Here is a 54,778-nt window from a genome sequence, read left to right as displayed (position 1 = left end):
CTCGTCGACGCCGCCCGCCGGGGCGCCGGGGAGCTCGGCGAGGGCCGCCGGCAGCGCCTCGCCGTCCACCACGGGCTCATCGAGGCCGCCCGCGCGCGGGTGTCCGGCGATCTCGAGGCCCTGGCCCGCGCCTACCGCACGGTGACCCTGGACGTCGCCACCCTCGATCGCTGGGGCGTGCTGGACGCGGAGATCGTCCCCGCCGTCGTGCTCACCAACCTCGGGACCGCCGAGCTCTGGCTCGGTGACCTCGAGGCGGCGGAGGCGCACCTGCGCCGGACGGCGGAGGCCGCCGGCTCGGGCGGACCGCCGGCGCTCCCCCGCGTCAACGCCGCGTCCCACCTCGCCCTGCTCGCCTGCGAGCGGGGCGAGCTCGACACCGCGGCGGCGCGGGCCCGCGAGGTGATCGCCACGGCCACCGGGTCGGGCTGGGCGCAGACCCCCCAGGTGGCGCCCGCCTACCTGGCGATGGCCCGGCTGACCGTCGACCGCGACGAGCTCTCCGACACCGACCTCTGGCTCGGACGGCTCGCCGACGTCGAGGAGATCGCGCCCGAGCCGCACGTCCTGCTCGCGCGGTCGCTGGTCCTCGCGTCCCGCCGCGACGCCGCGGACGACCGCGAGGAGGCGCTCGAGCGCCTCCGGGTCGCCGGCGCCCGCACCGGGACGTGGACCCCGCCGCGGCCGCTGGCCGAGCAGTGGCGGCTGGGCGAGGCCGACCTCCTGGCCCGCGGGGGCAACCCCGAGGCGGCCCGGGCGCTGGCCGACCGTCTCGGCGCGCCGCGCACCGAGGCGGGTCGGGTCGCGGCGGCCCTCCTGCGCCTGCACCTGGGCGACGAGGGCGTCGAGCATGCCCTGGGCACCACGGTGGCCAGCGCGCTCCCCCGGGTGCGCGTCGGCGCCTGCGTCGTCGCGGCGGCGGCCCGCCGGCGGGCCGGCGACCCGGAGCGGGCCCTCGACCTGCTCGAGCAGGCCCTCCTCGCCGCCGCTCCCGACGGCCTGCGCCGGCCGTTCCTCGCCGAGCCCTCGCTCACGGACCTGCTGCGCCGGCGCATCGACCGCGGCAGCGGCGCCGCGTCCTTCGCCGTCGACCTGCTCGAGCGCCTCACGGGCACGACCCCCGACCCCGCCGTGCGGCGGCGCGCCCTCGCCGAGCCGCTCACCGAGCGCGAGGCGACGATGCTGCGCTACCTCGCGAGCACGCTGTCGAACGCCGAGATCGCCGCCGAGCTCTACGTCTCGCTGAACACCGTGAAGACCCACCAGCGGTCGGTGTACCGCAAGCTCGGGGCCACCGGACGCCGGGAGGCGGTCCGCCGCGCACGCACCCTCGGGTTGCTGTGAGTGGTCGCGTCTCCGACACCGTCACCCGTCCCGCCTCATCCTCCGGGTGGGACGCCGTCTCACCCGCCCGCGCGACACTCTCCGTGGCGACGAGACGGAGGTCGCCCGCGATGGTCCGCATACCCGCGAGCAGGACGGTGGTGCCGCCGCTGCCCGCATGGTCGGTGCCGCGCCCGGCGCTGCGGGCGCGGCTCGCGGCCGCCGCGGCGGGGCAGCTGATCGTGGTGATCGCGCCCGCGGGGTCGGGCAAGACCGTGCTGCTGGCCGAGTGGGCCCGTCACGACCAGGAGCAGCACCAGCAGACCGCGACGGCCTGGGTGGGGCTGGACCGGGACGACGCCGACCCGGACCGGTTCTGGGCCGCCGTGCTCGCCGCCGTGCTCGCCGCCGACGTGGTGCCCGCCGACGACCCGCTGCACGGGCTGCGCGGCCGGGCGGCTGCGGGCGACGACATCGCCGACGCGCTGCTCGACGGCCTCGACGACCTGCCGGTTCCCCTGCGCCTCGTCCTCGACGACGCCCACGTCCTGTCCCACCGCCGCTCGGGCAGCCGCGCCCTCGCGCGGCTCGTGCGCCACCGCCCGGCCGGGGTCCGCCTGGTGCTCGCCGCCCGCTCCGACCCGGCCGTGGGCCTGCCCCGCCTGCGCCTCTCCGACGGGCTGTGCGAGCTGCGGGTGCGCGACCTCCGGTTCACCGTCGACGAGGCGGCCGCGCTCGCGGCGTCGTGCGGGGTCCCGCTGACCGGCGACGAGGTCGCGGTCCTGCACCGGCGCACCGAGGGCTGGGCCGCCGGCCTGCGGCTCGCGGTGCTCGCCCTGCGCCGGGACCGCGAGGAGCCCGGCGCCTTCCTCGCCCGGTTCTCGGGCGACGAACGCTCGGTCGCCGACTACCTCGGCGGCGAGATCCTGGCGGGCCTGACCCCGGACGACCGTGCGCTGCTGGGTGACCTCGCCGTCTGCGGGCGCCTCCCCGACCCGCTGGCCGTCACCCTGAGCGGACACCCCGACGCCGCCCGGCGCCTCGAGGAGCTCACGCACGGGCTCGGGATGGTCGACCGCGTCGACCCCGGCACGCACCGCCTCCACACCCTCGTGCGCTCCCACCTCGACGCGGATCTCGCGCGCCGGCGGCCCGACCGGCACCGCCGACAGCACGCCGTCGCAGCCCGCTGGTGGGCCGAGCACGCCGAGCCCGCGCACGCCCTGCGCCACGCCGAGCGGGCGGACGACCCCGCCCTGACCGCCGACCTGCTCCGCCGCGTGGCCGTCCCGCTCCTCGCGCGCGGCGAGCTCCCGGCCCTGCGCCGCGCGCTCGCCGGGCTCGACACCCCCACGCGGCGCGACGACCCGCACCTGGCACTGATCGCCGCGCTCGTCCACCTCGCCGACCGGGAGCCCGCCTCCGCCGCGGCCCTGCTGCGGTCGGCGCGCGCGGCCGTGCCCGCTCGACCCGCGCCGCCGGCGCCCCCCGGACCCGGGCTCGCGGCGCTGCGCGCGACGGCCGAGCTGTTCGCGTCCGCCGCCGGCGCCGGCCCGCGACCGTCCGCGGGCGCGACCGGGGTCGCGGTGCCCGACGACCCGGCGTCGGCCGGGCTGCTGCACCTCGCCCGGGGGACGTCGTTGCTCGCCACCGCCGGGGCCGGCGACACGGACGCCGCCCGCGCCGAGCTCCGGCGCGCCCTGGCCGCGGCCCGTGCCGGCGGCTTCGCCCGGCTCGAGGCCGACGCGTACGCCGGGCTCGCCCTGACCGCCGTGGTCGACGGCGACCCCCGCGGGGTGACGGGACCCGCCGAGGCCGCGTTGCGGGCCGACCGGCACGCAACGCCGGTGCGGACGGCCGGCACGGCCGCCGTGCTCGCGTGGGCCGACCTGCTGCGCGGGGACCCGGCCCGCGCCGCCGCGCGCTGCGCCGAGCTCCTCGAGGAGTCGGTCCGGCTCGCCGCGGCCGACGCGTACGCCCTGCGCGCGGTGCACGGGGCGGCCGTCGGCGACCTCGGCCGACGTGGCGCCGGGGCCGCCGCGACCCGAGCGGCCCGCGAGGCGCTCGGGGACACCGCGCTGCCGGCGGCGGTCGCCGCCGCGCTCGCGCTGCTCGAGCACCGGGCCGCGCTGCTGCTCGGCAACGTGCGGGCCGCGCACGCCGTGACCACCTGGCTCGTGGCGCGCACCGGCGAGACCGACGAGGTCCGGCTGATGCGGGCGTGGGTCGAGGCGGCGACCGGGCGCTGGGAGGCCGCGCGGACCGCGGTCGGCCCGCTGCTGGGACGCGACCGGCCGCCGGGCACCCTGCGCGTGGAGGCCCACCTCCTCGCCGCCGAGACGGCCCTGCGCGGCGAGGACACCGCCCGGGCGCGGTCGGCGCTCGACGCCGCGCTCGCCGCCGGGCGGGCCCACGACCTCGTGCGCCCGTTCGCCCTCGCCGGCGTGCGGGCCCGGGCGCTGCTGGGCGAACGGACCCCGGTGGCGGGCTTCGACGCCCGGGTCGCGGCGGTCTGCCGCGGCGCGGCGCCCGAGGCCGCACCCCCGCTGTCCGAGCGCGAGCTGGTCGTCCTCGCCCTGCTCCCCTCCCTGCTCGCCGCCCCGGCGATGGCCGAGGAGCTCGTGGTCTCCGTCAACACCGTCAAGACCCAGATCCGCTCGATCTACGCGAAGCTCGGCGTCTCCACCCGGCGCCACGCCGTCACCCGCGCCCGGGAGCGGGGCCTGCTCGTGTGAGCCCCACCGTTTCCCTGCCGTTCACCTGCGCGGGATGAGGCGTCCGCGGGCTCCCGGGCCGACGATCCCCGTCGAGGGTGGCCGTCCGGGCCACCGGTGGAGGCGAGGAGACGGCCGTGTCGGGACGCTTCGAGATCCGGGTCAGCGGCCGCCTGTCCGACCGGACGCGGGCCGCCTTCCCGGGCCTGACCGTCGAGGAGGTGCCCGCGGAGACCGTCCTCTCGGGATGGTCGCGGGACGCCGACGAGGTGCACACGGTGCTCGACCGCATCCAGGCGCTCGGCCTCGAGCTCGTCTCGCTGCTGCAGGTGCCGGAGCCGCCCGAGGGGTGACCGCACGCGGCGACCCGCCGGCGGGGTCGTCCCTCCCGCCGACGGGCCCGACGGGGTTCACGCCCGGACGGCCGGCGCCTCCTCGTCGACGTCGGTGAACACCTCGCGCAGCTGAGCCTCCTGCTCGCTCGACAGGTTCGTGTGGAGCAGCTCGGCGTGGCTGCCACGGAAGGCCTCGACCACCTTGTCCTGCACGGCGTTCGACGTCAGGGCGAACAGCGCCGAGGTCCCCGGCGTGACCTTCGACCGGACGTCGTTGATGAAGTCGTCGTCGATGCCGACGTCGGACAGCGAGCCCGCGGCGGCCCCGGCCGCAGCGCCGATCACCAGCCCGAGCAGCGGAACGAAGAAGATCAGCCCGAAGAGCATGCCCCAGAAGCTCCCGCCGAGGGCGCCGCCGCCGACGAGGTTGTGCAGCTGGCGGGTCTTGGGCCGCTTGCGGTCGGCGGGCCACGTCACGACGGCCGCGTCCTCCAGCCGGATCAGCTCCTCCTTCTGGAGCCGTTCGAGCGTCGCGAGGGCCGCCTCCGCGCCCTCGGGGGTGGGGAACTTCCACGCGGTCAGGGTCGCCATCGGTCATCCTCCTCCGGTGCCACGAGCCGGTGCTCCTGGCTCGTCGGGACTCTCGTCCGGCCCGGGCGCGGGGGCCTCATCCCCGCGGGGTGACGCGACGGCCGGGCGCCGGCCCTCGGCGAGGAAGTGACCCACCACGGCGCCCCCGAGCATCACCACGCCGAAGGCGACGAACCACGAGAGGATCACGAAGACGACGCCGAGCGGGCCGTACTGCCGGTGGTGGGAGGTGATCTGCGGTGACAGGAGGACGGCCGCCGCGAGCCGCAGGCCCACCAGGCCGAGCCCGGTGAGCAGCGCGCCCGGCAGCAGGCGGGACCACCCGATCCGCCCGGCGAGCAGGAGGTGCTGGGTCCACCACGCCCACGCCACCGCGAGGGGCGTGCCCGCGACCAGGATGACCAGCACCCGCATCCCGGCGTCGAGGACGGGCCCCACGAGGACCGCCGCGGCGGCGAGCGCGAGGAAGCCCACGACCCAGGCGAGCGGGCGCCACAGCGCGGTCACGCCCCGGGGCGGCAGGCCCCAGACCAGCTCGTAGCCGCGCTGCAGCGCGAGCGGCCACCGCACGGTGAGGATCACCGTCAGCAGCAGGCCGACCCCCGTCGTGGCCCCCGAGACCGTCGTGGTGGTCGGGAAGAGCTGCTGCAGGTCGCGGGTGGCCTCGGGCGTCAGCCCGGCCCGCTGTGCGAAGCCACTCAGGGCTCCGCCGGGACGTCCCAGCGGCAGGAACGCGGCGAGCGTGATGAGCGCGGGCACGACGAGCATGAAGGCGAGGGCGGCGAGGATCAGCGCCTGCTGGGTGAGCCGGACGTCCACCACTCGGCGCTGGAGCAGCCCGATCCGGGACGCCTCGTAGCGCGTGCGGGTGTCCCGCCACCGGCCCCGCCAGGCGGGCGCGTCCGCGGGGACGCTGGGGGATGCGCTCATCGCGGGGCACGCTAGGCAGCGGTGGTCGCCGCGGGCTCACCCCGCGCGGGTGAGCCGTTCCGCGCGCCGCGTTCCTACCGTCCGGCCCATGTCGACTCCCACCGAGGCGCCCGACGCCGGCCCGCGGGCCGGGAGCTCGTCGCGCCGGACCGCGGCCGGTGTCCCCCGCGCCCTGATGCTGCTGCTCGGCGCGGCCGCCATCGTCATCACGATCGCCGGCCTCCAGGCCGGCGCCTGGCTCATCGCGCCGATCCTGCTCGCGCTCGTCGTGGTGATCGCGGTGAGCCCGATCCAGGGGTGGATGCGCCGCCGGGGCCTGCCGGCGTGGTCGACCGTGCTCGCCCTCCTCGTGGTGATCTTCGGGGTCATCCTGGGGTTGGTCTGGGTGCTGCTGGCCTCGGTCGGGCAGCTGGTGGCGCTGCTCCCGCAGTACGCCGACCGCATCCAGCAGTTGACCGCGTCGGTGTCGACGGCCCTCACGCGCGCCGGCTTCGACCCGGCGCAGGCCCGGCAGACGGCGTCGTCCGCCGACCTCGGGCAGATCCTCGGAGCCGTGGGGGGCGTCCTCTCGGGCCTGTCCGGCGCGCTGACCAGCATCGTGTTCATCCTCGCGCTGCTGCTGTTCCTCGTCGCCGAGGCGAACGGGACCGCGCGGCGGCTCGACGACATCGGCGCGGACCGGCCGCACATGGTCTCCGCCCTCCAGGGCTTCGCCCGCGGAACGCGGCGCTACCTCGTCGTCACCGCGGTGTTCGGCCTGATCGTGGCGGTGCTGGACTCGATCGCCCTCGCGATCATGGGGATTCCGCTGGTGGTGCTGTGGGGCCTGCTGTCGTTCATCACCAACTTCATCCCGAACATCGGCTTCGTCATCGGGGTGATCCCGCCCGCGGTCCTCGGGCTGCTCATCGGCGGCTGGCAGACGGGGCTCGCCGTGGTGGGCGTCTACATCATCCTCAACGCGCTGGTGCAGTCGGTGATCCAGCCACGCTTCACCGGCGACGCGGTCGGGCTCTCGACGGTCGTCACGTTCGTGGCGCTGCTGTTCTGGGCCTGGGTCCTCGGGCCGCTCGGCGCCCTGCTCGCGATCCCCGCGACGTTGCTGATCAAGGCGGTGCTGGTCGACTGCGACCCGAGCGCCCGCTGGGTCGAGGCGTTGATCGGCTCCGGGAGCTCCCCGTCCGGCGGCACCCACCGCGCGGAGCCGGACGTCGCGGGTGACCGCACCGACGGCCCGGACCGCGAGCCCGCCGACGAGCCCGTCATCCCCCCGCCGGCGCCGCGCACCGCGCCCGTGACCTGAGGGGCGGGCCGGAGCACACTGACCCCGTGACCGCGCCCGACACCCCCGCCGGTGACGACCCCGACACCGACGACGACAGCGTCTTCGCCCAGCTCGACGAGGCCGAGTCGCTCGACGACCCGGATCTCGCCGACCAGCTCGACGAGGGCGTCTCCCCGAACGAGCTGCCCTGGGGCACCACCGCCTGGGGCACCACGCCCTCCGAGGAGCGCACCGGCCAGCCGCTCGCCGGGCGCCTGCGCCGGGAGGACACCGACCGGGTCGACGAGGTCGGCGACGGGATCGGCGACGCGAGCGACACCGACGGCGAGCCGTGGGACGACGAGGTCGGCGACGCGCGCTCGGGCCGGCTGGTGCTGCGCGAGGACGGCGAGGACTTCTACGCCGACGACGTGGGCATCGACGGCGCGGGTGCCAGCGCCGAGGAGGCCGCCGTGCACCTCGTGGACGACGATCGCTGAACCCACCCGCCCTACCCCGCCAGCTCCGAGAGGGTCACCGCGGCGAGCCCGCGCCGGGCCGTCCGCGCCAGGAGGGCGTCGACGGTCGCCGCGACCGCGCGACGGCCGGGCGTGCCCTCGTGGAGCACGACGATCGTGCCGCGGCGGACCACCAGGTCGAGGAGGCGCGCGCTCCGCGGGCCCCCGGCGCCCGAGCCGTCGATCGCGGCCGCGCTGCCGAGCACGCAGCGCAGGCCCACCTGCTCGGCGACCGCGAGGTGCGCCTCGGTGGGCCACCCCGAGCCGGGCCGGAACCACCGGACGGGTCCGTGTGCCGTGAGGACGCGTTGGGTGGCGTGCAGCTTCTCCCGGAACTCGGCCACAGGCAGCGTCCACGTCGGCTCGTCGCGCCAGGTGTGGTTGCCGAGCTCGTGGCCGTCGGCGGCGATGCGGGCGACGAGGTCGGGATGGGCCTCGGCCTGGTCGCCGAGCAGGAAGAACGAGGCGCGCGCGCCGTGACGGGCGAGTGCGTCCAGCAGCGCCGGGGTGGTCGCCGGGGAGGGCCCGTCGTCGACGGTGAGCGCGAACCGCGGCGCCCGCGTGGGCAGGGAGAAGAGCACCCGGCCGCTCAGTACGGGACCGACCGAGCGGCCCAGGGCCGTCAGGAGCGTCACGACCCGACCCTGCCACCCGACCCTGGCACCCGGCCATGCCCGGCGCCCGCGCTGGGCATCCCCACGCGCATGACGACCACCGGCACGGGAACGAGCAGAGCAGGGACGCTGGGGCGCGCGGCGCTCGCGGGTGCGGGCGCGGGGCTCGCCGGTGTGGCCGCGATGACCGCGCTGGAGAAGATCGAGCAGGCGGTGCTCGGGCGGCCGTCGTCCTACGTGCCGGCCCGGACGCTGAAGGCGGTCACGGGTGGGGCGCCGAGCGACGCCGAGCAGCCGCCGGCATGGAACCACGCCATGCACTGGGGCACGGGCGTGCTCGTCGGCACCCTGCACGGGGTCTGGGCGGCGCTGGGGATGCGGGGCCCGCGCGCCTACGCCGCGCACACCGCCGTCCGCCTGGCCACCGACCAGACGCTGGAGAACGCGACAGGCGTCGGCGCGCCCCCGCACACGTGGCCGTGGCAGGAGCAGGTCGTCGACCTCCTCCACAAGGGCGTGTACTCCGTGGTCACCGGCCTGGTCGCCGAGCGACTCGTCGCGCCCACGCTGGAGGTCCACCGGGGTCGCACCAGTCACTGACGTCCCCGCCCGGGGACGCGCTCGCCGCGTTCCCGGGCCGAGATCTCGACGAACGGAGCGACCGTCTCGCTGAGCGGAACGACCGCGCCACCGGAGCAGATCTCCGCGGTGCCGACCGGACGCGCGGTTCGCCGGCCGGCCGCGGCGGCCTCAGCGCTCGCGGGCGCCCGACCGCGTCCGTGCCGGGTCGACCTCGCGGTTCGGGTGCCGCCGGAGGTACTCGGCCTCCAGCTCGCGGGTACGCCGGTCGTGGGCCGCGAGCGCGTCGTCGCTGCCGTGGCGGAACGTGACGTGGCGGGTGGCGTGCAGGTGCTCCAGCTCGTCGAGCAACGTCTCCTCGCCCAGGTCGCGGGGGTCGATGCCGGGCGCGCGGCCGTCGTCGTGACTCATGCCGCGGGCGTACCCGGTCGGGCCGCTCGATCATCGGCGGGCCTACTCGCCCCGGAACGTCGCCTTCCCGTGCCCCTGTTCGACGAACGACGCCATGGCGCCCTGCAGGTCGGCGGTGGCGAACAGCTCGCCCGCCACGCGCGGGGTGACCTCGTGCGCCGCCTCCAGCCCGCCCTCGCTGCGGCGGCGCAGGATCTCCTTCGTCGCCATGTGCGCCCGCGTCGGGCCGGCCGCGAGCGACGCCGCCAGCTCGCGGGCGGCGGCGTCGAAGCCGTCCTCGGGCAGCAGGCGGTCGACGACACCCCAGCGCTCGAGCTCCTCGGCGCCGAAGCGCTCGGCGGTCATGACGAGCAGCCGCGCCCGGCCGTCGCCGGCGCGTTCGGCCAGGCGCTGGGTCCCGCCCATCGCCGGCGTCAGGCCCACCGTGGCCTCGATCAGCCCGAACGACGCCCTCGGCGTCGCGAGGATCAGGTCGCAGGCCAGCGCCACCTCGAACGCCCAGGTCAGGGTCAGCCCGTGCGCGGCGAACACCGTGGGCAGGGGCAGGTGGTGCAGGCGCCGGCCGAGGTCGACGAGCTCGGTGAAGTACGCCGTCCCGGCCTCGACGTCGCCGGCCTGCGCCATCGGGTGGAACACCTGCTTGACGTCCACGCCCCCGCTGACCACCTTGCCCTCGGCCCGCACGAGGGCCGCGCGCGGGCGGGTGCGCTCGAGCTCGGCCACCGCCTCGCGCAGGGCGACGTGCAACGCCCGGTCGTAGAGGTTCAGCGGCGGGTGGTCGATCGTCACCACGGCCACGCCGGCCGCGTCGTGCTCGACGGTCACGGGAGGGGTCGTCATGGTCGGCGATCCTCTCGCGCGGGCGACCATGCGTGCGCGACGGGACGCTGCGGGTAAGGGCACCCGTCCGGACGAGGAGGAGGTCGAGGAGAGATGGGCGCGCCCGAGAAGACCGTCGACGTCTCGGTCGGCACCGACGCGGTGTGGGCGGTGCTCAGCGACGGCTGGCTCTACCCGCTGTGGGTCGTGGGGGCCACGCACATGCGCGAGGTGGACGACGACTGGCCCGCCGTCGGGTCGCAGCTGCACCACAGCGTCGGGGTGTGGCCGTTCATGCTCTCCGACGCCACCACGGTGCTGGCGTGCGAGCCGGGCCGGATGCTCACGCTGGAGGCCAGGGCGTGGCCGGCGGGCACCGCAAGGGTGGTCATCCGGCTCGAGCCGACCGCGCAGGGCTGCCGCATCCACATGGCCGAGGAGGCCGACCGCGGCCTCGGGTCCCTCGTCCCGCGGCTGATCCAGGCGCCGGGGGTGCTGCTGCGCGACACCGAGACGCTGAGCCGGCTGCGCGACATCGCCGAGCACCGCGCCCACCGCTGACCGCCCACGGGCCGTCCCCCACGGGCCCGTGTCACACGCGTCGGCCCAGCCGCGCGAGCAGCTCGTCGCGAGGAGCGGCGCCGGCGGGGGCCACGGGGTCACCGAACAGGCCCGGCCCCGTGAGCATGATCGGGTCGCTGCGGACGTAGGCCAGCGCGCGCTCGACGCCGACCACGTCCAGCTCCTCGTCGAGCCCGGCGCCGCGGGCCAGGTCCCACTCGTGCACGGTGAGGTCGAGCAGCATCTGCTCGGCGTACTCGGCGACCGCGAGCGGCCCGAACGACGTGGGCACCGGGTCGGCATGCGTCGCCGTGGCCGTCCAGCACGGCCGTGAGCGTGCAACGGCGTGGCGCCAGGACCCGACCGGGTCGGCACGGAAGCGGTCGCCGGAGTACCGGTCCCCCACCGTCTCGAGCGGCTCGCCCGCGAGCACGTGCGGCGCCCACTCGTGCTCGGAGCACAGGTGGGCGACGACGTCGCGCACGGGCCACGCCGCGCACGGCGTCGGGGCGTCCCAGGCGTCGTCGCCGACGGCCAGGACGCGGACGGTGAAGCGGTCGATGGCGGCCGGGAGCAGCGCGCGGGCGTCGGCGGTGTCGCTCACGGCGGCCAGCCTGGCACGCTGACGCCCCGTGGCCGACGTGCACGATGTCCGCCGGGTCGCGCTCGCGCTCGACGAGGTCGAGGAGCGCGACTGCGACGGCTTCGACTTCCGCGTCCACGGGCGGGGCTTCGTCTGGTCCTACCCGGACCGTGTCGACGGCCGCCGCGTGCTGCGCACCGACGTCGCCGTGCTGTTCGTCGGCGACGAGGCCGAGCGCCAGGCGCTCCTGCTCGGCGAGCCGCGGCTGTTCTTCTCCACCCCGTCCTACGAGGGGCTGCCGCTGGTGCTGCTGCGGCTCGCGGAGGTGGAGGTCGACCGCCTCACCGAGCTCGTCACCGACGCCTGGCGGATGCGCCTGGACGCCGAGGTTCGGCGCCGGGTCTAGCCGCCCGGTTCCAGCGCCGGATCAGCGCCGGCCCCTGCTCTGCCAGTAGCCGGGGCCCGGGGTGTCGACCGTGTGGCGCCTGCTCTTCGCGTTCCACGACCAGCGCCCGGCGCCGAGCCCCCAGCTCATGCCCTCGGGTCCGAGGTGCAGCCGCAGCGGCCCGAGACGCCAGGTCTTGCGCAGGTGGTGTCGCGGGCGGGGCAGCAGACGGAATCCCATGGATCCTCCTTCGTCGTCGTCGACAACGAGTGCCCGTTCCGTGGAGTTCCCACCGTCCGGGGCGGAGGGGGCTGTGGTCCCACGGGTATGAGGCGCGGGACCACAGCCCGGGAGGCCGGGCGCGCACCCTGACGCGGCGCCCGACCGGGTTCCTCCGGGGAGGACCGGGTCCTACAGCGCGCGGACCGAGTCCGCCTGCGGGCCCTTGGCGCCCTGGCTGGACTCGAAGCTCACCCGCTGGTTCTCCTCCAGCGAGCGGAAGCCGCCGCCCTCGATGGCGGAGTAGTGGACGAAGATGTCCTTGCCCCCGTCATCGGGAGCGATGAAGCCGAAACCCTTCTCGGCGTTGAACCACTTGACCGTACCGTCGGACATGCATCCTCATTCGTGTCGGATCGGGCGGGCCGGGCCCACCTCGTGCGGTTGCCCCGATCCCGGAACGGCACGACACGCGGATCCACGGGCTGTGCGAGCGGGGTCGATGTCACATGATCCACGGAGCTCGAGCACAGCGGGGACGACGAGACGGCAACGACCCGACCGTAGCACGGCGCCCCTCCGAATCCGGACGGCGCGGGTCGGCGGCACCGCGTACGGTCGGCCGCCACCGACCGCGTCGGACGCGGTGGAACGGGAGCGCGCCATGTCAGGACCCCGTCGTGACGGCACCCGCACCGAGGCCCTGGCGACGGCGGCGCGCGCCGCGGCCGCCGCCTGCCGGGCTCCCGACCACGCCGGGATCGCCGTCGTCGCCTACGACGAGGGCCACCTCGTGCTCGCCGTCGCGGGCGTCGTCGGGGACCGCGCGGGCGACCGGTTGCTCGCCCTCCTGCCCGGGCTCCGCCTCGCGGCACGGTACGAGCTGGACGTCGACCTGTCGGCCCTGACACGGTCGAGCCCCGCGCTCCTGCGCTTCCTCGGCTACGCCCGCCTCCAGCAGGTCAGCGGGCACGGCCGGCTCACCCTGCACCGTCCCCCCACCGAGCTGGTCTCGGCCCTGGGCGAGCCCGGTCCGGACCAGGTGCTCGTCCACGACCCGCGGCCCGCCGTGCGCGCGCTGTAGGGCCCGCTCCGGCAGGCGCCGCTGGGCCCGCCTGGTGGAGATCAAGACGGCGTGGGACCGGGACGACGTCTTCGGGATCAACCACGACATCCCGCCGACGCGCCCGGCCCGACCGCGCCCGCCAGGCCGGAGCCCTCCTCGTCACCGGGTCGTGGCCGGGACCTCCGTGCGACGGTCCGCACGCGGCGCGGCGGCGCGGTGGCGCAGCAGCATCCCGCGCCCGACGAGCACCCCGCCGCCGGCGAGCAGCATGGCGACCGCGGCGACGACCCAGGCCGTCGCGAACGAGGACCCGGTGGCGAGCAGTCCGAAGCCCACCGGCCCGAGGCACCCCCCGGCGTACACCCCGACCTGCACGATGGCCGTCGCCGCGGCGGGCGCCGCCGGGTTGAGGCGCACCACCGCGAACTGCAGGAGCCCGGGCCACGACCAGCCCAGCCCGAACCCGAGGATCGTGCCCACGACCAGCGCCACCGAGCCCGGCACCGCGAGCAGGACGACCCCGGCCGCGCCGAGCAGCAGGCTCCCGGCCACCACGGCGACGTGCCCGCCGCGACGCCGGTCGGCGAGCCAGCCGTGCAGCATCCGCACCACCACCGCGACCACGCTGCCCAGCGTGAGCACGAGGCCGGCGAGCCCCGGTGCGACGCCCTGATCGACCGCGGACGCCACGAGGAAGATGCTCAGCCCGGTCGAGCTCGCCGCGCCGAGGCCCGCCGCCGCGCCGATGACGGCCAGCGCCGCGGTCGCCCGGTCGGCGGTCCGGTCGGCGGAGCGTTCCTCGGGGCCCGCGCCCCGAGGCGCCGCCGCGAGGCCCGCCAGCGCCAGCCCGGCCGCGATGACGTAGGCCCACCGCCAGCCGACGGTCAGCCCCACCGTGGGCACCGCGAGCCCGGCGAGCAGCGTGGCCAGCGGGACGCACGCCTGCTTGACCCCGAACGACAGCCCGAGGCGGCCCGCCGGCATGGCCCGGGCGAGCGTGAGGTTGGTGCTGAGCTGGCCCATCACGTTGGTCCACGCCCCGAGCAGCACGATCGCGACCACGGCCGCGAAGCTGCGGGCGAACCCGGCGGTCAGCAGCATCGCGACCGCGGCGCCCACCAGCGCGATGCGGCTGGTGGCCCGCGACCCGAGCTTCTCCACCAGCTTGCCGACCGGCAGCGACACCAGCGCCGAGACCCCGAAGTACGCCGAGACGACCAGGCCCAGCGCGGCCGGGTCGAACCCGAGCTCGGCGCCGACCTGCACCGAGAGCGCCCCGAGCAGGAACACGGGGAGCACCGTCGCGGTGGTGATCGCGACCGCACCCGCCCCGACCCTCAGCGCCGACTGCTCCGTCATCGTGAGCAACGCTAACCGATGACGGGCCTCCCCCTGGCCTCCTGCCCTCCCAGCTCGGCGAGACGCCGCGCACTCAGGTGGTGTCCGCCGCGGACCGCGCGCGCCCGGGCGTCGTCGAGCAGGCCGGACGCCCCGGGCTCGCGGCGTGCGACCGCCAGGGCGCACCGGGCGAGGCGGGCCTCGTAGTGCCCGAGCGGCGGGCCCACGGTCAGCGCGATGTCGACGTGGGTGGCCGCGCCCGACAGGTCCGCGTCGGCGACGAGGAGGAGACCGAGGCGGGCGTGGGCCCAGGAGGTGAACAGCGGGACACGCTCCGCGGCCTCCAGCGACCGGCGGAACGCGGTCCTTGCGCCGGCGACGTCGCCCGTCGCCTCGCAGGCGATCCCCAGCGCGCGAGACGTGGTCGCGATCCAGCCGCGGTGGCGGATCCGCCGGGCCAGGGCGAGGCCCCGCTCGGCGGTGGCCGTAGCCTCGTCGACACGACCGGCCGCGGTCAGTGCCTCGCTGTGGTGCCACGAGGCGTAGGCCTCGCCCTCCGGGTGGCCCAGCGAGCGGGCCAGCTCCAACGCGTCCGCGGTGTCCGACAGGGCGCGCTCGGGGCGGCCGGCGAACAGCAGGGCGTGGCCCCGCGTCGACCGTGGGGTCACGACGCGCAGCAGGTCGCCGACGTCGGAGAAGAGGCGCGCCACCCGCTCGAAGAGCGCCACGGCCTCGGTGATGTCGCCGTCGAGCATGGCGGCCATGGCCCGGGCGTCGAGGACGTCGGCGACCCCACGCGGGTCACCGACGCGCGCGTGGAGCGCGAGCGCCTCGTCGTAGCGCTCCTGCGCCCGAGCGGGACGGCCGAGGTTCATGTCGACGATCGCGGCGAGCGCCAGCGCACGAGCCCGCGCGCCCGGTTCGTCGGCGGCCTCCACCAGGGCCAGCTCCACGAGGTCGGCCGCGCGCGAGGTCCTCGGCCCCCATGGCGAGGGCGGCGAGCCGCGCGAGCAGCCGTGACCGCTCCGGGGCCGCCGTCGTGAGCAGCAGGGCGGCGCGCAGGTCGTCGCGGGCGCCGGCGCGATCACCGCGACGGTCCCGCACCGCGGCCCGCGCGTCCAGCAGGTCGGCGCGGGCGCCGTCGCCGGGGTCGAGGGCGAGACCGGCCTCGACCAGCCGACCGGCCTCGTCGTGGGCGAAGCCGGCGAGCCGATCGCGGGCGGCGGCCGCGTAGGCCACGGCGGCGGCCGCGTTCTCGCCGGCCCCGGCGAGGTGGTGGGCGCGTTCCCCGGGCGTGCCGGGCACCGCGTCCAGGGCGCGCGCGATGTCGCGGTGCAGCTCGCGCCGCGCCACGGGGTCGAGGCCGTCCCGGACGGTCTCGCGGATCAGGTCGTGGGCGGTGGCGACGCCACCGGGCCCGTCGCGGATCAGCTCGGCCTCGCCGAGCACGGCCAGCGCGGCACCGATGTCGCCGCCCGCCATCGCGGCGAGCTGGTCGGGAGGGGCGGGACGGCCGACGAGCGAGAGCAGCCCCAGGAGCCTCACCGCCGAGGGCCCGAGCCGGGCGGTGCGGTCCCGGATCGCGCGTCGCCGGCCGGCGCGGGCCGCAGCACGGGCGCGGGCGAGCACGTCGCCCCCGTCGTGCCGGACCGCGCGGTCCCCGGCCGGCCCCGGGCCGGGGCGCTCGAGCTCCCGGACGACCTCGAGCACCGCGAACGGGGTCCCGTCGGTTGCCTCGACGAGCAGGGACGCCAGCTGCGGGTCACCGACCAGCCGGCGCACCGACGCCACGTCCCACCGCCCCAGGCGCAGCTCCACGGGATGCACCATCGCCCGCAGCGCGCCGCGGAAGTCCGCCACCTCGGGGCGGGCCGCGAGCTCCTCGGGCCGGTAGGCCAGCACGGCGACGAGGCCGTCGGCCCGGGCCAGCGCGGCGGCGAGGGCGGCGAGGCTGCTCGCGTCCGCCCACTGGACGTCGTCGACGAGCAGCAGCGGCCGTGGCGGCGCCGCGAGCATCCGGCCCGCTCCCTCGACGACCAGGGCGCGCGCGGTGGCCGGGTCGAGCACGGGCTGCGCGGGTTCGCCGAGCAGCGCCGCGAGCGCGCTCGCCGAGCGCGCGTCGAGCTCCGTGTCCCGGCCCCCGACGGCCGCCGCCTCCCGCAGCAGGACCCGCAGCAGACTCCACGGCGTCTCGATCTCGGGCAGTACGGCCCGGGCGGCGAGGACGGTGCGCCCCGTCCGCGCGCCGAGCTCGTCGAGCAACCGGGACTTGCCCGAGCCGGCAGGCCCCGAGACCAGGGCGACGGAGTCGCCCTCGCCCAGTCGCGCGAGCATCCCCAGCTCCCGGTCGCGGCCGGTGAACGGCGCGCTCGTCCGGCCCCCGCGGCTGCCGTGACCCGCCGCGCTCCGCAGGAGCCGGCGGCGCAGGTCCTGCGCCTCCGGCGGGAGACCGATGCCGAGCTCCTCGTCGAGGTCCCGTCGCAGCGCCTCGATCTCCGCCAGGGCGCCGGCCCGGTCCCCGCCCGCGGCCAGGGACCGGGCGAGCAGGACGCGCGAGGGCTCCCGCAACGGGGACAGGGTGGCCGCGGCACGGGCGTGGTCCGCGGCGCGGCCGTGCTCGCCGACGGCCAGCGCGGCGCGGGCGCCCAGCTCGAGGGCGTCCTCCCGGCGACGCATCCACCCGTCGCGGTGCGGGGCTGCCCAGTCGGCGAAGACGTCGTCGGGGAGGGGGTCGCCCCGCCAGAGGTCCAGCGCCGCCTCGACCTCCTGCAGCGTCGCACGGTGGTCGCCGCGCTCCCGGGCGGCGGCCGCCCGGTCCACGGCGGCCGCGAACCGTTCCGCGTCGACCGAGACGCCCTCCCCGGCGTGGAGCAGGTAGCCACCGGCCGTGGTCTCGACCAGCGAGGGGTCGCCCAGGGCCCTGCGCACTCGGCACACCAGGACGTTGAGGGCGGCGTGCGTGTCCGACGGCGACGCGTCGGGCCAGAGCACCTCGATGAGGGCCTCGCGGGTCGCCACGGTGCCCCGCCCGGCGGCCAGGACGCGCAGCAGCAGGCGGGCCTGCCGACCACCGAACGCTGTCGGAGCGACGGCCTCCCCGGCCCGCGTCACCCGGAAGGGGCCGAGGAGGTCGATCTCGACCCCGCCACCCATGCACCGTTCGTAGCGGCCTGCCCGCGCGGGCCACAATCGTCGCCATCGCATCGCAAGCGACCCGCAAGGAACGATCCCTAACCTCCCCGGCGCCCTGTCCGCGGCGCGTGTCGAGGAGGAGACCGTGCAGGAGGAGAAGCTCGACCAGTTCATCGGCCGGTTCGTGCAGGACCTGGGTGCCGTCGCCCACGCCGCCACCGTGGTGCTCGGGGACCGCCTCGGTCTCTACCGCGCGATGGGTGACGGCGAGCCCACGACCCCGCGGCGACTCGCGGAGAAGACGGGCTGCGACGAGCGCTACCTTCGCGAGTGGCTCGCCGCCCAGGCCGCCAGCGGCTACGTGGAGTACGACGAAGACGCCGGCACCTTCCGGCTGCCCGAGGAGCAGGCCTTCACGCTGGCCAGCGAGGACAACCCGGTCTTCGTGCCCGGCGGCCTGCAGGTCGCCGGGGCGGCGCTCAAGGACGTGGACCTGGTCGCGGAGGCGTTCCGCACGGGCAACGGGGTCGCCTGGGGAGACCACGACGCCGACCTCTTCGCCGGGACCTGCCGGTTCTTCCGGGCCAACTACATCGGCAACCTGCTCGACAGCTGGATCCCGGCGCTCGAAGGCGTCGACGAGAAGCTGCGGGCCGGGGCCGGCGTCGCCGACGTCGGGTGCGGCTACGGCGCCTCCACCCGGCTGATGGCCTCCGCCTACCCCGACTCGACCTTCGTGGGGTTCGACTCCCACGGTCCCTCGATCGACGCCGCGGAGAAGGCCGCCGCCGACGCCGGCCTGACCAACTGCCGGTTCGAGGTGGCCACCGCGAAGGACTACCCCGGCACCGGCTACGACCTGGTCACCGTCTTCGACGCCCTGCACGACATGGGCGACCCGGCCGGTGCCGCCGCCCACGCCTGTCGCAGCCTGGCCGCGGACGGCACGTGGATGGTCGTCGAGCCCTACGCCGGCGACGACCTCAGCGAGAACCTCACCCCGATCGGGCGCATCTTCTACTCGGCCTCGACGATGATCTGCACGCCGAACTCGCGGTCCCAGGAGGTCGACGAGGCCCTGGGCGCCCAGGCGGGCGAGGGGCGGCTGCGGGAGATCGCCACCCGTGGCGGCTTCGGCCGCGTCCGCCGCGCCGCGGAGACGCCGTTCAACCTCGTCCTCGAGGCCCGCCCCTGAGCCGGCCGCCTCGCCTCACACCGCGGCGGTGCCGATCAACCCCTTCCGGGTCACGAGCGCGGCGAGCCGGCCCTCGTCCAGGTCGTCGGTGCCGGCCGGGCGCCGCGGCAGCACCATGTAGCGCGACTCGGCGCTGGCGTCCCACACGGTGATGCGCGTCGAGGCAGGCAGCTCGAGACCGAACTCGCGCAGCACCGCCCGGGGCTCACGGACCACGCGGGAGCGGTAGGCCTCGCTCTTGTACCAGCCCGGCGACGGCCCGAGCAGCGCGATCGGGTAGCAGGAGCACAGGGTGCACACGACCACGTGGTGCTCGTCGGGCCCGTTGGCGACGACGATGAGCTGCTGCTCCTGGAGCCCGCCCGCCATGGAGAGGCCGAGCTCGCCGATCGCGGTGTTCGCGTCGGCGAGGAGCCGCGCCCGGAAGCCGGGGTCGACCCACGCCCGCGCGACGATCGCCGCCCCGTTCGCCGGGGAGCCGCCGGCCGCGAGGGCGTCGATGCGCTCGTCGACCTCACCGGGTGCCAGCCAGCCGCGCTGTTCCAGCAGGGCCTCGACGTGCCGCACGCGGGCGGCGATCGGCGCCTCGTCGTGGGTGGCGTCGTGGGTGGCGCTCATCGTCGGACCTCCCGCTCGGCCGGCTCCAGGTAGTCCTCGAACAGCTCGACGACGACGGCGTGGTCGCCCTCGCCGAAGAGGTCGTGCGCCGCGAAGCGCACGCAGTAGACGGCACGCGGCGTCGACGGCAGGCCCCGGGCGCGCTCGTCGGCCAGCGGGTGGTGGCCGGCCGTGGCGACGACCTCGCCGCACACGCCGCGGGCGTAGCGCGGCAGACGGGTGTGGTGGGGCGGGTCGACGGTCCCCGTGCGGACCCTGTCGCCCGCGGCGAAGCGGTCAGGCACCGGCCAGCTCCTCCGGCGTCGCGATCCCCTTCTCCGCGAGCAGCGTCGTGATCGCCCGGAACCACTTCTCGTAGTAGGACGCGGCGAGGTACTCGCGGGGCGGGATGCGCTCGATCGCGTCACGGAACTCGTCGAGGTCGTAGACGCCCCGGCGCAGCAGCGCGGCGTTGAGCGCGACGACGTGCGCCTCCCAGTCGGCGTGGAACGCCGGCTCGTCGGGCTCCTCGACGATGGCCGGGAAGCCGACCATCCCACCGACGTCGTTGATGCGGCTCACGAGGCGTTCCTACCGCCGGGCCGGCGCGGCGGCCAGCCCCACACTCGGCCCCACACCGCGTCACCCTGGTCCCGCGAGGGCGGACGTGGCAGCGTTCCGGTCATGGACATCGGACCGGTCCGCCGGCGCCTCACCGCAGAACCGATCAGCTCCCCGGTGCCCGGCGAGGAGCCGGCGATGCCCGAGCCCGCGGCGGAGGTCGACCACCGCACGGCCGACCCCGTGACGGCCACCGACCGCTGACCCGAGCACCGCCGTGACCCTCGACCCGGCCCGTCACGACGCTCTCCCCGCAGCCGCGGTCGCGCCGGACCTGCCCCACCCGATCCTGGGCTGGCGGACCTGGCGCATCGGGCGACGCGCGGCCCGCCGCACCGACCTCATCGCGCCGCTCGCCGGGCTGCCCTGGCCGGCGCGGCAGGCGATGGCCGCGTCCTGCGGCTCGCGCACCCACTCCCCGCCCGGCGACCGCTGCGGCTGCGGGCTCTACGCCGTCGCCGACCCGGGGACGCTGGAGTGGGGTCCGTCGGACCACGAGGTGCTCGGCGTGGTCGCGCTGTGGGGGCGGGTCGTCGAGGGCACGCGCGGCTGGCGCGCCTCGCACGGCTACCCCCGCCTCGTCGTCACCGGGCCGGCCATCACCGCCGAGCAGCGGGCCGCGCTCTCCCGGCGCTACGGGGTGCCGGTGCACCGCTCGGCGGTGCCGGCGAAGGCGCTCGCCTCGCTGCTGGGCGCCGACGCCGCCCGGGCCGACGTGCTCCGGCGCGGCACGGAGGCCGAGGTGGACGCCCTGCTCGCGGCGCGGATGCCGGACTGGGTACGCCGGTGGGAGCTCCGGCGGGCGCAGGCGGAGGCACGCGCGCGGCGGCCGCGCTGGTCGGCGCTCGGACGCCGTCGATCTCCCGTTCTCAAGCTATAGCGGACCCCCGGTCTTGCGGCAAGACCCCGGTCGTGCCGCAGCATTCCCGGCCGTTCGTCGGCGTGCGGGGATCGGGAGTGCGATGTTCGACGTGATCGTGGTCGGTGGCGGACCGACCGGGCTGCTGCTGGCCGCGGAGCTGCGGCTGCACGGTGTGCGGGTGCTCGTGGTGGAGAGGGAGCCCGAACCGCCCCGCGAGGTCCGCGCGCTCGGGCTGCACGTGCGCAGCATCGAGGTGATGGACCAGCGGGGCCTGCTGGAGCGGTTCCTCGCGGAGGGCACGCAGTACCCGCTCGGCGGCTTCTTCGCCGCCATCCCGACGCCGTCGCCGCCGCGGCTCGACACCGCCCACGGCTACGTCCTCGGCATCCCGCAGACCGTCGTGGAACGCCTGCTCGCCGAGCACGCCGTCGAGGTCGGCGTGGAGGTCCGGCGCGGGGTCTCCCTGGTCGGGCTCGACCAGGACGACGGGGGCGTGGCCGCCGAGCTGGCCGACGGCAGCCGGCTCACCGCGCGCTACCTCGCCGGGTGCGACGGCGGGCGCAGCACCGTGCGCCGGCTGCTCGGGATCGGGTTCCCGGGGGAGCCGTCGCGGGTCGAGACTCTGCTGGGCGAGATGGAGGTCGGCGTGCCGCCCGAGACGCTGACCGCGGTGATGACCGAGGTGCGGAAGACGCAGGTGCGCTTCGGCGCAGCGCCCCTCGGCGACGGTGTGTACCGCGTCGTCGTCCCGGCCGCGGGAGTGGCCGAGGACCGCGCCGCGCGCCCGACCCTCGACGAGTTCCGCGCGCAGCTGCGCGCGACCGCCGGCACCGACCTCGGCGTGCACTCCCCCCGCTGGCTCTCCCGCTTCGGCGACGCGACCCGGCTCGCCGAGCGCTACCGCAACGGCCGCGTCCTGCTCGCCGGCGACGCCGCGCACATCCACCCGCCGACCGGCGGTCAGGGTCTCAACCTCGGCATCCAGGACGCGTTCAACCTCGGCTGGAAGCTGGCCGCCGCGGTCGGCGGCTGGGCGCCGGACGACCTGCTGGACACCTACCAGGGCGAACGGCACCCGGTCGCCGCCGCCGTCCTGGACAACACCCGTGCGCAGATGGAGCTGATGGACACCGCGCCGGGCCCGCAGTCGGTGCGCCGGCTGCTGGCGGAGCTGATGGAGTTCGAGGAGGTCACGCGCCACCTGATCGAGAAGATCACCGCGATCTCGGTCCGCTACGACCTCGGCGAGGGCCACGACCTGCTCGGACGCCGCATGCGCGACGTCGGGCTCGGGACCGGGCGGCTCTACGAGCGGATGCGCGACGGTCGCGGGCTGCTGCTCGACCGGACCGGGGCGCTGTCGGTGGGCGGCTGGGCCGACCGCGTCAACCGGGTCGGCGGGGTCGGCCGGGTCGGCCGGGTCGGCGGGGTCGGCGGGGTTGGCGGGGTTGGCGGGGTCGGCGACGCGCCGGACGTGCCAGCCGCGCTCCTGCGCCCGGACGGGCACGTGGCGTGGGTCGGCGACGACCAGCAGGACCTCGGCGAGCACCTCGCGCGATGGTTCGGCGCCCCGGCCTGAACCGGGACCAGATCGCTCCCCCGCGCGGCGGTGTCGCCACTGCTGTCGTCGACCCAACCCGCCCCGTCGGCCGTTCGTCGCCGCGCCGTCGCGGGCATCACCTCCCATGGGTGACGAACGGGACGAGGGCACACCGCCTCGGAAGCGGACCGGCCAGGCCACGCGTTCCGCGACCGCCACGTCGTCGAACGGGGACGGCCGTCGGCGCCGGGCACTCGGGGGACGGGAGGTCCTCGCCGTGGCCCGGGGGCTCGCGGACGATCTGGACCTGGAATGGGAGACGCTGTCGGGCCTGCGCCGCGGCGGTGAGGGCTGGACGGTGACCATGGACGTGGTCGAGACCCCGCGCGTGCCCTCCACCACCGACGTCGTCGCCGTCTACGAGGTCGACCTCGACGACGCGGGCGACCTGCTGGGCTACCGCCGGCTGCGCCACTACGTCCGGGGCCGCGGTGACAACGAGCGGTACGGCTGACCCGTCATCCCTCGTCGCCGCGGCCCGGCCCGCTGCCGGGCGGCCCCGGCGCGTTCAACCGGAACCCGACCCCGAGCATCCGGACGAGGAAGCAGATCCCCGCTCCGACCAGCGCCCACGTCGGACCACCGATCCCCACCCGGTCCGCGATCACCACGACCCCCGCTCCGACGAGCGCGGGGACGGCGTACAGCTCGCTGCGCAGTACCGTGGGGACCCGCCGGACGAGCACGTCGCGCAGCGTGCCGCCGCCCACCGCGGTGATCGTGCCCAGCAGGATCGCCTGACCGGTGCCGGCGCCGAACGCGAGCGCCCGGTCGGCCCCCGCCACCGCGAAGAGGCTGAGCCCGAGCGCGTCGAACACCGTGATCGCAGGGGACAGCCGCTCGAGCTGCCGGGTCAGCGCGAACGCAATGAGCCCACCCACCGCGGCCACCACGAGGTAGCGCCAGTCGCTGAACGTCGCGGGCGGCAACGCGCCGAGCAGGACGTCCCGCAGGATGCCCCCGCCCAACGCCGTGATCATCCCGAGCGTCACGACCCCGACGATGTCCAGCCGCGCCGCGCGCACGGCGGTCAGCGCGCCGTTGAGCGCGAACGCGAACGTCCCTGCGAGATCCAGGACGAGGGCCGTGGTCGATGGGGTGCTCAAACGGCCGTCCTCCTGCTCTCCACTCCGCGACGCTCACCGAGACGGCCGCGGACTAGGAACGAGGCCCGGTCGTCAGCTCCCTCCGAGGGAGAACGCTGCAGTGCCCGCCTCGGCCTCGTCTGCCGTCAAGTTCATCTTTCCGCGGTGTGAGACCTCGACCTGGTAGAAGCGTTCGCCGGTCGGCACGTCGGGCACCGAGAATGGGAAGGTGCAGCCCGAGGAATAGGAACCACGCCCAGGACCGAGCTCACCGACCGCGACGATGGCCCCGATGCTGTCGTAGACGTTCACCGCCGTTCCCTGACCGATGTCGCTGTAGCCGCCGTCGCCGAAGCACGTGCCGTCTCTTCCGACCACAAAGGCGGATGAGCTGTAGCTGGATGAGCCATAGCTGGACGAACCGTAGCTTGACGAGCTGCCGTAGCTCGGCGACTGGAGAAGCGTCATCCTGCCGTTCAGGCTGAAGCCGCCAGTCGTGAAGGCGCCAGCCGTCGCGGCCCAGATCGTGGCGAGGACGAGCACCCCCGCGCTAAAGCCCACGGCGAGCGGACGTCGGTCGCGCCGGAACGTGCGCAGGAAGGACACGCGGCGGCGAAGCTCGTTCTCGCGCGCCGGCACCCCGGGTTCGGCGAGTGTCGGCGTCGGATCACTCGCCTGCCCGAGCGCCTCACCCTGAACCGAGGAGCCTTCATCGGTACCCGCCTGCGTCGTCATGCCGCCCCCGAAGTCGTCGTGGTCGGCCCGGCTATCGCGCGTCCGCTCCACCCCGTTACCGCGTTGAGCAGAGGAACCTGCGCCGTCCGGGCTATCAGCCTCATGGCTGAGCGCGTCGTCTGACGCCTGTAACGATCACCGGTGGTCGGCCTAGTGACTCGTTGATGATCGGGGGGACGGCGTGATCGGAGAAACTGGCGGGGCTGATGGAGGCGAGTGCGATCGCGCCAGTAGGCCACGAGCGCCGGAAGGCTGCGGCGGAGGCCGAGCGTGCCGAGCGGCGGTGCGACAGTCGATTCCGCATGCGCTCGCGTCCCGCCACGCCGCGCTGGTCCGCATGTAGTGCCGGCGGCCACGCTCTCGCCAGCCGCGCACGCCGCGGTTCTCCGGTCCGCTATGGCTGCGTACCGCGAGGGCCGTCCGCAGGGTCAGCGAGATCAGCCGCGGGTCCGGAAGACGTACTGCGCGTAGCCAGTGATCGCCGGGAAGGCGATGCCGCCCTCGGGCATCGGGCGCCCCATGGCCCAGTGCACCAGCCCGCGGAACGACCCGGTCACCGCTGGCCCGATAGGTCCGCGAAAGCGGGGGTGAACGGGCTGGGCATCTACTCGGCGATGCTCGGGGCAAAGCCGCCCGGGCGGGCCACGGGCGAGGTCTCCGGTGGCGGCATCGGCCATCCGCTGGATGACCACCGCGAGCCCACGTCGCCCGGGCGACGTCGTGGCGGGCGCGGTAGTCGATCCGCCCACGCGGTCCACGGCCGACCAGGACCGGACGGCCGCCGCGAGCGCGGCGTCCTCGCCTAGGAGACCGACAAAGCGGGGTGTCGGAGCGGGCTGCCGGGACCCGGGCTGGGATCCTTGGTGGGTGCAGGGTCGCTCTGATGATCAGCGTGAGTTGCTGGACGTGGAGTCGGTCGCGGGGCATCTGTTGAAGCCGGGCAGCGTGTTCGCGTTCCTGGCCGCCCACCGCACCCGGCTGTTCCCGCCGGAGCTGTTCGCCGATCTGTTCCCCTCCCGTCGCGCCCGCCCGAGTGTGCCGCCGGAGGTGGTGGCCACGGTGCTGGTGCTGCAGGCCCTGCACGGGCTGTCGGATCGGGAAGCGGTGGAGGCGCTGACGTTCGATCTGCGGTGGAAGGCCGCGTGCGGGTTGGCGATCACCGACACCGCGTTCGATCCGTCGACGTTGACCTACTGGCGACGCCGGCTGGCCGCCTCGACCCGTCCGGACCGCATCTTCGAGACCGTCGCCGAGGTCATCGGGCAGACCGGGGCGGTGACCGGGAAGACCCGGCGGGCGCTGGACTCGACCATCCTCGATGACGCGGTCGCCCGGCAGGACACCGTGACCCAGCTGATCGCCGCGATCCGCCGGGTGGCCCGCGAGGTCCCCGCCGCCGACGAGATCGTCGCGCAGGTGTCGGCCCGTCCGGGCGGGCATGACTATGCGCGGCCGGGCAAGCCCGAGATCGCCTGGGATGACCCCGCCGCTCGGGACGAGCTGGTCTCGGCGCTGGTCAATGATGCGCTGGCGGTGCTGGCCGGCATCGAGGAACGCCACCCCGGCGGTGACGGCCTCGAGCCCAAGCAGGCCGAGGCGGTGGCGTTGCTGGCGCTGGTGGCCGGCCAGGACGTCGAGCCCGCCGAGGGCTCGGATGGCACCGACGGCCGGTGGCGCATCGCCCGCCAGGTCGCCCCCGACCGGATGATCTCCACCGTCGACCCGGATGCCCGCCACGCCCACAAGTCCCGGGAGCGCCGCCAGGACGGCTACCGCGCCCACGTGGTGGTCGAGCCCGACACCGGGCTGATCACCAACACCGCGCTGACCAAGGCCGCCGGGCCGGACAACAGCGATGCCACCGTCGGGATCGCCCTGCTCGACGGTGACCCGAGCCGGCCGGCCGAGCCGGTGGCGGTGTTGGCCGACTCGGCCTACGGCACCGGCGACGCTCTCGCCGCGCTCGAGGCCGCCGGGCACACCGCGGTGATCAAGCCGTGGCCGCTGCGTCCCACCGTCCCCGGCGGGTTCACCCTCGACGACTTCACGATCAACGACACCAGCGACGCCGTGACCTGCCCGAACGGCATCACCCGGCCGGTCACGCGGACCGGGAAGGTTACCTTCAAGAGCGCTTGTCGAGGTTGTCCGCTGCGCGAGCGCTGCACCACCGCCACCGACGGGCGCACCCTCACGCTCGGGCCCCACCACGCCCTGCAGCGCGCCCACCGCGCCCACGCCCGGCTCCCGGAGCACCTCGAGAGCTACCGGCGGCACCGGCCCATGGTCGAACGCTCCATCGCCTGGCTCACCCGCGGCAACCACCGCATCCCCCACCGCGGCGTGACCAAGAACAACGCCTGGCTGCACACCCGCGTCGCCGCGCTCAACCTGCGCCGCCTGCTCACCCTCGGGCTGCACCTCGACCACGGCCGATGGACCCTCGCCGCCGCCTAACCCGCGGTCGACTCAGCTGTCCACGCCCGCGACCTCGACACCGACGCCCGCCCGCGCCACCATCACCAGCGGGCGGGGCGACCTTTTGTCGCACCCACGGGTGCTGACCTCACCGCAGCTCGACTGCCGCGAGGCGCCCCGCCCCCTACCCCACTTCTTCAGTGGTCTCCTAGATGTGGAGGAACGTCTCCTGCTGGCCCGCGAAGCTCGCGTCGGCAAGGTCCTCGGCGGTGGCCGAGGAGCGCTCGGCGACGGGCCCGGCACAAGTCGGCGTAGGCGGCACGTACCTCGCTGGCGACGTCCTCGGGGACAGCGGCCGGCGAGAAATGCCGAACGGATGCGCCTCCGCCGCCTCTTCCGCTGCCGGCCACGGCGACGCCTACGCTTTGTTCGACCCCGACCGCCGCATCGAACACGGCGTAGGCGTCCGTCCTCACCACCACCCCGTCCGGCAACGGCAGCCCGGCCCGGACCAGATCGCCCGAAGTAGGCCCCCTGCCTGGCTCAACCAAGGTCGAACAGGTCCCCGGCCAGGTACTTCAGACCCGTGTCGGCGGCGACCGTGACGACGGTGCGTCCCGGCCCCGCCTCACGGGCCACCGCGAGGGCGCCGGCGACGTTCAGCGCGGAGGACGTACCGACGAAGACTCCGTCCTCCCGGGCGAGGCGCCGCGCGAGGATCCGCGCGTCGTCCTCCTCCACCGCGCGGGCCTCGTCGTACACACCGTCGGTGAGCAGCGGCGGCACGATCCCGGTGGCCGTGCCCTCGACCCGGTGCGGGCCGCCGACCCCCGCCGTCAGCGCCGGCGAGCTCGCCGGCTCCAGGGCGACCACCCGCGTCGGGCCCGCGGCTCGCAGCACCTCGGCGACCCCGGCGAGCATCCCGGCCGTCCCCACTGCCGCGCAGAACACGTCGACCGGCCCGCCGGCCTGCTCGACGATCTCCCGCCCGAGCCCGGCGTATCCCGTGAGCGCGTCGTTGTTGTGGAACTGGTCGGTCCAGAAGGCGTCCTCGTCGGCGGCGATCCGGTCGACCTCCGCGCGCATCCGGACGAACAGGTCGGGGGTGATCCGCCCCTGCTCGCTCGGCACGACGGTGAGGTCGGCGCCGAAGGCCCGCATGGTGCGCAACTTCTCGGGCGAGAAGGCGTCGGAGGTGACGAGGGAGAGCGGGTGGCCGAGCACCGCGCAGACGAAGGCGAGCGACGACCCCGTGCTCCCGCCGGTGAACTCGACGACCCGCTGGCCCGGCCGCAGGGCACCGCGGCCCCGCGCGCCCTCGAGGATCGCGACCGCCATCCGGTCCTTGTAACTGCCGGTGGGGTTGGCGCCCTCGAGCTTGACCAGCACCTCCGCGTCGTCCTCGGGTACGACGTGCCGGAGGCAGACCAGGGGCGTCCCGCCCACCGCCTCCAGCACCGTCGCCGCGACGCCGGCGGCCCATCCCGTGAGCATCCCGGGTGCGCGGGTCAGCCGCCGGCGCACCCGCAGGAGCCGTCGCCCCCGCCGCAGCACCCGGGCGCGTCCGGCGCAGCCTCCGGGGCGAACGTGCGGCGCAGGGTGTCGGCGCTGGGTGTCCCGCCCAGGGCCGACGCCATGGCCTCCCACGACCAGCCCGCGGCCTGGGCCTCCCGCACTGCCTCACCGATCGCGGTCTGGGCCCGCTGCCGGGCCTTGATCGCTCGGTGCATCAGCTGATCCACCGGTGTCGTCACGCTCCGAGCATGACGGCCCGCGGGCGCGAGGTCGAGGCTCGCGGGCACCGCGTCATTGGCGTTCAGCCCCGGGTCAACCGGCGGCGGTTGCCCACCACGCTGCGATGGACCGGGCCCACGACGGCGCCGACCGCCCTGGCCGTGTGCCGCGGCGGCGTCGTCACCGCTGCCACCGCGGCCCGGCCGAACGCCTCGGCCTTCTCCCCGACCATGCGCTCCAGCTCCCGGCGCTCGCGGGCCGGCGGCGGCCATCCACCCGCGGCAACCCTGACGACCCGGTAGCCGATCACCACCGGTGCCGACCAGGCGATCTCGACGAGCTGCATCCAGGGCCGCACCCACTCCGCGCCGGGCCACGATCGACCGGACGTCCGTTTCCTCGTGGTCATCTGTCCCACGCTACGGGCCGGGAGCACGCGGCGATCCTCGCGTGGAGCCGGGCGACACGGTGGCATCCTGAGCCCATGGCCGGCGTGGACGTGACGAGCGCGGTCACGATCGCCCGCCCGCGCGAGGCGGTGGCGGCGTTCGCGAGCGACCCGGACAACGCGAGGAAGTGGTACGCGAACATCGAGGCCGTGGAGTGGGAGACCCCTCCCCCGGTCCGCGCCGGCTCGCGCATCGCGTTCGTCGCCCGGTTCCTCGGCCGCCGCCTCGCCTACACCTACGAGGTCCGCGAGCTCGATCCCGGCCGCCGCTTCGTCATGAGCACCGCCGAGGGCCCGTTCCCGATGGAGACCACCTACACTTGGGAGGACGGTCCCGACGGCGGCACCCGGATGACCCTGCGGAACCGGGGCGAGCCCTCCGGCTTCTCCCGCTTCAGCGCGCCGGTGATGGCCACCGCGATGCGACGGGCCAACCGCAAGGACCTCGCCACCCTGAAGGATCTGCTCGAAGCGGAGGTCTAGACGAAAGGCCTCCTCCTCAGCGGACGGCAGCGGCGGTGGAGCGAGGGCCGCGACCTGTGCGCGCAGATCTTCGCGAGATCTCTGCTGGGCGGTCGTGCGGATGGGGCGTCGTTGTCGGGGGGCCGCGCTAGATGTCGGGTGGCCCGGAGGAATCGCACCCCCGGGCTCCCACGGATCCCGGCGTGACAATCTCTCGTCACCGAGCTCTTGTCATGATGATCGTTGGACGGGTGGGACGCCAGCGACCCAGGCCCAGTGCGCGTACATGCGGGGATACCGTGTGGTTATTCCCTGCCAGCACTGGACGGCGGCCTTGACGCCCCGGAGACGTTTGTATTTCGATCCGAATCGGGTCGGGGCCAGGTCACCCGTTCGCACCCGGTCGCCACACCGTCGGCGGGTGCCATCGATCCTGAAGTCGCCCAGAAAGAGCAGTGGAAGGGCAGGCACGGGTCCGGTTGCCCGTCGACTACGCACATCTGCGGATTCACCGACCGCGTCGCGGCTGGGATGCTGGGTCGATCGCCGACCGGTCCTGGAGCGCGAGATGAGCGACCTGGTGATCTGCTGCGACGGCACCTGGCAGGACGCCACCGACCGCAGCAACGTCGTGCGGCTGTACGAGGCACTCGACCTGCCGCCGAACCGCAGGAAGTACGTCGAAGGCGTCGGCACCGGGTGGCTCCTCGACCGCCTCCGGGGTGGCGTCGCCGGGGTGGGGATCGACCGCGATCTCCTCGCCGGCTACCGGTTCCTCGTCGACGAGTTCCGGCCGGACGACCACATCGCCGTCTTCGGCTTCAGCCGCGGCGCGTACCTGGCGCGCAGCCTCGCCGGGATGGTGGGCACGGTGGGGATCGTCGATCGGGCCGCACTCGGCGGCGAGGCCCTCGAGGCCGCGGTGGCGGCGGCCTACGGGCGGTACAAGGCGCACAAGGCCGACGTGAGAGCGGCCCGGCGCGCCGGGCAGGAGGCGAGCCGCGGGCCGGTGACCGACGACGCGCTGCCGCTGGTGTACGACCCACGCTCCCCCGATGTCCCCGTGGCGTTCGTGGGCGTCTGGGACACGGTCGGCGCGCTCGGCATCCCGAGCTACCTGGGGATCCCGGACCTGCTGGGGTCGCGCGAGCGGTACGAGTTCCTCGACGTGGTCCTCGACCGCCGCATCCCGCACGCGCGGCACGCGGTCTCGCTGGACGAGATGCGCGGACCGTTCCGTCCCACCCTCTGGGACGAGTCCGCGGCGGGCGCCGGGCAGGACATCGTGCAGACGTGGTTCCCCGGCGACCACTGCGACGTCGGCGGTGGCCACGCCGACCGCGGGCTCAGCGACGGCGCCCTGTGGTGGATGATCGAGCAGGCGAGGGCGGCGATCGAGCTGCCGATCGCCGATCCGGCCGTGCGCCCCGACCCCGTCGACGGGACGCTGCACGGGCTCGGGCAGGGTCCGTTCGGTGCCTTCGGGGCCGTCGTGGAGGCCGCGACGCAGCCCCGTCCGCGCGCCACCCCTCTCGTCGACCACACCCGCCCGCTGCCGCGCCGGGTCGCCGACTCGGCGTACGAGCGCCAGCGGGCCAGGGCGGGCAGACCTGCCGGCCAGCAGTACCGCCCCACCCGCACCCTCGGCGTCGGTGACGCCGTGGAGGTGGTGGTCGAGGCGCACCGCAGCTGGAACGCCACGGGCCTCTACCTGGAGCCGGGCACCTACCACTTCACCGCCGCCGGCCGCTGGGGCACGCCGCTCGGCGGCGGAGGGCCCCGCGGCGCGGCCCGGTGGCCGATCGTGGGGGACGGCTTCGGCCGGGTGGTCGATCTGGTCGAGCAGGGCCTGCGCCAGGTCCTCGACAACCCGGAGGCGGAGCTCGTCGGCGCCCGACGCGAGGCGCACGAGCCCCTGATGGCCCTCGTCGGCCTCGTCGCCAACGAGGTCACCGACGCCGAGGGCCAGGTCGTCGTGACCCCGACCGGGGCACGGCTGGAGGACCAGAAGTTCGTCATCGGCGACGACCGGCAGCAGGCGGTCGACCGCGCCGGCTACCTCTGGGCGTACGGCAACGACGCCTGGGGGTCCTACGGCAACAACCACGGCCAGGTCGTCCTGACGGTGCGACGGCTCGACGACCAACCGGCTCCCGAGCCCGCCGCCGGCGAACGGGCCGGCGCTCGCCGCTGACAGGAGGACGAGGCGATGACGCAGGGAACCGAGGCGGCCTCGGTGGTGACGTTGAAGGCGATCACCGACGCCTTCAACGCGCACGATCTGGACGCCATCATGGAGTTCTTCGCCGAGGACTGTTCGCTGGACATGCCCCGAGGGCCCGACCCGTGGGGCAGGCGCCTCGTCGGCAAGGCCGCGGTGCGCGAGGGCCTGGCCTCACGCTTCGCGGGGCTTCCCGACGTCCACTACGGCGACGACCGCCACTGGGTCAGCGGCGACCTCGGCGTCTCGGAATGGCTGCTCACGGGCACCGGGGCCGACGGCCGGGAGGTCCGGGTGCGCGGTTGCGACCACTGGGAGTTCCGGGACGGCAAGGTCGTCCGCAAGGACTCGTACTGGAAGATCGTCGACGAGCAGGCGTGAGGAGCGGGACGGCGACCACCGCCGCGACGGCCGTCGCCGTCCCGCTGCCGCTCAGGCGCGCGCGACCGGCACACCCATGCCGGGGTCGACCCGGGCGGGGCCGTCCTTCCCGGGCTTCACGTCGAAATCGAAGATCCCGGTCGGGAGGTAGACCGTGGAGCACGAGTTCGGGATGTCGACCACGCCGGACAGCCGGCCCTCGATCGGCGCCGCGCCCAGGATCATGTAGGCCTGGATCGGCGTGTAGCCGAAGGTGGTCAGGTAGTCGATCGCGTGCAGACAGGCCCGCTGGTACGACAGGTGCGAGTCGAGGTAGCGCTGCTCGTTGTCCAGCGTCACCGACGTGCCCGAGAAGGCGATCCACTCGCTGTACTGCGGGTCGGTGTTGCCCGGGATGAAGATCGCGTTCTCGGAGACCCCGTAGGTCGACATCCCGCCCTTGATCAGGTCGACGTGCAGGTCGATGAACCCGCCCATCTCGATCGCACCGCAGAAGGTGATCTCGCCGTCGCCCTGCGAGAAGTGCAGGTCGCCCATCGAGAGGTTCGCCCCGTCGACGAACACCGGGTAGAAGACCCGGCTGCCCTTCGTGAAGTTCTTGATGTCCTGGTTGCCGCCGTTCTCACGCGGCGGCGCGGTGCGGGCGGCCTCGTTGCGGGCGCGCTCGAAGTCGTCGCCGGTGAGCGAGCCGAGGATCGCCGAGTCCGGCTGCGGGGGCAGGGCGAGCGGCGGCACCCGTTGCGGGTCGGTGTCGATCAGCGCCTGCTCCCGGCCGTTCCACTTGCGCAGCAGGTCGTGCGAGGGCGCGGTGCCCATCAGGCCGGGGTGGACGATGCCGGTGAACTCCACGTGCGGGACGTGCCGCGAGGTGGCCTTGCCGCCCCGGAAGTCCCAGATCACCTTGTAGGCGTCGGGGAAGTGGTCGGTGAGGAAGCCGCCGCCGTTGGTCTTCGCGAAGACCCCGGTGTAGCCCCAACCCTGCCCGGCCAGCGGGCCGGAGTCCTCCTGCGGGATGGGGCCGACGTCGAGGATGTCGACGATCAGCAGGTCGCCGGGCTGCGCGCCCTCGACCGCGATCGGGCCGGAGAGGACGTGCACGGAGTTCAGCGGGGCGTGGAGGATGTCGTCGGCGGAGTCGTCGTTGACGATCGCGCCGTCGAACCACTCGCGGCAGTCGACGCGGAACACGTCACCCGGCTTGACGTGCACCTGGGCGGGAATGTCCGGGTGCCACCGGTTGTGACCGATGAGCTGCTGGTCGGTGAACTTCTTGTTGCTGTCGAGCGGGAACACCTTCTGGGGCATCGGATCTCTCCTGGCTGGGCGGACGGGACGGTCAGGCGACGGCGGGCTCGCCGGTGCGGGTCGGCGTCGTGGGGGTCCGGGAGCGGCGGGCCCAGGGGATCAGCGCGGCGAAGACGACGACACCGAAGATCGCCAGGCCGAACGCGAGCGGGACGCCGATCTCGGCGTAGGCGCCGGTGAGGAGCAGGAGGGCGGGGATCCAGGCGGTCACCCATCCCTGGATGGCGCAGACCGCCCCGGTGTAGCGCCCGATCTCCTCGCGTTTGCGTCCCAGGAGCACGAAGAACAAGGACCAGAGGAACGCCCAGTAGAGCCAGATGACGCCGAAGGCGGGGTCCGCGAAGCGGGTGAAGTTCAGGAACGAGAAGACCAGCGCCGTGACGGCGACGAACAGGCAGAAGTAGCCGAGGCCGGTGCTGTCGAGGTCCCAGGTCAGGTTCACCGCGACGTAGAGGTAGGTGAACGAGAACAGGTAGAGCCCCGACGCGGCGAGGATGACGTCGGCGTCCCCGTTCGCGGTGAAGATCAGGTAGGTGGGTGTGATGATCTGGAGGCCGCCGACGAAGAAGTTCATCGGTGCGGCCGACCGGGCGTCGACCCAGCCCAGCAGCATGACGCCGTTGATGAAGAGCACGGCGCCGACGAACAGCAGGCCGACGCTAGCCACGGGCCGACGCCCCTCGGATCAGCATGGGAGTCCCTTCCTGTCGACCTCCGCGGGCGCCCGGGAGAGGGCAGGGCGGAGCGCCCGGTCCGACCCTCGAGGGCGCGGCCGGGTGGGTGCGGGTGGGTGTGCGGGTGGGGTCAGGGCCGCGGCAGCGCCGCGGTCCGGGGGTCGAGACGGGGTCGCGGTGCCCGCGACGGACGGGGTGGCGGCGCGGAGACCACCGCCGGTTGGGTGCGGGACGCCTCGGCGCGGTCGATCGCGGCCACCCGCGATCGGTCGGCCAGCCCGAGCATGGGCGCGGTGAACACCCGTGGGGCGTCGGCGCCGCAGGTCGGGCAGGAGATCACCGGCGGCGCGGTGCCGAGCGGCCGCACCACGTCGACGGGCCCGTCCTCGCCGCACCGGTACGCGTAGAGGGCCATCGGGGGTGTCTCCCTTCGTCGCGGCCCCGGCGACGAGGCGAGATATGCGTCGTTGGAATTGATTTCCTAGGAAACTAGCGACGTGGTGACGAGGCTGTCAACGGCCGTCGCGGGCCGTCGCCGTCCGACCCCGGACGGTCACAGCTGCTGGACGACGTCCCAGCTCAGACCGTCCGCCACGGCCAGGAAGACCTTCTGCTGCAGGTGCCGGTCGCGGAGCTCGACGGTGCCGCGCGGGCTCTCGTACGCGAGCCCGTCGGCCACCGACATCATCGCCGGGACCTGGGTCGAGCCGGCGCGCCGCATGAGCTCGGTGAGCAGCCGGACGCCCTCGTAGCACGACTCGCCGAGGCTGTTCAGGACCGGCGCGTCGTCGCCGAACTCTCGGAAGTAGGTGGCGGCGAACTCGAGCCCGGAGCTCGTCGCCAGGTCCTCGAAGTAGCCCGCCGAGGTCATCAGCCCGCGGGTGCTCTCGGGGCCGGAGGCGAGCAGGACGTTCTCCTCGATCAGCGAGCTGAACCGCAGGATGTCCCGGTCGAGGCCGGCCGCCGCGAAGGCGCGGTTGAAGGCGACGGCGTCGTCGCCGATGAGCAGCATCAGCACCGCCTCGCAGCCGCTGGCCTCCACGCGGCGCAGGACGCCCGCGAAATCGGAGGTCCCGAGCGGCACGAACACCTCGTCGCAGACCGTCCCGCCGATCCGGCGCAGGTAGCGCGCCGCCGTGGCGGCCGACCGGCGGGGCCAGACGTAGTCGTCCCCCACGATCATCCAGCGCCGGACGCCCGCCGTGCCGGCGAACCAGTCCAGCGTCGGCCCGAGCTGGAGGTCCGGTGTCTCGCCGGTGAGGAACAGCCCCGGCCGGTCCTCGCCGCCCTCGTAGAGCGCGGTGTAGGCGTAGGGCACGCGACCGCGGATGCGCGGCGCGACCGCCTCGCGGACCGCCGAGATGTGCCAGCCCGTCACGGCCTGCACCGCGCCGGCGCTCACCAGCGCGTCGACCTCGACGGCCACCTCGGCCGGGCTGCGGCCCCCGTCGACCGGCACGAGGTTGAGCTCCCGGCCGAGCACGCCGCCCTCGGCGTTGATCTCCTGCGCGGCCAGCGCGGCGCAGCTCTCGCAGGAGGGCCCGAAGATGCCGGCGGGACCCTGCAGCGGGATCACCAAGGCCATGTCGAGGACGTCGCGTCCAGGCGCCGTCCCCGGGCGGCGGACCAGCGACTCGGCCATTGCACGACGCTAGCGAGCACACCCCGGCGTGGGACTGCTCCGATCGTGGGAGCCGGCCGCGCCCATCGGGGGCCCGCGACGACGAGGCCGCCGCCGCGACCGCCCTCCTGGCTACCATCGAGCGGTGCCAGCCAGCGACGGACGGGCGACGGGAGACGTCGACGAGTCCCTCCGCCTGCTGTCGCTCGTCGAGCGGACGCTCACCGGACGGCTGGAGGAGGCGCTGCGTCGCTGCGGCTCCAGCCTCGACCAGTGGCGGATCCTGCGCCTCCTCGCCGACCGCGGGGGCTGCCCGATGAACGTGGTCGCCGACCACGTGCTGCTCCTCGCGCCGAAGCTCAGCAAGCTCGTCGACCGGATGGTGGCCGCGAACCTCGTGCTGCGGCGGCGCGACCACGAAGACCGTCGCCGGGTCCTCATCGTCGTCTCGACGCGCGGCCTCCGTGCCCTGGCCGAGTGGGACGAGGCGGTCGCCGACGTGCGCGGCCGGTTCCGGGAGCTGCTCGGCACCGACGCCGAGCAGTTCGAGACGGTGCTGCGACGGCTGCGGGACGGCGTCGCCCCGGCAGGGACGCCGGGGCTCGAGCCGTCCGACGCCGTCCTCGGTTGAGGGCGGTCAGTAGGTGCGCTGCAGCCGGGCGCGCAGGGGGCGGCCGTCGGGGTCGAGCACCATCCGGTAGGCGGGCCCGGTGATCCAACGCCGCCGCCGGGTCACCTCCACCTGCTCGTGCGCCGGCGTGTGGCGACGCAGGCGGCCCGGCGGTCGCGCGCCCCGGGCACCCGCCGCGTGCCAGGCGTCCAGCGCCGCCGCCCGCGCCCGCACCGTGCCGGCGGCCTGATCGGGGTCGAGGATCGCGGTGTCGTCGGCGAGGCCGAGGTGCTCGCGCATCAGCTCGAGCCGTAGACGCCGGGCGAAGCCGCGGGCGCCGTCGCCGAGACCGCCGGGGTCCACGGGCGCTCGACGGTCGCGCTCGTCGTCGAGGATCGCCGTGACCAGCTCGGAGTCGTGGGTCCAGGACCGCGTGTTGAAGTTGTTGCTGCCGACGGTGGCCCACACGTCGTCGACCACGCAGACCTTGGCGTGCACGTAGACCGGGCTCGCCTCGTCGTTCTCGACGTCGAGGATCTGCACGCGGTCGCCGCCGGCCTCGTGCACCATCGCGATCGCCTCCGCCTGTCCGATCACCGCGGGGCCCGGGCGGGCGTCACGGTGCGGGCGCGGGACCACCGCGACGAGGTGCAGCTGCGGGGCGCGCCGGAGGGCGGCCGCGAACACCCGCGCGACGTCCGCGGACCACAGGTACTGGTCCTCGACGTAGACGATCCGCCGCGCCCGGCCCAGCGCCTTGATGAACGCGCGGGCGACGCTGCGCTCGCCCCACGGCGCGAACGGCAGCGGCGGGGTCCGCCGGGGGTAGGTGCGGAGGACCTGCACCGCGCACCGTCCGGCCGGGGGCGGGTCCGGCGCGGGGACGGGCAGCGGTGACCCCCGCAGGGGCAGGCGGTGGACGAGGTCGGGAACGACGTGCCAGGGCAGCCGGACCAGCGGCGTCGGGTCGACCCATCGCTCGAAGAACACCTCGTGGAGATCCCGGACGACCGGTCCGCGCAGCTCGAGCTGGGCGTCGTGGCGGGGGTCGCGGTCGTAGGCGTTCGCGGCCCCGCTGGACTGCGGGTCGCCGCGGTGGACGATGTCGTCGCGGGCGCCGAGGACCAGGTCGATGCCGCCGACGTAGGCCACGTCGTCCCGCGGGTCGGTGTCGCGACGGATCACGACGAGCTTCTGGTGGTGGCTGCCGAGCGGGCGGACGCGCTGGTCGAGCAGCACCTCGCCGCCGGCGGCGCGCAGGTCCGCGGCCAGTCGCCGGTTCCGCTCGACGTGGTACCCGATCGCCGACAGGTGCGAGCGCCACAGCAGCCCGCACACCCGGGCCCCGCGCCGTGCCGCGCTCGCGAGCGCCTGGGCGACGGTCGGCCCCCGGTCGGTGAGCTGCTGGTCGCCGTCGCCGCGCCACCCCAGGAAGAGCACCTGGTCGCCGGTGCCGGTCGTGGCCAGCCGGTCGGCGAGGGCGCGGTAGTAGACGCTGCCGTGCACGCGCGGGCGCACGTCGTTGCCGTCGGTCCACGCCCGGAGGCGCGTCGCCGGGTTCCCGCGCTGGGCGTCGGTGAGGAACCAGTCGTCGATCCTCGGCGCGCCCCCGGCCTCGTCGAGGCCCAGCACCGCCCGCAGCCCCGGCAGCATCTCCTCGCCGTTCGGGGCCGTGACCACCGGGGGCCCACCGTCGTCGGCGCGCGTCGACGCGTCCTCGACGTCCAGGAGCCTGCGCATCGCGATCGCCGCGACCCGGTCCGGGTGGTCGCGGGCGAAGCCGCCGAACAGCTCGGGGCCGTGGCCGGCGTCGTCGCCGACGAGCACCCAGTGCGTGTCCGGGTGCCGCGCGGCGAGGCGGTCGAGCGTCTCGCGCTTGCGCTCCAGGCCCGCGCCGAACAGCCAGCCGGAGAGGAGCGCCCGTCCGGCCATCAGGACCGTGCCGCCGGGGTACTGGTCGTGGCGCAGGGCCGCCGTCAGCGGACGGGCGAGCTCGATCGGCAGCGCGGTCAGGAAGTGCACGTCGGCCGGCGGGTCGGCGTCGGCGAGCACGTGCAGGACGCGCTGCATGCCCAGCAGCGAGCGGCGGTCCCGCGGCCCGTGCGCCACCAGGGCGCGCAGCCGACCCCACTGCCGCCGCAACGGCGCCACGCGGAGCACGCCGTCGATGTCGTAGACGACCCCGAGCCTTGCCGGCCGCCCCGTGGTCACCGTTCGCATCGTGGCGGGAGGGCCGATCGGCGACAAGCAGCCCGCGGTGTCGGAGGGCGGTGCCATCATCGGCGCGTGACCAGCTGGCAGGACGTCGAGGACGCGGAGCCGGAGTTCGCCCGACGGGTCCGGGAGCTGTTCGACGCCCACCGACACAAGACCCTGGCGACGCTCCGGGCCGACGGGTCGCCGCGGATCTCCGGCATCGAGGCCGAGTTCGCGGACGGCGAGCTGACCTTCGGCTCGATGGCCGGGGCCCGCAAGGGTGCCGACCTGCGCCGCGACCCCCGCTTCGCGCTGCACAGCGCCACGGTCGACCCGGTCGAGGGCGCCGAGGCCCAGTGGCCCGGCGAGGCCAAGATCGCCGGTCGTGCGCTCGCCGCCGGCGAGATCACCGAGGGGCCGAGCGGCGACCTCTTCCGCGCCGACATCGGCGAGGTCGTCCACACCCACCTCGACGCCGGGGCCACGCGCCTCGTCGTGGAGTGGTGGACGCCGGCGCACGGCCTGCGCACCGTCGAGCGCGAGTGAGCGACGGGGAGATCGGCGCGCACCTCACTGGTGCCCGGACGGCTCCTCCCCGACCTCCCCCTGGTCCTCGGTCCTCGGCAGGTCGCGCGGGCGCCCGCGCAGCCGGCGGCGGACGTTGACGACCAGCTGCACCGTCGCGAGCAGGGACAGGAACGCCCACAGGGCGGCACCGGCGGTCACGATCGGCATGGCCGCGGACGGGACGGCGCCCGCCGCGGCGAGCGCGAGGCCGCCGAGGAGCAGCCGGACGGGGCGCTCGGCGACGGCGACCAGGCCGACCTCGGTCAGCCCCGCGGCGCTCGCGCTCGAGCGGATCGACTCGTCGAGCACGGTCAGCACCGCGGCCGCCGCGCACACCGGCCCGGGGGCACCGAGGGCCCACAGGCCGACGACCATCGCGACGTCGCCGATGCGGTCGACGAGCTGGTCGAGCACCCGACCCCACGCGGTGGTGCTGTCCGTCATCTCCGCCAGGGCGCCGTCGACGCCGTCGAGCAACGCCACGACCACCACCAGGGCCGCCGCGAGCAGCGGCCACCGACCGCCGAGGGCGGCGACCCCGGTGACCGCGACGGCGCCGACCCCGCCGACGGCGGTCACCCACGTCGGCGGCACCCGGCGGCGGGCCAGCGGCGAGGCGAGGCGGTGGGCGACGCGCAGCCAGGCCCGTGTCGACCGGGAGGACCGGACGTCGTAGCCACCGTGGGCCCGCGACCAGCGCTCGGCGTAGTCGTCGAAGTCGACGACGTCCACGCGCACCCCTCCCGTGCCCCCCGTCCGGCTCCCCCGCACTGTAGTGGCGAGGACCGTCCGGCACCGGATCGTCGAGGCCACACGGTCGGGCGGGGGCAGGGCCGAGCAGCGCCCCGGAGCGGGACCTTCGACGCCTGGTCCGCGCCGCGCCGCGGGCCGACGGTGGCCGGGCCGACCGCCACCGATCGCCGAGGCCCTCGAGGAGGCCACCGTGACGACCGTCCAGGACACCGTCCCCCAGCCCGTCGCCGTGGGTGCCGAGATGGCGGCGCTGCGGCGCTTCCACCGGGACACCACCTGGAGCGGCACGATCACCGCCGGGGCCATGGGTCCGGGGAGCCCCGCGATGACGGCCACCGGGTCGGGCACCCACACCCTCATCCAGGACGGCCGCTGGGTGGTCGGCGACTACCGGCAGGAGCAGTACCTGCTCGACGGCACCCCCGCGGTGAGCTGGCAGCTGCACTGGGTCGCCGGCTGGGACCCCGCCCGCGGTGAGTACCGGGCCACCCTCGCCGACTGCTACGGGCACGCGGCGGTGATGGCCGGCCACATCGCCGGCGACCGGCTGGTGTTCGAGTCCATCGGCGAGCCGGCGGTCCGGCTGCGGCTCACGTGGGACCTGGAGTCCGACGGCGGCATCACCTGGCGGAACGAGGTCCGCGTGGAGGGCGGGGAGTGGTCGCTCGTCGAGGAGTACCGCTGCACGCCCGTCACCGACGCGCCCGCCGGGCACTCGGCCCTGAACGACGCCGTCCGCCGGTTCAACAAGCACGCGCTCAACCCGCTGATGCGCTACCTCGCGGGACGGCGGCACTGGTATGCCTCCCGCCTCGGGCACGTCGGGCGCCGGTCCGGCCGGGCCTACACGACCCCGCTCGTCGCCCGCCCCGTGCCGGGCGGCTTCGCCCTTCCCTTGCCCTACGGCAGCGACGTCGACTGGTGCCGCAACCTCCTGGCGGCCGGCCGCGGCGTCCTCACCTCGGACGGGGTCTCCTACGAGGTCCGGTCACCGCGCACCGTGCCCGCCGACGAGGTCGTCGGCCACCTCACGCCGACCTGGCAACGGTTGCTCGGCGGCGTCCCGGAGTTCGTCGTGGTGACGGCCGGGCGCGCCGGCGATGAGGCGGGGTCCGAGCCCGGGCCCTGACGTGGTCAGGCGCGGACGCCGCGCTGCCCGACCGCCCCGCGCAGGCCGACACAGCCGATGCACCCCACGCAGTCCACGCAGTCGACGCACGCGATGCACCCGACGCACCGGGTGCAGTCCACGCAGGCCAGCGTGCCCAGGCACCGGCGGAGGCCGACGCCGAGGACGGTGAGGACGCTCGCGACGATCCCGACGCTGCCGGCGGTGGCGGCGCTCCCGGCGACCGCGACGCTGCCCGCGGTCGCGGCGCTCCCGGCCACCGCGACGCTGCCCGCGGTCGCCACGCTGCCGGCCACCGCGACACTCCCGGCCGTCCCGGCGCTCTGGGCCACGGCGACGCTCCCGACCGTGCCCACGCTGCCCGCCACCGCGACGCTGCGGTCGGTGTCGACGCTGCCCGCGACGCCGGCGCGGTCGACGACGGCCACGCTGCCGGCCGAGCGCTGCGCGGGTCGCCCGGTGTCGTCCTCGGTCACGATCCGGGAGCCTGCCCGACCCTCCCCTCCCCGTCCATTGTCCGATCGGTCCGGGCTGCCCGATCATGTCGGGGTCGTCGCCGGGCCCGGCCGGGGCCCGCCCACCCGACACCGCGCCGGGGAGGACCCGATGGACACCGCGTTGACCAGCGTCGGGCTGCCGCTGGCCCTGGCCGTCGTGATGTTCGGCCTCGGCCTCTCGCTGACCGTGCGCGACTTCGCGCGGATCGCCCGCGAGCCCCGGGCCGTCGCCGTCGCCCTCGCGACCCAGGTCCTCCTGCTGCCGGCGGCCTGCTTCGCGCTCGTCCTGGCCCTCGGGCTCGACCCCGTCCTCGCCGTGGGCATGATGCTGCTGGCCGCCTCCCCCGGCGGCACCACCGCGAACCTGTTCAGCCATCTCTTCCGCGGTGACGTGGCCCTGAACATCACCCTCACGGCCGTCAACTCGGTGCTCGCGGTGCTGACCCTGCCGGTGGTGGTCACGCTCGCCATCGGCTGGTTCGAGCCGCCTCTCGGCGGGGCCTCGGTCGGGCTGCAGTTCGACAAGATCGCGCAGGTGTTCGCGATCGTCCTGGTGCCGGTCGTCCTCGGCATGGTGGTGCGACGCCTCGCGCCGGCGTTCGCCGACCGCGCCGACCGTCCCGTACGCGTGCTCTCGGCCGTGGTCCTCGTGCTCGTGATCGCCGGGGCCCTCCTGGCCGAGCGCGAGGATCTGGGCACGTACCTGGCCGACGTCGGGGTCGTCACCACGCTGTTCTGCCTCGCCAGCCTGGCCGCGGGCTTCCTGCTCCCGCGCCTGTTCCGGGTCGGGTACCGCCAGTCGGTGGCGTCGGCGTTCGAGATCGGGATCCACAACAGCACGCTCGCGATCGCGGTGGCGCTGACGGTGCTCGGGGACGAGCGCCTCGCGGTGCCGGCGGCGGTCTACGGCGTCGTCATGTTCCCGCTGGCCGCGGGCGTGGGCTACGTGCTCGCGCGCCGGGCGCCCGCCGGGGAGCCCACCGCGACGGCACCGCGGTCCGGGGAGTCGCCGGCCGGACAACGCTGATCCGCGGCGCGCCGCGTCGTCCCCCGGCCGCCGGACGGTATGGTGGTGGGCGAAGACGGCGCGCCCCGGTGATCGGGAAGAAGAGGACCCGCCGATCGGTTCTCCTCGTGGAGGAGCCCCGGGTCCTCCTGTCGCCCCGTCACCGCAGCGTGATGCTCGGCAGGTGCGCCGGGCATCCGGAGGAGGTACATGGCTCGTCGAGGTCAACCCCAGACGAGGTCCGGCCGCGGCGCGCCCGGCAACCGGCGGCGCGGACGCGCACGCGAGGACATCACCGCGGTGCTCACGCGCGCCGTGCGCGAGGTCCGCGACGCCATGAGGAGCGGACGCGCGACGTCCGCGACGCGCACGAAGTTCCAGGCCGTCGCGCTGCTGCTGCGCGACGAGCGCGCCCGGGTCAAGGCGCGCGGCGACCTCGGGGACACGCAGCGGGCCGAGCAGCTCCGGCGTCTCGACGACTTCGCGACGTCGCTGGCCAAGACCGCGGTGCGGGACCCGGCCCTGCTGGCGCTCCTCGCCGAGGACGCCGTCGTCTCCGACGAGGCCCGCTCGCTGGAGCGCGACATGCTGCGCCGCGCGGGGATCGAGGCGGAGCAGGTCGCCCCGGAGCCCGAGGAGCCCGTCGTCGCCGCCCCCGAACCCGGGGTGGTGCCGCAGTCGGTCGTCTCCCGCCGGCTCGCCAACCCGTTCCTCGCCCCCGACTACTCCGCGGCCCGGCCGCGCGAGGCCCGCCCGACGCCCCTGAGCGGCTGGGAGCTCCTCGACCCGCTGCTGCGCTCGTTCGAGCGCGCCGGCGACGGCTCCGCGCTCATGGACCTGCCCGAACCCGGCTCCCGCAGCGTCCCCGGCGGCCGAGAGCTCATGTCGCACCAGGCCCGGCTCGTCGCCGCGGCCGCGGCCGGGCACCGGACCTTCCTGCTCGCCGACGAGCCCGGGCTGGGCAAGACCGCCCAGGCGCTGCTCGCCGCGGAGGCCGCGAAGGCCTACCCCTTGCTCGTCGTCGTCCCCAACGTCGTCAAGACCAACTGGGTGCGCGAGGCCGGCCTGTGGTGCCCCCGCCGCACGGCCACCGCGATCCAGGGCAACGGCGAGTCCGTCGACGGGTTCGCCGACATCGTCGTCGTCAACTACGAGGTGCTCGACCGGCACGTCGGGTGGCTCGGCGACTTCGGCTTCCGCGGGATGGTCGTCGACGAGGCGCACTTCATCAAGAACAAGACCTCCCAGCGTTCCCAGCACGTGCTGGCGCTCTCCGAGCGCATCCGCGGCTTCACCGCGGAGCCGCTGCTGATGGCCCTCACGGGCACGCCGCTGATCAACGACATCGAGGACTTCCTCGCCATCTGGGAGTTCCTCGGCTGGATCGACGAGAAGAAGCCGCGCGCCGAGCTGATGGACGCCCTGTCCGAGACCGGGCTGACGCCCGCCGACCCGGGCTTCTACCCGGCCGCGCGCCGGTGCGTCGTGGACCTCGGCATCGTCCGTCGCCGCAAGGTCGACGTCGCCGCCGACATCCCCGAGCGCCGCATCGCCGACCTCCCCGTCGAGCTGGACGGTCCGACCGGTCGCTCGATCCGGGCTGCCGAGCGCGACCTCGCCCGCCGGATGGTCGCCCGGTACACCGACGCGCTCGCCGCCCGCGGCGCCGGGCCCGCCGAGGAGATCGACCACGACCTCGTGCGCCGGGTGGCGACGTGGGAGCAGAAGGACGCCGCGAACTCGCCGAACGGCGACAACGTCTTCAGCATGATGCGGCGCATCGGCCGGGCGAAGGCCGTCCTCGCCGCCGACTACGCCGCGCAGCTCGCGCGCAGTGCCGGCAAGGTGGTCTTCTTCGCCAAGCACGTCGACGTGATGGACGCCGCCGAGGAGACGTTCGCCAAGCAGGGCGTCCGCTTCTCGTCCATCCGCGGCGACCAGACGCCCGGCGTGCGGCAGCGCAACATCGACGCGTTCGTCGACGACCCGGGCGTCGCCGTCGCGGTCTGCTCGCTGACCGCGGCCGGGGTCGGCATCAACCTCCAGGTCGCGTCGAACATCGTGCTCGCCGAGCTGCCCTGGACGGCCGCGGAGCAGACCCAGGCCATCGACCGCAGCCACCGCATCGGCCAGACCGAGCCCGTCACCGCGTGGCGCATCCTCGCCGCGCAGACGATCGACGCCCGGATCGCCGACCTGATCGACGACAAGGCGGGCCTCGCCGCCGCGGCCCTCGACGGGTCCGACGAGGAGGTCGGGTCGTCGGCCGACGCGCAGCACGCGGCCCTCGTCGCGCTGCTCACCGAGGCCCTGTCCTCGGCCGAGGGGCTCGGGGACGCCGACTAGGGTGGCGCCGGTGCCGATGACCGCGAAGTACGACACCACCTGCGGGGTCTGCGCCTCCCCCGTCCGCCCCGGCGAGGACATCGCGAAGGCGGGCGAGCGCTGGGCGCACGCGGCGTGCGCGGGTGCCGCCCCGTCCACCTCGGGGACGCGCGCGGCAAAGCCGAAGAAGGCGCCGCGCCCCGACATGCCGGCCGCCGACGGCGCCCTCGAGGTGTGGACCGACGGCGCCTGCTCGGGCAACCCCGGCCCCGGCGGCTGGGCCTGGGCCACCCGCGACGGGCGTCAGGACAGCGGCGGGGAGGCCCGGACCACCAACCAGCGCATGGAGATCCGGGCCGCGCTCGAGGCCGTGCGCGCGCTGGACGGCCCGCTGGTCGTCGTCAGCGACTCGACCTACGTCGTGAACTGCTTCCGCGACGGGTGGTGGAAGGGCTGGATCGCCCGCGGCTGGGTGACCAGCGCCAAGAAGCCCGTGGTCAGCCGGGATTTGTGGGAGCCGCTGATCACCCTCGTGAACGAGCGCGGCGACGTCTCCTTCCGCTGGACCAGGGGCCACTCCGGCGACGAGATGAACGACCTGGTGGACCGTCTCGCCGTCGAGCAGTCCAGGGCCGTCGCCGACGCGTAGCGGGGCCACGAGCGCCGTCTACGCGGACGGTCCGGCCGCCGCGCCCAGCCGGTCCCGCGCCGAGGGGACGACGAGGGCGGGTCGGTGCCCGTGGCGCAGCACCGCCCGGGCGACGCTGCCGAGGACGAGCTCGCGCAGCATCGTCCGGCCGTGCGAGCCGACCACGATCACACCGGCACCGCGGGCCGCGGCCTCGTCGGCCAGCGTGTCGGCCACGGCCCGAGGTCCGAAACCCTGGGCGCGCAGGGTGATCGCCCCACGTGGCGCCCCACCGGCGTCGACGCCGGACGGACACAGGTCGAACGGGGGCACGACCTGGGCGACGACTCGGGCACGGTCGCCGAAGAGCCCGGCCGCGACGCGTCGGGCGCGTTCGGCGTCGTCGGAGCCGTCGTGGGCGATCAGCACGGGGCCGCCCACGGCCGCGGCGCGTTCCTCGGCCAGCAGCGGCGGCACGACCAGCACCGGTACCGGGCTGTGGCTCACCGTGCGGGCCGAGACGCTGCCCAGGAGCCCCCGCAGCCCGCCGTGGCCGCGGGACCCGACCACGACCGCCGCCGGCCGGACCTCGTCGATCAGGTCGGCGAGGGCGAACGCCTCGCCGGCGTAGACCCGGCGCGACGCCGGCTCGGCGGTCCACCCGGCGGCCCGCGCGAGCGTGACACCCTGCCCGGCCACGTGCGCGGCCGCCGCCGCGGCCTCGCGGGCGACCAGCGCCGTGAGGTGGTCGGCGGTCCGGGCCCGGTGTGCGAGCCGCCGGTGCAGGATCGACCCGACGTCCGGCGAGGACCACAGGTGGACGATCCGCGCGTGCCGGTCGGGCATCAGGAGCCCCGCGACGCTCAGGGCGGTGACGGCGCCGGGGGACCCGTCGAAGCCGACGAGCACGGAGCCGTCGTGTTCCGGCGACGCGGTCTCCGGCGTCGTCGACCGGGCGTGGGAGCCCGGCCGCTGCTCCGTCGACGTCGTCACGGCCATTCCACCGCTCGCCGCTCGCGGTACGGGACGTCGCTGGGCTCCGAGACGAAGTTCGCGGTCCCGAGGAAGACGAACTCGACGAACCCCGCCAGGGCGATCACCACCGGGAGGAAGATCCCCGCCGCGTTCATCTCCCAGACGCCGTGCGGGTAGTACACGGACCCGGCGACGAACAGGGCCGCCGCCAGCACGGCCTTGGACACGGCGACCCGGCGCAGCCACGCCCGGTGGCGGAGGGTGAGCAGGACGAGCGCACCGACGGCGACGAGCACCGCGAACTGGGGCAGGCCCAGCCGGACGCCCGCGACCGTCGCCGTCGCCGCGCCCGCCTCGAGCACGGCGGCGACCCCGGCGGCGCCGAGGACCAGGGCGAGCACGCCCTCCACCGCCATCGCCCACCGGACGCGGCGGGTGAACCGCCGGGCCTCGTCGTCGAGGTGCTCGGTGGCCATCGCCCGCACGTCCGGTGCCTGCGCCACGCCCTGCATCGCTGCACTCCTCTCGTGGTTCGTCGCGCTCTCCGGTCGAGGATGCGACGGCTCCGTCGGGCACGAGTTGTAGGATCGGCACAAACCGAACGCCCTCGCTTGTAGCCCGGCGGAGGTCGCGATGATCACGCTGGACCGGTTGGTGAACGTCCTGGCCGGCAGCGGTGCGCGGCTGGCCGAGGGTGGCGGCTCGCGGGGCGCGGTGCTGCGCAGCCTGGTCGTGCACGACGCCACCGAGCGGCGCGCCGCCAGTGGCGACGTGTTCCTCGCGGTCGGGGTCGACTCACCCCTCGACGCGGTGCGTCTGGGCCGGCGCGCTCGCGCGACCGTGGTCGTGATCCGGGCGCGGGCCCCGCTCGAGGCGACGGCCGCCGCCGAGGCGCGCGAGGCCGGCATCGCCGTGCTGCTCGTCGATCCCGAGGTCTCCTGGAGCCAGCTGACCGGGCTGGCGTACGGCCTCGTCCTCGAGGGCCGGGAGACCGAGTCGGGGCGGGGACCGACCGATCTGTTCGCCCTCGCCGACGCGATCGCCGCCGACCTCGGGGGCTGCTCGGTGGTCATCGAGGACGAGCTCTCCCGCCTCCTCGCCTACTCACGGTCCGACGACACCGCGGACGCGGTGGACGCCGTGCGGTCGCAGACCATCCTGGGTCGGCGGCTGCCCGATCGGGTCCGGACCCTGTTCACCGAGCGCGGGGTGTTCCGCCACCTCGCGGGCTCCGACGAGCCCGTCTTCGTCGTCCCCTCCCCCGCGCACGGCTTCGGCGGGCGCATGGTGATCGCGGTCCGGGCCGGCCGCCAGCTCCTCGGATCGATCTGGGTCGAGACCACGGCGCCGTTCGACGACGCGCACCGCCGCGTCCTGGAGGACGGCGCGCGCACCACCGCCCTGCACCTGCTGCGCTCGCGGGCCAGCGCCGACCTGGAACGCCAGGTGGAGTCCGACCTGGTCGCCCGCCTGCTCGAGGGCGCGGGCGATCCGCAGGCGATGATCAGCCAGCTCGGCCTGCCCGCCGCGGACCTGCGGGTGGTCGCACTGCAGGCCCACGTCGAGGACGAGCAGCACGCCGGCGTCCTGGTGACCTTCGACCACGTGACCACCGGGTTCGGGTGGTCGCGGCCCGGCCGCAGTGCCCTGTTCGCCAACACCGTGTACACGCTGCTGCCCGACGGGGCGGACGGCGTCGAGGGTGCGCGGCGCTGGGTGGCCTCGGTGCGCGCCGCCCTGCCCCGCCGGGTGGGGCTCGTGGCCGGGGTCGGCGGCGCGGCCGGCCCGACGTCGCTGCCGGCCAGCCGCAGCGAGGCCGACGAGTGCCTGGCGCTGCACGCCAACCGTCCCGATCTCGCGCCCGTGGCCTACGACGAGTCATGGGACCGGATCGTCCTGCGCCGGTTGCGGGCCGTCACCGCCGCCGGCCGCGTACCCGAACGGGACCCCGTCGTCGAGCTCCGACGGCACGACCGCCGACACGGAACCCACTACGTGCCCACCCTGCGGGCCTGGCTCGCCGCGCACGGGGACATCGCCGCCGCGGCCGGCGCGCTCGCGGTCCACCCGAACACCGTGCGCTACCGCCTGCGTCGCATGGACGCGGTCACCCACCTCGCCACCGACCAGCCCGACCAACGCCTCGCGATGATCATCGCGCTCGCCGCGCTCGACGAGGACGACTCCTGAGCCGGCGGCCCTTGTCCGAAGCCGCCAACCCGTCGTCGGGAAGTTGTCTGCTGACGACGAACCGCGGCGCGGCCGCCGGCGCCATCCTCGCCGCAGTGGAGCCGGCTCGCCCGAGACGGGAGGCATCAGGACCGTGGACGTCGCAGGTGGCGTGCTCGATCGCCCGGCCCCGGCCGGTGCGGTCGCGTCGGGTGCGGACGCGTCGACGCGAGGACCCGACGGCGTGGTGGTCGGCGTCGACGCCTCGCTCGGCGTCCTCACCGCGGTGAGCTGGGCGGCCTCGGAGGCCGCGGCGCACGGGGTCGCCCTGCACCTCGTGCACGTCTCACGACCCCGCGCAGGATCGGAGGAGGGCGCCGCCGCGGGCCGGGTCCGGTTGCGCCGGGCGCTGCACGCCGCCGCGGCCATCGCTCCCGACATCGCGATCACCGCCACCCAGCTCGACGGCCCGCCCGGCCCGACGCTCGCGGAGCACGCCCGGCACGCCGACCGCCTGGTGATCGGCGGACGACGGCGCCGGGATCCCGTCGATCCCGTCGGTGACCGCACCGTGCCCCACCTGCTGGATCGCGCCCGCTGCCCCGTCGTCGTCGTCCCTCCGTTCCGCACCGGCGCCTGGGCGTCCACGCCCTCCGCGCGCCCCGTCCTCGCCGGTCTGCGCGGCAGCGACGACGACCACCCCGCCCTGGAGCTCGCCGCCGCCGCCGCCCGGCGCCGCGGCGTCGCGCTGGTCGCCGCCGTCGGCGGCCCCGAGGGCGAGCGACGCACCGCCATCGCCCGGGCGCGTCGCGCGGGTGCCCGCCGCCTGGAGGTCACCGACGACCTCCTCGACAGCCTGCGTCACCTCGGCCGGCAGTCCCAGCTGCTCGTCCTCGCGCGGACCGGGCGAGGCACCGGCACGGCGGGGCCGGACGAGGACCTCGAGAGGCTCCTGCACCACCGACCCTGCGCGGTGATGGTCACGCCGCCGCGCTGACCCGGGCGCGCGACCCGGGATCGCGGCGTGGGAGGGCCGCACAGCTCGTGCGGCGGCGTGGCCCACCGCCGCTCAGAGGTCGTCCGTCGGCGCGTCGGACGGCGTGCCGGTCGGGGCACCCGACGGTGCGGTCGCCTCGTCGTCCGTGTCCGCGTCGCCCGTGTCCTCGTCGCCCGTGTCCCCGTCGCCCGTGTCCCCGTCGGTCGGGACGGCGGGCAGGGGCGACGTCGCCTCCTCCCCGACCTGCTCCGCGTCCGCCGCATCGGACGACGGTCGGTCGAAGGTCAGCATCGTCGGGTCGGCGGACAGGGGCGTCGGGGACGAGGGAGTGGCCGCCCGCGCGTCGGGGTCCTCGGCGCGCCGTTCCGGCTCGTCCGTCGCGGGTGCCGCCGGAGGCGCGGCGAGCGAGGGGGCCGAGCTCGAGCTCCCGGTCGCCTCGGGAACCTCGGGGGACTCCGGGGAACCGGCGTCGTCGGATTCGGACGGTCGTTCGACGGCGTCGGAGCGCGTTCCGGTCGTGGTCGCGGCGCGCGCCGGCCTCTCCCGCGCCGCAGTCACGACCTCGGGGACGTCGGCGGACCGGGAGGCGACGGGCCGGTCGGCCAGCCGGGCGGACACGGCGGCCAGCGCGACGGTCGCGGTGTCGTCGATCCCCCTCGGCGCCCTGGGCTCGCCCCGTCCCGGCGGTGGCCCGCCTGCGGACCTCGCGGCGGGGCCCTCGTCGAGGACCAGGCGCAGGACCGTCGCCTCCACCGGATCCCCGAGCTCGCCGCGACCGGCGACCAGCGCCTGCAGCATCTCCTGCGCGGCCCGGAGCTGCGGCCAGGCGCTCACCAGCGCGGCCTCCGAGGCGGGCGCGGAGCGGATCGCGGTCATGGCCGCGCGCAGCGCGTCGCGGTGGCGCGCCAGCTCGGCCCGGCGCTCGACCAGGGCCAGGACCGGGCCCGGCGGCGGCCCGGCGCGCCGCGCGAGGGAGGACGCCTCCCACCGTTGCCGGACCTCGTCGGCCCGGCGCAGCTCGGTCTCGACCGAGGCGAGCACGGGCATGGCCTCGCGCGTCCACGCCGAGCTCCGGGCCAGTACCGAGGCGGCGTCCTCCGCCGACCCGGGCGAGGTCTCCGACGGCCCGCTCGACCTCGTGTGGACCACGGCCCCACCCGCGAGGGCGCAGGCCGCGAGCGCGCCGGCGGCCACCACGCGGCGCGACACCGGGCGCAGGAGGGCGGCGGCACGACGATCGGATCTCCGCGCGGCCCGGTCGAGGTTGTCCGGGAGGTACGCACGCCAACCCGGCATCTCGTGTCGGCCATGGTGAACTGGCATCCCGGTCTGACCTCCCCGGATCGCACGGCGGGGTCACCCTCCTCCGCCTCCGCGGTGAGGGGGAACCCCGCGCGACGAATCCCGTGATTATTTTCCTCAGATCACAGATCCATTACGACACCCGCATGAACGGTCCCTCGGACATTCGGCCGTGACGTGCATCCGGAGCCCGCGGGGGCAGCGTTGCGCCGAGGCGTCACGCGCGCGCGGGCAAGGCCACTCGTTCGGCCCAACGACAGGACGCCTGAACCTGCGGGATCGTGACAGCACGTGACATGCCGCGGGTTCGGCATGGACCGCGGCCGAGGAACGGGGGCCGAGATGGCGAAGTTCGTGGTGTTCTTCAACTACACCGCCGAGACCTGGTCGAAGATGATTTCGAATCCGGGCGACCGCCTCGCCGCGGTGCGGGACATGGCGCGCACGGTCGGTGGCGACGTCGAGACGATGTACTTCATGTTCGGCTCGAGGGACGGCTTCGTGATCGTCGATGCGCCCGACGCCGCCGCCGCGGCCGCGGTCTCGATCGCGGTGTCGAGCACCGGCGCCGTGCAGGGCCTCGAGACCCACGAGCTGATCGCCCCGGAGGACCTCGGCGGCGTGCTCGAGCAGGCCGGCACCGCGCGAGGCGGGTACCGCCTGCCCGGCACGTGACCGACGGACAGCGGTGCTGTCAGTAGAGCCAGGGCTCGCGGAGGTCGACGAACTCGATGTTCGCCATCATCTCGGCGAACTCGGCCATCTCCTCCGCGAGCTCGGGCGGAGGTTCCTTGGTCTCGTTGGCCCGCGCCTCGGCTTCGCTGGTGAAGTAGGCGGCCTCGATGTACGTGCCGGGCCCGGTCCAGACCCGGATGCCACCGACGAGGTCGGGCCGGAACGAGGCGGCGTGCTCGGCGAGCTTCGCGTCCATGGCACGGAGCCGGTCGCGATCGGGCGCGCTGCCCTTCATGATCTGGACGAACCCCGCGTCGTCGCTCCCACCCGCCAGGAACGTGTCGACCTCGTCGGAATCCGAGAACGTGACGGTCCCGTCGAAACACTTCTCGGTCTCGGCCCACCACCGGCCCTGCTCCGGGCGCTCGCTGTTGGCCTTCGCGGCCGCGGCGGACTCGAAGCGGGCGAAGGCGAAGGCCCGCTCGTCGTCGGCGACCCCGGCGGTCGTGCCGAGATAGCCCGCGGCGCCGGGCCGCAGCTCGGCCATCCAGCGATCCATCTGGCGGCGCAGGCCCTCCCGGTCGGCGACCCGGCCCTCGATCACCTGAACGAACATCATCCACCTCTCAATCCCGGTGCGCCGACCGATGGCACAGCTGGCACGTCCCAGCATGCTCCGGTGATCTCCGCAGAGGAATGAGTACCGCGGAGGGGGATCGAACGGTCACGTCCCGCCACACTGTTCTCGTGGAGCAGGACGCCCGGGCGCGCGCCCATCGGTCCTGCCGCGAGCGCGCCTGGCGCGCCGCGTGCGCCGAGTTCGCCGCGGCGGAGAGGTCGACCGAGCTGGCGGCGGGCGACCTGGAGACGTGGGCGGTCGCGTCGTACCTCATCGGCCGGTTCGACGCGGCCTACCGGGCCTGGGCGAGCGCGCACCACGCGTGGTCGGAGGCGGGCGAGCCCGGCCGGTCGGTCCGGTGCGCGTTCTGGCAGGGCCTCACCCTCGTGCTGCGTGGCGAGCACGCGCGCGGGGGCGGGTGGTTCGCGCGAGCCGCGAGGGTCCTCGAGCACTGCCCTCCCGATGCTCCCGAGCATGCGTATCTCCGCCTTCCCGCCGCGCTGCAGACCCTCGAGGGCGGCGACGCCGAGACTGCTCTCCGCGTCTTCGTCGAGGCCGGTGCTCTCGGCGACGCCTCCGGTGACCGCGATCTGGCGACCCTGGGTCGGCTCGGCCAGGGTCAGGCGCTCGTGGCGCTCGGCGAGGTCGGGCGCGGGACGGCGATGCTCGACGAGGCGATGCTCGCCGTGGTCGACGACGAGGTCACGCCGCTCGCCGCCGGCCTCGTCTACTGCGCCGTGATCATCACCTGCCAGCGGGCCTTCGACCTCCAGCGGGCCCAGCGGTGGACGACGGCCCTGAGTGCCTGGTGCGCCGAGCAGCAGGGGATCAAGCCCTATCGCGGTCAGTGCCTCGTGCACCGCTCCCAGCTGCTCCAGCTCCGCGGGGAGTGGGCCGAGGCGATGGCCGAGATCCGCGCCGCCTGCACGCACCTGGCGGACCTTCCCGGCGACGCGGCACAGGGCATGGCGTTCTACCAGCTCGCGGAGCTGCAGCGCGTCCGAGGTGCGTTCGGCGAGGCCGAGGACGCCTACCGCGAGGCCCATCGCTGGGCCCACCCCGTACAGCCCGGCATGGCCCTGCTGCGGCTCGCGCAGGGCCGGGTCGGCGACGCGATGGCGGCGCTGCGACGGGCCCTCGAGGACGACCTGGTGCCGGCCGAGCGCGTGCGTGTCCTGGCGGCGTTCGTCGAGGTCGCGGTGGCGGCCGGCGAGCCTGCGGAGGCCCGCCGCGCGGTCGCCGACCTGGACGGGCTCGCCGCACGCTTCGCGTCCCCGCACCTGGAAGCCATCCATGACCACGCCCGGGGACAGATGCTGCTGGCCGACGGGGACGCCGCCGGCGCCCTGCGCCCGCTCGGCTCGGCCAGGAGGACGTGGCAGCAGCTGGACGCCCCCGACGAGGCCGCCCGGTCGGCCGCGCACCTCGGCGCTGCGTACCGCAGCCTGGGTGACCACGACTCGGCGGTGCTGGAGTGGGACACGGCCCGGCGCCGGTTCACCGAGGTCGGCGCGGTGACCGACCTCGCGCGTCTCGACGAGCTGTGCGGCACCCCCGGCCGCCACCCCGGGGGACTGACCGCACGCGAGGTGGAGGTCCTCGTCCACGTCGCGGCCGGGCGTACGAACCGGCAGGTCGCCGCGGCTCTGGTCGTCAGCGAGCACACGGTGCGCCGGCACGTGCACAACATCTTCGCCAAGCTCGGTGTCGCGTCCCGCGCCGAGGCCACGGCCTGGGCCTATCAGGAGGGTGTCGTCTCCACCCGACGCGGCTGACCGGTGCGCGAGCTCGCCGGCGATGGCACGAAAGGACCACGCGTCGGCAGCGGGAGTGGTCGTCGGGTGCGATGCCCCGGCCGTGACGGTCTTCGTAGCGTCGGGTCGGTCCTCCACCTCACCGCGCTGTCAGGAGGCAGCCATGACGCTCACCACCAGCGATCAGGTCCGGACCGCCTGGGACACGATCGCCCCGCACTTCGACGAGTTCATCACGCCGATCAACATCGACCCGGCGGAGGAGCTGGTGGAGCGGCTCGACGTCGGCCCGGGCACCCGCCTGCTCGACGTCGCCTGCGGCTCCGGCGCCCTCGCGATCCCGGCGGCGCGGCACGGAGCGCAGGTGACGGCCGTGGACATCTCCCCACGGATGATCGAGCTCCTGGACGCGCGGGCGCGAGGCGAGGGCCTGCGCATCGACGGCCGGACGATGGACGCGCACGCGCTGGACCTGCCCGACGACGAGTTCGACGTGGCGACGTCGCAGAACGGCGTCACCATGTCTCCGCGGCTCGCCGTCGCACTCCGCGAGATGGTGCGGGTGACCCGGCCCGGCGGGCGCGTCCTCCTCGCCGCGTTCGGCCCCCTCCCGAGGGTGGAGTTCCTCAGTACGTTCATCGCCGGTCTGAGAGCGGTCGCCCCGGACGCCGTCGTCCCGCCGCTGGATCCACCTCCCCCTCCGTTCCAGCTCGCCGACCCCGACACCTTCGCCCGGGCTCTCACGGCCGCCGGGTTGCAGCACGTCGCGATCGACAGGAGCACCTGGGCCCTCCCGGTCCGCTCCGCGTCCGACCTGTGGAACAAGGTGACCTCGAGCAATCCGCTCGGGGCGGCCATGGTCGCGGGCCTCGACGAGGCCCGGAGGGTCCGGTTGCTGGAGGTCCTCGACGGTGTGCTCCGGGAGCGGTTCGGTGGGAGTTCCGCCGGCACGCTCCACGCCGCGATCAATGTCGGCGTCGGCACCGTGTGAGCGGGTGGGCGCACCGGCTCCCCGGCGTCCACCAGGGCTGCGCTCGTCCTTCAGCCCGGCCCGACGAGGCGGGACCATGAGGTGTGGCAGGGCAGACGCACGGCGACACCGCCGACCTCCTCGCGTCCGGATGGGCGCATCTCCACGCGGCCGAGTGGGAGGCTGCGCGCGGCGCGTTCTCGGAGGCGCTGGCGCATCGAGAGACGCCGGAGGCGTTGGAGGGCCTGGGGTGGGCCGCGTGGTG

60 protein-coding genes and 1 pseudogene (2 of these 61 only partly in view) are annotated in these 54,778 nt (G+C 75.3%); 30 read left to right on the top strand and 31 right to left on the bottom strand.

Going from position 1 to position 54,778, the window contains the following annotated elements; genetic code table 11:
• From C8D89_RS22695 to C8D89_RS22685, 3 genes are all read left to right on the top strand, one after another.
• Positions 1–1,344: the 3' portion of a winged helix-turn-helix domain-containing protein gene (locus C8D89_RS22695; protein WP_116710407.1), read on the top strand. Its footprint begins 1,374 nt before the window's first position; only the last 1,344 of its 2,718 coding nucleotides appear in the window; its start codon lies beyond the left edge, outside the window; its stop codon occupies positions 1,342–1,344.
• Between the two features lie 110 nt (positions 1,345–1,454).
• Positions 1,455–4,058: a LuxR family transcriptional regulator gene (locus C8D89_RS22690; protein ID WP_116710406.1), complete on the top strand. Its 2,604-nt coding sequence runs from the start codon at positions 1,455–1,457 to the stop codon at positions 4,056–4,058.
• Between the two features lie 116 nt (positions 4,059–4,174).
• Entirely contained in the window at positions 4,175–4,390 is a 216-nt protein-coding gene (locus C8D89_RS22685; protein WP_116710436.1) for a hypothetical protein, read from the top strand.
• 57 nt (positions 4,391–4,447) lie between these two features.
• Here the strand turns inward: C8D89_RS22685 and C8D89_RS22680 are convergent, their stop codons facing one another.
• Positions 4,448–4,963, bottom strand: a complete 516-nt coding sequence (locus tag C8D89_RS22680) for a DUF1269 domain-containing protein (protein WP_116710405.1) — start codon at positions 4,961–4,963, stop codon at positions 4,448–4,450.
• A 3-nt stretch (positions 4,964–4,966) separates the two neighbouring features.
• The gene (locus tag C8D89_RS22675) at positions 4,967–5,893 is read right to left on the bottom strand and encodes a YhjD/YihY/BrkB family envelope integrity protein (RefSeq protein ID WP_116710404.1); all 927 of its coding nucleotides are present in this window, start codon (positions 5,891–5,893) and stop codon (positions 4,967–4,969) included.
• Positions 5,894–5,981: 88 nt separating this feature from the next.
• Between C8D89_RS22675 and C8D89_RS22670 the strand changes: the two genes are divergently transcribed.
• Both C8D89_RS22670 and C8D89_RS22665 read left to right on the top strand, forming a co-directional pair.
• The gene (locus C8D89_RS22670) at positions 5,982–7,196 is read left to right on the top strand and encodes an AI-2E family transporter (RefSeq protein WP_116710403.1); all 1,215 of its coding nucleotides are present in this window, start codon (positions 5,982–5,984) and stop codon (positions 7,194–7,196) included.
• 26 nt (positions 7,197–7,222) lie between these two features.
• On the top strand, positions 7,223–7,657 hold the full coding sequence (locus tag C8D89_RS22665; protein ID WP_165825884.1) for a DUF5709 domain-containing protein: 435 nt from the start codon (positions 7,223–7,225) through the stop codon (positions 7,655–7,657).
• An 11-nt stretch (positions 7,658–7,668) separates the two neighbouring features.
• Here the strand turns inward: C8D89_RS22665 and C8D89_RS22660 are convergent, their stop codons facing one another.
• Positions 7,669–8,310, bottom strand: coding sequence for a polysaccharide deacetylase family protein (locus C8D89_RS22660; RefSeq protein ID WP_165825883.1), 642 nt, complete (start codon positions 8,308–8,310; stop codon positions 7,669–7,671).
• Between the two features lie 69 nt (positions 8,311–8,379).
• Here C8D89_RS22660 and C8D89_RS22655 point away from each other — a divergent pair, with 69 nt between their 5' ends.
• The gene (locus tag C8D89_RS22655; protein ID WP_207787367.1) at positions 8,380–8,889 is read left to right on the top strand and encodes a hypothetical protein; all 510 of its coding nucleotides are present in this window, start codon (positions 8,380–8,382) and stop codon (positions 8,887–8,889) included.
• A 150-nt stretch (positions 8,890–9,039) separates the two neighbouring features.
• Here the strand turns inward: C8D89_RS22655 and C8D89_RS22650 are convergent, their stop codons facing one another.
• Positions 9,040–9,279, bottom strand: coding sequence for a DUF6158 family protein (locus tag C8D89_RS22650; protein ID WP_116710400.1), 240 nt, complete (start codon positions 9,277–9,279; stop codon positions 9,040–9,042).
• A gap of 42 nt (positions 9,280–9,321) precedes the next feature.
• Entirely contained in the window at positions 9,322–10,119 is a 798-nt protein-coding gene (locus C8D89_RS22645; RefSeq protein ID WP_116710399.1) for an enoyl-CoA hydratase/isomerase family protein, read from the bottom strand.
• A gap of 93 nt (positions 10,120–10,212) precedes the next feature.
• On the opposite strand from C8D89_RS22645, the gene C8D89_RS22640 reads away from it, so the two are divergent.
• Positions 10,213–10,659, top strand: coding sequence for an SRPBCC family protein (locus C8D89_RS22640; protein WP_116710398.1), 447 nt, complete (start codon positions 10,213–10,215; stop codon positions 10,657–10,659).
• Positions 10,660–10,690: 31 nt separating this feature from the next.
• On the opposite strand, the gene C8D89_RS22635 is transcribed toward C8D89_RS22640, so the two are convergent.
• Positions 10,691–11,263 (bottom strand): TIGR03086 family metal-binding protein, encoded by a 573-nt coding sequence (locus C8D89_RS22635; protein WP_116710397.1) that lies wholly within the window; start codon positions 11,261–11,263, stop codon positions 10,691–10,693.
• 28 nt (positions 11,264–11,291) lie between these two features.
• On the opposite strand from C8D89_RS22635, the gene C8D89_RS22630 reads away from it, so the two are divergent.
• Positions 11,292–11,648, top strand: coding sequence for an MmcQ/YjbR family DNA-binding protein (locus tag C8D89_RS22630; protein ID WP_116710396.1), 357 nt, complete (start codon positions 11,292–11,294; stop codon positions 11,646–11,648).
• 21 nt (positions 11,649–11,669) lie between these two features.
• Here C8D89_RS22630 and C8D89_RS22625 read toward each other — a convergent pair whose 3' ends face one another.
• Positions 11,670–11,867, bottom strand: coding sequence for a DUF4236 domain-containing protein (locus C8D89_RS22625; RefSeq protein WP_116710395.1), 198 nt, complete (start codon positions 11,865–11,867; stop codon positions 11,670–11,672).
• Between the two features lie 171 nt (positions 11,868–12,038).
• Entirely contained in the window at positions 12,039–12,242 is a 204-nt protein-coding gene (locus C8D89_RS22620) for a cold-shock protein (RefSeq protein ID WP_116710394.1), read from the bottom strand.
• Between the two features lie 268 nt (positions 12,243–12,510).
• On the opposite strand from C8D89_RS22620, the gene C8D89_RS22615 reads away from it, so the two are divergent.
• Positions 12,511–12,930 carry a hypothetical protein gene (locus C8D89_RS22615; protein ID WP_116710393.1) on the top strand — a complete coding sequence of 140 codons (420 nt, stop codon included), beginning with the start codon at positions 12,511–12,513 and terminating at the stop codon, positions 12,928–12,930.
• Positions 12,931–13,071: 141 nt separating this feature from the next.
• Here C8D89_RS22615 and C8D89_RS22610 read toward each other — a convergent pair whose 3' ends face one another.
• The 3 genes from C8D89_RS22610 to C8D89_RS22600 are packed head-to-tail and all read right to left on the bottom strand — an operon-like array spanning position 13,072 to position 17,403.
• Positions 13,072–14,271 carry an MFS transporter gene (locus C8D89_RS22610; protein WP_116710434.1) on the bottom strand — a complete coding sequence of 400 codons (1,200 nt, stop codon included), beginning with the start codon at positions 14,269–14,271 and terminating at the stop codon, positions 13,072–13,074.
• A gap of 11 nt (positions 14,272–14,282) precedes the next feature.
• The gene (locus C8D89_RS22605; protein ID WP_133252025.1) at positions 14,283–15,125 is read right to left on the bottom strand and encodes a tetratricopeptide repeat protein; all 843 of its coding nucleotides are present in this window, start codon (positions 15,123–15,125) and stop codon (positions 14,283–14,285) included.
• Positions 15,052–17,403 (bottom strand): ATP-binding protein, encoded by a 2,352-nt coding sequence (locus C8D89_RS22600; protein WP_165825882.1) that lies wholly within the window; start codon positions 17,401–17,403, stop codon positions 15,052–15,054. Before C8D89_RS22600 ends, C8D89_RS22605 begins: the two co-directional genes overlap by 74 nt.
• A gap of 124 nt (positions 17,404–17,527) precedes the next feature.
• On the opposite strand from C8D89_RS22600, the gene C8D89_RS22595 reads away from it, so the two are divergent.
• Positions 17,528–18,577, top strand: a complete 1,050-nt coding sequence (locus C8D89_RS22595) for a class I SAM-dependent methyltransferase (protein WP_116710390.1) — start codon at positions 17,528–17,530, stop codon at positions 18,575–18,577.
• A 15-nt stretch (positions 18,578–18,592) separates the two neighbouring features.
• On the opposite strand, the gene C8D89_RS22590 is transcribed toward C8D89_RS22595, so the two are convergent.
• Genes C8D89_RS22590 through C8D89_RS31010 form a run of 3 tightly spaced genes read right to left on the bottom strand, consistent with a single transcriptional unit; the run spans position 18,593 to position 19,756 of the window.
• Positions 18,593–19,195 (bottom strand): nitrile hydratase subunit alpha, encoded by a 603-nt coding sequence (locus C8D89_RS22590; RefSeq protein WP_116710389.1) that lies wholly within the window; start codon positions 19,193–19,195, stop codon positions 18,593–18,595.
• On the bottom strand, positions 19,192–19,479 hold the full coding sequence (locus C8D89_RS31015) for an SH3-like domain-containing protein (protein WP_116710388.1): 288 nt from the start codon (positions 19,477–19,479) through the stop codon (positions 19,192–19,194). Before C8D89_RS31015 ends, C8D89_RS22590 begins: the two co-directional genes overlap by 4 nt.
• Positions 19,472–19,756, bottom strand: a complete 285-nt coding sequence (locus C8D89_RS31010) for an SH3-like domain-containing protein (protein WP_116710387.1) — start codon at positions 19,754–19,756, stop codon at positions 19,472–19,474. The genes C8D89_RS31015 and C8D89_RS31010 overlap by 8 nt, the downstream gene beginning before the upstream one ends.
• Positions 19,757–19,858: 102 nt before the next feature.
• On the opposite strand from C8D89_RS31010, the gene C8D89_RS29465 reads away from it, so the two are divergent.
• The 4 genes from C8D89_RS29465 to gvpO all read left to right on the top strand — a co-directional run bounded on the left by C8D89_RS29465 (position 19,859) and on the right by gvpO (position 22,711).
• On the top strand, positions 19,859–19,999 hold the full coding sequence (locus C8D89_RS29465) for a hypothetical protein (protein ID WP_165825881.1): 141 nt from the start codon (positions 19,859–19,861) through the stop codon (positions 19,997–19,999).
• A 13-nt stretch (positions 20,000–20,012) separates the two neighbouring features.
• Entirely contained in the window at positions 20,013–20,675 is a 663-nt protein-coding gene (locus C8D89_RS22575; protein ID WP_116710386.1) for a hypothetical protein, read from the top strand.
• 82 nt (positions 20,676–20,757) lie between these two features.
• Positions 20,758–22,236: a rifampin monooxygenase gene (rox, locus tag C8D89_RS22570; protein ID WP_116710385.1), complete on the top strand. Its 1,479-nt coding sequence runs from the start codon at positions 20,758–20,760 to the stop codon at positions 22,234–22,236.
• Positions 22,237–22,342: 106 nt separating this feature from the next.
• The gene (gvpO, locus tag C8D89_RS30845) at positions 22,343–22,711 is read left to right on the top strand and encodes a gas vesicle protein GvpO (protein ID WP_116710384.1); all 369 of its coding nucleotides are present in this window, start codon (positions 22,343–22,345) and stop codon (positions 22,709–22,711) included.
• 4 nt (positions 22,712–22,715) lie between these two features.
• On the opposite strand, the gene C8D89_RS22560 is transcribed toward gvpO, so the two are convergent.
• Both C8D89_RS22560 and C8D89_RS29885 read right to left on the bottom strand, forming a co-directional pair.
• A complete protein-coding gene (locus C8D89_RS22560) occupies positions 22,716–23,363 on the bottom strand; it encodes a trimeric intracellular cation channel family protein (protein ID WP_116710383.1) in 648 nt (215 codons plus the stop codon).
• A gap of 72 nt (positions 23,364–23,435) precedes the next feature.
• Positions 23,436–24,128, bottom strand: a complete 693-nt coding sequence (locus tag C8D89_RS29885) for a hypothetical protein (RefSeq protein WP_207787366.1) — start codon at positions 24,126–24,128, stop codon at positions 23,436–23,438.
• Between the two features lie 816 nt (positions 24,129–24,944).
• On the opposite strand from C8D89_RS29885, the gene C8D89_RS22550 reads away from it, so the two are divergent.
• Positions 24,945–26,534 (top strand): IS1182 family transposase, encoded by a 1,590-nt coding sequence (locus C8D89_RS22550; RefSeq protein ID WP_116710382.1) that lies wholly within the window; start codon positions 24,945–24,947, stop codon positions 26,532–26,534.
• Between the two features lie 172 nt (positions 26,535–26,706).
• Here C8D89_RS22550 and C8D89_RS22545 read toward each other — a convergent pair.
• From C8D89_RS22545 to C8D89_RS29455, 4 genes and pseudogenes are all read right to left on the bottom strand, one after another.
• Positions 26,707–26,787 (bottom strand): annotated as a pseudogene (locus C8D89_RS22545) (PEP/pyruvate-binding domain-containing protein); the annotation flags it as partial.
• 251 nt (positions 26,788–27,038) lie between these two features.
• Complete coding sequence (locus C8D89_RS22540) at positions 27,039–27,989, bottom strand: PLP-dependent cysteine synthase family protein (RefSeq protein WP_116710432.1); 951 nt, start codon at positions 27,987–27,989, stop codon at positions 27,039–27,041.
• A 14-nt stretch (positions 27,990–28,003) separates the two neighbouring features.
• The gene (locus tag C8D89_RS22535) at positions 28,004–28,249 is read right to left on the bottom strand and encodes a hypothetical protein (RefSeq protein ID WP_133252024.1); all 246 of its coding nucleotides are present in this window, start codon (positions 28,247–28,249) and stop codon (positions 28,004–28,006) included.
• A 62-nt stretch (positions 28,250–28,311) separates the two neighbouring features.
• Positions 28,312–28,638 (bottom strand): hypothetical protein, encoded by a 327-nt coding sequence (locus C8D89_RS29455; RefSeq protein ID WP_165825879.1) that lies wholly within the window; start codon positions 28,636–28,638, stop codon positions 28,312–28,314.
• A gap of 75 nt (positions 28,639–28,713) precedes the next feature.
• Here C8D89_RS29455 and C8D89_RS22530 point away from each other — a divergent pair, with 75 nt between their 5' ends.
• The 3 genes from C8D89_RS22530 to C8D89_RS22520 all read left to right on the top strand — a co-directional run bounded on the left by C8D89_RS22530 (position 28,714) and on the right by C8D89_RS22520 (position 31,741).
• A complete protein-coding gene (locus C8D89_RS22530) occupies positions 28,714–29,160 on the top strand; it encodes an SRPBCC family protein (protein WP_116710380.1) in 447 nt (148 codons plus the stop codon).
• Between the two features lie 547 nt (positions 29,161–29,707).
• A complete protein-coding gene (locus C8D89_RS22525; RefSeq protein WP_165825878.1) occupies positions 29,708–31,333 on the top strand; it encodes a DUF2235 domain-containing protein in 1,626 nt (541 codons plus the stop codon).
• 15 nt (positions 31,334–31,348) lie between these two features.
• Complete coding sequence (locus C8D89_RS22520) at positions 31,349–31,741, top strand: nuclear transport factor 2 family protein (RefSeq protein ID WP_116710378.1); 393 nt, start codon at positions 31,349–31,351, stop codon at positions 31,739–31,741.
• A 51-nt stretch (positions 31,742–31,792) separates the two neighbouring features.
• On the opposite strand, the gene fmdA is transcribed toward C8D89_RS22520, so the two are convergent.
• The 4 genes from fmdA to C8D89_RS22500 all read right to left on the bottom strand — a co-directional run bounded on the left by fmdA (position 31,793) and on the right by C8D89_RS22500 (position 35,362).
• Entirely contained in the window at positions 31,793–33,046 is a 1,254-nt protein-coding gene (gene fmdA, locus C8D89_RS22515; protein ID WP_116710377.1) for a formamidase, read from the bottom strand.
• 31 nt (positions 33,047–33,077) lie between these two features.
• Positions 33,078–33,713 carry an AmiS/UreI family transporter gene (locus C8D89_RS22510; protein WP_116710376.1) on the bottom strand — a complete coding sequence of 212 codons (636 nt, stop codon included), beginning with the start codon at positions 33,711–33,713 and terminating at the stop codon, positions 33,078–33,080.
• Between the two features lie 137 nt (positions 33,714–33,850).
• A complete protein-coding gene (locus tag C8D89_RS22505) occupies positions 33,851–34,135 on the bottom strand; it encodes an FmdB family zinc ribbon protein (RefSeq protein ID WP_116710375.1) in 285 nt (94 codons plus the stop codon).
• Positions 34,136–34,273: 138 nt separating this feature from the next.
• Complete coding sequence (locus C8D89_RS22500; RefSeq protein ID WP_243418312.1) at positions 34,274–35,362, bottom strand: substrate-binding domain-containing protein; 1,089 nt, start codon at positions 35,360–35,362, stop codon at positions 34,274–34,276.
• A 124-nt stretch (positions 35,363–35,486) separates the two neighbouring features.
• Between C8D89_RS22500 and C8D89_RS22495 the strand changes: the two genes are divergently transcribed.
• On the top strand, positions 35,487–35,972 hold the full coding sequence (locus tag C8D89_RS22495) for a MarR family winged helix-turn-helix transcriptional regulator (RefSeq protein WP_165825877.1): 486 nt from the start codon (positions 35,487–35,489) through the stop codon (positions 35,970–35,972).
• Positions 35,973–35,978: 6 nt separating this feature from the next.
• Here the strand turns inward: C8D89_RS22495 and C8D89_RS22490 are convergent, their stop codons facing one another.
• Positions 35,979–38,162, bottom strand: coding sequence for a phosphatase domain-containing protein (locus C8D89_RS22490; RefSeq protein WP_207787365.1), 2,184 nt, complete (start codon positions 38,160–38,162; stop codon positions 35,979–35,981).
• A gap of 75 nt (positions 38,163–38,237) precedes the next feature.
• Between C8D89_RS22490 and C8D89_RS22485 the strand changes: the two genes are divergently transcribed.
• The gene (locus tag C8D89_RS22485) at positions 38,238–38,693 is read left to right on the top strand and encodes a pyridoxamine 5'-phosphate oxidase family protein (RefSeq protein ID WP_116710373.1); all 456 of its coding nucleotides are present in this window, start codon (positions 38,238–38,240) and stop codon (positions 38,691–38,693) included.
• Between the two features lie 24 nt (positions 38,694–38,717).
• Here the strand turns inward: C8D89_RS22485 and C8D89_RS22480 are convergent, their stop codons facing one another.
• Complete coding sequence (locus C8D89_RS22480) at positions 38,718–39,446, bottom strand: CDP-alcohol phosphatidyltransferase family protein (protein WP_165825876.1); 729 nt, start codon at positions 39,444–39,446, stop codon at positions 38,718–38,720.
• A gap of 211 nt (positions 39,447–39,657) precedes the next feature.
• On the opposite strand from C8D89_RS22480, the gene C8D89_RS22475 reads away from it, so the two are divergent.
• A complete protein-coding gene (locus C8D89_RS22475) occupies positions 39,658–40,596 on the top strand; it encodes a DUF1579 family protein (protein ID WP_165825875.1) in 939 nt (312 codons plus the stop codon).
• Between the two features lie 5 nt (positions 40,597–40,601).
• Here C8D89_RS22475 and C8D89_RS22470 read toward each other — a convergent pair whose 3' ends face one another.
• Positions 40,602–41,072 carry a hypothetical protein gene (locus C8D89_RS22470; protein ID WP_243418311.1) on the bottom strand — a complete coding sequence of 157 codons (471 nt, stop codon included), beginning with the start codon at positions 41,070–41,072 and terminating at the stop codon, positions 40,602–40,604.
• A 130-nt stretch (positions 41,073–41,202) separates the two neighbouring features.
• On the opposite strand from C8D89_RS22470, the gene C8D89_RS22465 reads away from it, so the two are divergent.
• The 3 genes from C8D89_RS22465 (at position 41,203) to C8D89_RS22455 (ending at position 45,073) form a co-directional block, all read left to right on the top strand.
• Positions 41,203–42,120 carry a bile acid:sodium symporter family protein gene (locus C8D89_RS22465; RefSeq protein ID WP_116710370.1) on the top strand — a complete coding sequence of 306 codons (918 nt, stop codon included), beginning with the start codon at positions 41,203–41,205 and terminating at the stop codon, positions 42,118–42,120.
• Positions 42,121–42,399: 279 nt separating this feature from the next.
• Complete coding sequence (locus tag C8D89_RS22460) at positions 42,400–44,445, top strand: DEAD/DEAH box helicase (RefSeq protein WP_243418310.1); 2,046 nt, start codon at positions 42,400–42,402, stop codon at positions 44,443–44,445.
• Positions 44,446–44,461: 16 nt separating this feature from the next.
• On the top strand, positions 44,462–45,073 hold the full coding sequence (locus C8D89_RS22455) for a ribonuclease H family protein (protein ID WP_207787371.1): 612 nt from the start codon (positions 44,462–44,464) through the stop codon (positions 45,071–45,073).
• 18 nt (positions 45,074–45,091) lie between these two features.
• On the opposite strand, the gene C8D89_RS22450 is transcribed toward C8D89_RS22455, so the two are convergent.
• Positions 45,092–46,045 (bottom strand): universal stress protein, encoded by a 954-nt coding sequence (locus C8D89_RS22450; protein ID WP_165825874.1) that lies wholly within the window; start codon positions 46,043–46,045, stop codon positions 45,092–45,094.
• The gene (locus C8D89_RS22445; RefSeq protein ID WP_116710367.1) at positions 46,042–46,539 is read right to left on the bottom strand and encodes a hypothetical protein; all 498 of its coding nucleotides are present in this window, start codon (positions 46,537–46,539) and stop codon (positions 46,042–46,044) included. Before C8D89_RS22445 ends, C8D89_RS22450 begins: the two co-directional genes overlap by 4 nt.
• Before the next feature lie 121 nt (positions 46,540–46,660).
• Here C8D89_RS22445 and C8D89_RS22440 point away from each other — a divergent pair, with 121 nt between their 5' ends.
• Positions 46,661–48,217 carry a PucR family transcriptional regulator gene (locus C8D89_RS22440; protein ID WP_116710366.1) on the top strand — a complete coding sequence of 519 codons (1,557 nt, stop codon included), beginning with the start codon at positions 46,661–46,663 and terminating at the stop codon, positions 48,215–48,217.
• Positions 48,218–48,350: 133 nt separating this feature from the next.
• Positions 48,351–49,193: a universal stress protein gene (locus tag C8D89_RS22435; protein ID WP_165825873.1), complete on the top strand. Its 843-nt coding sequence runs from the start codon at positions 48,351–48,353 to the stop codon at positions 49,191–49,193.
• A gap of 72 nt (positions 49,194–49,265) precedes the next feature.
• Here the strand turns inward: C8D89_RS22435 and C8D89_RS22430 are convergent, their stop codons facing one another.
• Positions 49,266–50,489 carry a hypothetical protein gene (locus C8D89_RS22430; protein ID WP_133252023.1) on the bottom strand — a complete coding sequence of 408 codons (1,224 nt, stop codon included), beginning with the start codon at positions 50,487–50,489 and terminating at the stop codon, positions 49,266–49,268.
• A gap of 348 nt (positions 50,490–50,837) precedes the next feature.
• Between C8D89_RS22430 and C8D89_RS22425 the strand changes: the two genes are divergently transcribed.
• Positions 50,838–51,170, top strand: coding sequence for a GYD domain-containing protein (locus C8D89_RS22425; RefSeq protein ID WP_165825872.1), 333 nt, complete (start codon positions 50,838–50,840; stop codon positions 51,168–51,170).
• A 19-nt stretch (positions 51,171–51,189) separates the two neighbouring features.
• Here the strand turns inward: C8D89_RS22425 and C8D89_RS22420 are convergent, their stop codons facing one another.
• Positions 51,190–51,786 carry a hypothetical protein gene (locus tag C8D89_RS22420; protein ID WP_116710362.1) on the bottom strand — a complete coding sequence of 199 codons (597 nt, stop codon included), beginning with the start codon at positions 51,784–51,786 and terminating at the stop codon, positions 51,190–51,192.
• 131 nt (positions 51,787–51,917) lie between these two features.
• Between C8D89_RS22420 and C8D89_RS22415 the strand changes: the two genes are divergently transcribed.
• The 3 genes from C8D89_RS22415 to C8D89_RS22405 all read left to right on the top strand — a co-directional run.
• Positions 51,918–53,564, top strand: coding sequence for a LuxR family transcriptional regulator (locus C8D89_RS22415; RefSeq protein WP_116710361.1), 1,647 nt, complete (start codon positions 51,918–51,920; stop codon positions 53,562–53,564).
• 142 nt (positions 53,565–53,706) lie between these two features.
• Positions 53,707–54,534, top strand: a complete 828-nt coding sequence (locus C8D89_RS22410) for a class I SAM-dependent methyltransferase (protein WP_116710360.1) — start codon at positions 53,707–53,709, stop codon at positions 54,532–54,534.
• An 83-nt stretch (positions 54,535–54,617) separates the two neighbouring features.
• Positions 54,618–54,778, top strand: the beginning of a protein-coding gene (locus C8D89_RS22405; protein WP_116710359.1) for a helix-turn-helix transcriptional regulator. Its footprint extends 1,501 nt past the window's final position; only the first 161 of its 1,662 coding nucleotides appear in the window; it begins with the start codon at positions 54,618–54,620; the stop codon falls past the right edge of the window.

Source organism: Actinomycetospora cinnamomea, assembly GCF_003096675.1.
GTDB lineage: Bacteria > Actinomycetota > Actinomycetes > Mycobacteriales > Pseudonocardiaceae > Actinomycetospora > Actinomycetospora cinnamomea.
The sequence above is the reverse complement of the archived record's forward strand: the minus strand, read 5'-3'. Positions and strand labels throughout refer to the sequence as shown.

Coding starts and splice junctions, on each gene's coding strand:
- C8D89_RS22690 (WP_116710406.1), top strand. CDS start 1,455: ATGGTCCGCATACCCGCGAGCAGGACGGTGGTGCCGCCGCTGCCCGCA.
- C8D89_RS22680 (WP_116710405.1), bottom strand. CDS start 4,963: ATGGCGACCCTGACCGCGTGGAAGTTCCCCACCCCCGAGGGCGCGGAG.
- C8D89_RS22675 (WP_116710404.1), bottom strand. CDS start 5,893: ATGAGCGCATCCCCCAGCGTCCCCGCGGACGCGCCCGCCTGGCGGGGC.
- C8D89_RS22670 (WP_116710403.1), top strand. CDS start 5,982: ATGTCGACTCCCACCGAGGCGCCCGACGCCGGCCCGCGGGCCGGGAGC.
- C8D89_RS22655 (WP_207787367.1), top strand. CDS start 8,380: ATGACGACCACCGGCACGGGAACGAGCAGAGCAGGGACGCTGGGGCGC.
- C8D89_RS22650 (WP_116710400.1), bottom strand. CDS start 9,279: ATGAGTCACGACGACGGCCGCGCGCCCGGCATCGACCCCCGCGACCTG.
- C8D89_RS22645 (WP_116710399.1), bottom strand. CDS start 10,119: ATGACGACCCCTCCCGTGACCGTCGAGCACGACGCGGCCGGCGTGGCC.
- C8D89_RS22640 (WP_116710398.1), top strand. CDS start 10,213: ATGGGCGCGCCCGAGAAGACCGTCGACGTCTCGGTCGGCACCGACGCG.
- C8D89_RS22625 (WP_116710395.1), bottom strand. CDS start 11,867: ATGGGATTCCGTCTGCTGCCCCGCCCGCGACACCACCTGCGCAAGACC.
- C8D89_RS22620 (WP_116710394.1), bottom strand. CDS start 12,242: ATGTCCGACGGTACGGTCAAGTGGTTCAACGCCGAGAAGGGTTTCGGC.
- C8D89_RS22615 (WP_116710393.1), top strand. CDS start 12,511: ATGTCAGGACCCCGTCGTGACGGCACCCGCACCGAGGCCCTGGCGACG.
- C8D89_RS22610 (WP_116710434.1), bottom strand. CDS start 14,271: ATGACGGAGCAGTCGGCGCTGAGGGTCGGGGCGGGTGCGGTCGCGATC.
- C8D89_RS22605 (WP_133252025.1), bottom strand. CDS start 15,125: ATGAACCTCGGCCGTCCCGCTCGGGCGCAGGAGCGCTACGACGAGGCG.
- C8D89_RS22600 (WP_165825882.1), bottom strand. CDS start 17,403: ATGGGTGGCGGGGTCGAGATCGACCTCCTCGGCCCCTTCCGGGTGACG.
- C8D89_RS22590 (WP_116710389.1), bottom strand. CDS start 19,195: ATGAGCGCCACCCACGACGCCACCCACGACGAGGCGCCGATCGCCGCC.
- C8D89_RS29465 (WP_165825881.1), top strand. CDS start 19,859: ATGGACATCGGACCGGTCCGCCGGCGCCTCACCGCAGAACCGATCAGC.
- rox (WP_116710385.1), top strand. CDS start 20,758: ATGTTCGACGTGATCGTGGTCGGTGGCGGACCGACCGGGCTGCTGCTG.
- gvpO (WP_116710384.1), top strand. CDS start 22,343: ATGGGTGACGAACGGGACGAGGGCACACCGCCTCGGAAGCGGACCGGC.
- C8D89_RS22540 (WP_116710432.1), bottom strand. CDS start 27,989: ATGCTCACGGGATGGGCCGCCGGCGTCGCGGCGACGGTGCTGGAGGCG.
- C8D89_RS29455 (WP_165825879.1), bottom strand. CDS start 28,638: ATGACCACGAGGAAACGGACGTCCGGTCGATCGTGGCCCGGCGCGGAG.
- C8D89_RS22530 (WP_116710380.1), top strand. CDS start 28,714: ATGGCCGGCGTGGACGTGACGAGCGCGGTCACGATCGCCCGCCCGCGC.
- C8D89_RS22525 (WP_165825878.1), top strand. CDS start 29,708: ATGAGCGACCTGGTGATCTGCTGCGACGGCACCTGGCAGGACGCCACC.
- C8D89_RS22520 (WP_116710378.1), top strand. CDS start 31,349: ATGACGCAGGGAACCGAGGCGGCCTCGGTGGTGACGTTGAAGGCGATC.
- fmdA (WP_116710377.1), bottom strand. CDS start 33,046: ATGCCCCAGAAGGTGTTCCCGCTCGACAGCAACAAGAAGTTCACCGAC.
- C8D89_RS22505 (WP_116710375.1), bottom strand. CDS start 34,135: ATGGCCCTCTACGCGTACCGGTGCGGCGAGGACGGGCCCGTCGACGTG.
- C8D89_RS22500 (WP_243418312.1), bottom strand. CDS start 35,362: ATGGCCGAGTCGCTGGTCCGCCGCCCGGGGACGGCGCCTGGACGCGAC.
- C8D89_RS22465 (WP_116710370.1), top strand. CDS start 41,203: ATGGACACCGCGTTGACCAGCGTCGGGCTGCCGCTGGCCCTGGCCGTC.
- C8D89_RS22455 (WP_207787371.1), top strand. CDS start 44,462: ATGACCGCGAAGTACGACACCACCTGCGGGGTCTGCGCCTCCCCCGTC.
- C8D89_RS22445 (WP_116710367.1), bottom strand. CDS start 46,539: ATGCAGGGCGTGGCGCAGGCACCGGACGTGCGGGCGATGGCCACCGAG.
- C8D89_RS22440 (WP_116710366.1), top strand. CDS start 46,661: ATGATCACGCTGGACCGGTTGGTGAACGTCCTGGCCGGCAGCGGTGCG.
- C8D89_RS22430 (WP_133252023.1), bottom strand. CDS start 50,489: ATGCCGGGTTGGCGTGCGTACCTCCCGGACAACCTCGACCGGGCCGCG.
- C8D89_RS22425 (WP_165825872.1), top strand. CDS start 50,838: ATGGCGAAGTTCGTGGTGTTCTTCAACTACACCGCCGAGACCTGGTCG.
- C8D89_RS22420 (WP_116710362.1), bottom strand. CDS start 51,786: ATGTTCGTTCAGGTGATCGAGGGCCGGGTCGCCGACCGGGAGGGCCTG.
- C8D89_RS22410 (WP_116710360.1), top strand. CDS start 53,707: ATGACGCTCACCACCAGCGATCAGGTCCGGACCGCCTGGGACACGATC.